This window comes from Collinsella sp. LCP21S3_C7 (genome assembly GCF_052118485.1).
Lineage (GTDB): Bacteria > Actinomycetota > Coriobacteriia > Coriobacteriales > Coriobacteriaceae > Collinsella.
Map to the genome: position 1 here is coordinate 1 of NZ_JBQKHC010000003.1, position 57,451 is coordinate 57,451.

The following is a 57,451-nucleotide window of genomic DNA, read 5'->3' on the forward strand; positions in this document are numbered from 1 at the left end:
ATCTGCAGTGCGGCCCGAACCCCGTGAGGGCCGGCGCCTTTAGACGCGTGCCGGAAATCCAAGGGTTATACCCTAAGAGCAAACCACCCCTTTTAGGGGTGGTTTTGATTTCACGTCACCTTGCTCGCGTGTACGGGTTTTCGCTGACGTTTGCTCAAAATTAGCTGCCCCATTACGGCACTCATTGGGGACAGGCTTAAATGAGCGCCCAATGAGAGGGTACTCATTTAAGTCTGTCCCCAATGAGTGGGTTAAAGGTTGCGGGTTCTTTACGGGAATGTAGTGTGGGCTGCGGAAACGTGGTTCTTTCCGTAAAATAGAGCAATTCGTGTAAGCGCAGGAAAGGGATATTCATGGCAGACATGATCGAGATCAAGCATCTCAACAAGTACTTTGGCGACCTGCATGTGCTCAAAGATATCAACCTCACCGTCAAGCGCGGCGAGAAGCTCGTAATGATCGGGCCTTCCGGCTCGGGCAAGTCCACGCTCATCCGTTGCGTCGATTATCTGGAGGAGCCCACGTCGGGCGAGGTCATCATCGACGGTACGCCGCTCACCAAGAAGAATCACCTGGAGATGGCTCGCAAGTACAGCTCCATGGTGTTTCAGCAGTTCAACCTATATCCCAACATGACGGTGCTGGGCAACCTGACGCTCGCGCCCATCAAGCTGCAAAAGAAGAGTAAGGAGGAGGCGACCGAGATCGCCATCGCCGCGCTCAAGCGCGTCGGCATGGCGCATAAGGCAGGCGAGTACCCGCAGAACCTCTCGGGCGGTCAGCAGCAGCGCATCGCCATTGCCCGTGCCCTGTGCACCAAGCAGCCCATCATCCTGTTTGACGAGCCGACCTCGGCGCTCGACCCCGAGATGGTCCAGGAAGTCCTGGACGTTATGATTGAGCTCGCGCAGGAGGATATCACCATGATCTGCGTGACGCACGAGATGGGCTTTGCGCGCCAGGTGGCCGACCGCGTCATCTTTATGGAGGACGGCCGCATCCTGGAGGAGGGCACACCCGAGCACTTCTTCGATAACCCCGAGAACCCGCGCTGCCGCGAGTTTCTGTCCAAGATTCTGCACTAGGCGCGGTGATGGACATGACGGATATGACGAGGGCGGCCGTGTCGCGCCGCCACTTTTTGCAGCTGGCGGGCGCCGGTATGCTCGCGCTGACGGGGACTGCGCTTACCGGTTGCGGCAACTCCACCGGCGGTGAGGACTCCGACAAGGGGTCTAAGCTTGCGGCCATCAAGTCGCGTGGCCATCTGAATGCCGGCGTTAAGAAGGACGTTCCTGGCTACGGCTATTACGACACCGCCAAGGGCCGCTTTGAGGGCATGGAGGTCGATTTGTGCTACCAGATCGCCGCTGCCGTCTTTGGCGTGAGCTACAAGGAGGCCCGTGCCCAGGAGCTTGTCGAGTTTACTGACGTAACGCCCAAGACGCGCGGCCCGCTGATCGATAACGGCCAGCTCGACGTGGTCGCGGCGACCTACACCATCACCGACGAGCGCAAGAAGAGCTGGGATTTCTCGACGCCGTACCGCACCGACTACGTGGGACTCATGGTCAAGAAGCGTTCGGGCTTTACCTCGATTGAGGACCTGGACGGCAAAGTCATTGGCGTGAGCCAGGGTGCCACCACGCAGGGCCTGATCGAGCAGATGATCAAGGACAACGGCTTTAGCTGCGAGCCCGAGTTTAGGGCCTTTAGCGGCTACCCCATCATCAAGAGTTCGCTCGATGCCGGCAATATCGACGTCTTTGCCATGGACCGCTCCACGCTGGCCGGTTACATGAACGAGACCGTTGAGCTGCTGCAACCCGAGGTCAAGTTTGGCGAGCAGGGCTACGGTGTGGCGACCAAGAAGGGCTGCGATCTTTCGGCCGTGGTCGATCAGGTGATATGCGATCGCCTGGCCGACGGCTGGCTCGACCAAGAGGTTAAGACCTGGGGTCTTGTATAGGCGCATCGTCCAAGGAAGGAATCAAATGCTCGAAGGATTGTTTGACGCCGACCGCTGGTCGACGACATTCCAAAACATGGGGCCCTTCTGGGAGGGCTTTGGCGTGACGATGCAGGTGGTCGTTGCCGGCCTGCTGCTGTCGCTGGTGTTGGGCACGCTGCTGGGCGTGTTCTCTACCACTCGTTCTCGCGTTCTGCGCGCCATAAGCCGCGTGTACGTGGAGTTTTACCAGAACACCCCGCTGCCCGTGCAGGTGCTCTTTATGTACATGGCCGGTCCGCAGTTTTTGCAGGCCATAACCGGTGCCGACCAGCCGGTGCGTATCGCGCCGTTTGTGCTGGGCTTCTTGGGCGTGGGCCTGTATCACGCTGCCTACATTTCGGAGGTCATCCGCACCGGTATCGAGGCCGTTCCGCGTGGCCAGATGGAGGCGGCCCAGAGCCAGGGCTTCACCCGTGCGCAGGCATACTGCTACATCGTGCTGCCCCAGACGTTCAAGATCATTCTGCCGCCGTTGTGTAACCAGGCACTCAACCTGGTCAAGAACACGTCGGTGCTGGCGCTTGTGGCCGGCGGCGACCTTATGTACCGTTCCGACAACTTTGTGAGTCTGTACGGTTACCTGCAGGGATACATCGTCTGCTGCCTTATGTATTTCATCATCTGCTTTCCGCTCGCCATGCTGGTGCAGTGGCTCGAGCGCCGCTCCAAGGAGCGCCCGCGCGGCATGAGCCTGGCCGAGCTGGGGCTCGACAACGTAGAGGAGGCCTAGCGCATGGAAATCTTCAACGCGACCAACCTGCTCTACATTTGGGGCGGCTTTGTTAAGACGATCGAGATCTCGGCGCTGTCGATCTTTTTCTCGCTCATCTTTGGCACGGTGCTGGCGCTCGTTAAAAGCTACGCGCCCCGTCCGTTCCGTATTTTGGTGAGCGCCTATATCGAGCTGTTCCGTTGCACGCCAAACTTGCTGTGGATCCTGTTTATCTACTTTACGGTGCAGGGTTTGGACATTGTGATTTCGACCATCGCCTTTACGCTGTTTACCAGCGCTGTTATGGCCGAGATTGTGCGTGGCGGCCTCAACTCGATTCCGCGCGGCCAGTTTGAGGCGGCGCAGAGCCAGGGTTTTGGCTTCTTTGCCACCATGCGCTATATCATTCTGCCGCAGACGTTTAAGACGATCATTCCGGCGCTGTTTAGCCAGTGCACGACCGTCATCAAGGACAGCTCGTATCTTTCGGGCATTAACGTGGCCGAGCTCATGTACACGGCAAACGTCGTGATGGCCCACGCGATCGACCTGTCGCAGGTGCTTATGCTCTACGGCCTGGTGTTTGCGATGTACTTTGTGCTCAACTTTGGTATCTCGCTGCTGGTGAGGGCATATCAGCGTCGCATTGTGGCCGCATAGTCCTGCTTCCCCAAGCACGGCACCTTGCCCCTCAATCGTCGCTTGCGTACATTTAGTACGCGGCACTCCTCTTTCGGGGCAATCTGCCGCACTTGGGAAACCAGGACGAAGGTGGGGGCAAAATGAATGTGACAAAGGGACTGTCCCTTTGTCACATAGAGAAAGGAATCGCGATGAGCGATCTGGAGAACAAGAAGAATCCTGTGGTCATTACCATCGCGCGCGACTTTGGCGCCGAGGGTCACGAGATTGGCCGCATGCTTGCCAACGAGTTGGGAATTCCGCTGTACGACAACGAGCTGCTGGTGCGTGCGTCGATGCGCGCGGGTGAGTCGCTCGATAAGATGGCCGCCTACGACGAGCGTCTGGCCGTGGAGAACATGGCGTTTCTGCCCGACCGCTACGATGCGCGTTCGTACTCGGACAAGTTGTTCCAAAAGATGAGTCAGGTGATTTTGGACCTGGGCGAGACCGAGAGCTGCATTATCGAGGGTCGCCTGTCCGATTACCTGCTGCGTAACAACCCTAATCACATTGCCGTGTTGGTGACCGCACCCTTTGAGGACCGCGTCGAGATCGTGCGCAAGAAGCGTGGGCTCAACAAAAAGAAGGGCGCCAAGCTGGTCAAGCAGCAGCAGAAGGCACGCGAGGCGTTCTATAAACGTTACAGCGCCGGAAAGTGGAAGATGACGAGCGGCAAGGATATCGTCGTCAACCGCGCCAAGCTGGGCCGCGAGGGCTGCAAAGACGTCATAGCCGCTGCCTACCGCTACAAGGTGGCTCAGCTCGAAGGCTAGCCGACCAAAAGCCACCGCAAAGGGGACAGGCACCTTTGTGGTGATCGAGCGGCCGGCATAGAAAAAGTCCCCGCCGGGCGTGTGCCCGACGGGGACTTTGCCGTTTGGTGGTTAGCGCTGTAGGTGACTACTCACCCAGCAGGCTCTTGGTGATGGAAGCGGCGGCCTTCTTGCCGGCGCCCATCGCCAGAATGACCGTAGCGGCACCGGTGACGATGTCGCCGCCGGCCCAGATGCGGGGATCGGTGGTCTGGCCGGTCTCCTCGTCGGCGACGATGTAGCCCCACTTGTTGAGCTCCATCTTGCCGCCGATCTTGGCAGCGAAGGGGTTGGCGTTGGTGCCGATAGCCGAGATCGCGACGTCGCAGGGAATCTCCTCGATGGCGCCCTCGATGGGCACCGGGCGACGACGGCCGGACTCGTCAGGCTCGCCGAGCTCCATCTTCTGGACCTTGACGGCGCACACGGAGCCGTCCTCGCCAGCGACAAACTCGAGCGGGGAGACGAGCGGCAGAACCTCGACGCCCTCGGCCTTAGCATGGTGCAGCTCAGCGCGACGGCAGGGCATCTCGTCCTCGGTACGACGGTAGGCGATGATGGCGTGCTCGGCGCCCAGGCGCTTGGCGGTACGGACAGCGTCCATAGCCACGTTGCCGCCGCCAAAGACGACGACGTTCTTGCCGTGCTTGGTGGGGGTGTCGTACTCGGGGAACTTGTTGGCCTTCATCAGGTTCACGCGGGTGAGGTACTCGTTTGCGAAGAAGACGTTGGGCAGGTTCTCGCCGGGGACGTTGAGGAACTTGGGCAGGCCAGCGCCGGTCGCCACATAGATGGCGTCGAAGCCCTGCTCGAACAGCTCATCGGCCGTGGCCATGTTGCCCACGACGGAGTTGTACTCAAACTTGACGCCCATGTCCTCAAGGCCGTCAATCTCGCGCTTGACGACTGCCTTGGGCAGACGGAACTCGGGGATGCCGTAGACCAGCACGCCGCCGCCGGTGAAGAAGGCCTCAAAGACGGTGACGTCAAAGCCGTTACGGGCGAGCTCGCCGGCGCAGGTGATGCCGGACGGGCCGGAGCCGACGACGGCGACCTTCTTGCCGTTCTTGGGAGCCATCTTGGGCGTGGAGGCGAGCTCGGGGCGGTCACCCAGGAAGCGCTCGAGCTGGCCGATGGCCACGGGCTCGGACTTCTTACCACGGATGCACTTGCCCTCGCACTGGTTCTCCTGCGGGCAGACGCGACCGCAGATGGCGGGAAGCATGGAGTCCTCGCGGATGGTATCGAGGGCGCCGCCAAAGTCCTTCTCACGGATCTGCTCGATAAAGCGGGGGATGTTGATGTTGACGGGGCAGCCCTCAACACAGAACGGCTTCTTGCAGTTGAGGCAGCGCTCGGCCTCGGCCAGCGCCATCTCCTCGGTGAAGCCCTTGTCGACGGGGCGGAAGTCGCAGGCGCGCTCGGCGGCCGGCTCCTCGTTATCGGGGGTGCGGGGCGACTTCATATCGGCAACGAAACGACCGTTAACTAGTGGCATGCGCAGCTCTTTTCCTCATAGGCCTTGAGGGACTCGCCCTCTTCGGAACGGTAAGCGGCCTGGCGGGCACGAAGGTCATCCCAGTCGACCAGGGTGGCATCGAAGTCGGGGCCGTCGACGCAAGCAAACTTGGTCACGCCGCCCACCTCGACGCGGCAGCAGCCGCACATACCGGTGCCGTCAACCATGATGGGGTTGAGCGACGCGGTGATGGGGGTGTCGTACTTCTGGGCGGTGAGGGTCGAGAACTTCATCATCGGAACGGGGCCGACGCAGAAGACCTGGCTCACGGCCTTGTCCTGCAGCAGGCGCTCCAGCGGAGCGGTGACAACGCCCTGCTCGCCGTAGGAACCGTCGTCGGTGGTGATGTGGATGTGGTCCTCGTCGAGGAGCTCGCGGAACTGGTCCTCCATGAGCAGGAGGTCCTTGGTGCGAGCGCCCATGATGGCGTGCACCTCGTGGCCGGTCTCGACCAGGTGCTTGGCGACCGGGAAGGCAATTGCCAGGCCGACGCCGCCGCCAATGACGGCGCAGGGGCCCTCGGCCATCTCGGTGGGAACGCCCAGCGGGCCCACGACGTCGCGCAGCGACTCGCCGGCCTCGTAGGTGGAAAGCATCTCGGTGGTCTTGCCGATCACCATGAAGATGAACTCGACCCAGCCCTCGTCACCGTTCCAGCCGGCCAGGGTAAACGGGACACGCTCGCCCGTCTCGTTGGCGCGAACCATGAGGAACTGTCCAGCGTGCGCATGCTTGGCGATTGCAGGCGCCTCGATGCGGAACTTGAACACCTTCTCCGAGAACTGCGTCTTCTCCAGGATCTTATACATAGAACCCCTCTCTTGTTAGGGCAACCGAACCGTGCCTCCACGGAAATGGACGGCAGCCCGAATAAAACCGTACGCGCACAGGCGTTGTGCAGACATACGGTGTAAATTATACCCTCATGGACATGTTGCTTACGTGTATCTTTGGCAGGCGGGAAAAGTGATCTAGCACAAAGAGACAGGTTTATTTTGGCGGGTTTTATCAGATAAAACGACAAAAGGGGCCGGCCTTGCACATCGGTGAGGCCGGCCCCTTTTGGGGTGTTGGGTATGTATGGCGGCACAGGGTTTATTGCGATGCGGCCGCTGCGGCGTTTTCGCATATAAAACCTGCCAAAATAAACATCCCTTTTTGGTAGGTTTTAGTGCTTGCCGTTGGCAGAGGCGGAGCCGTTGACGTGGTCGCGGGCATAGATTACGCCGTGCACAATCGCCAGGCCGGCGGCGTCGGCGGCGCGGACGCAGGTGTCCTGGAAGTCCTCGGCCTCGCGGGCGCGCAGCTGCTTGAGCACGTAGCCGGCGACAGCCATCTTGCCGGGAGGGTTGCCGATGCCGGTGCGGATGCGGCTAAAGTTGCGGCTGCCCATCTTGTCGATGATGGAGCGCAGGCCGTTGTGGCCGGCGTGGCCGCCGCCCACCTTGACGCGCACGTCGCCGGCGGGAATGTCGAGTTCATCGTGGATTACGAGCAGCTCCTCGGCCTTGATTTTGTACTCGCGGCAAAGCTTGGAGATGGGGCCGCCCGAGGTGTTCATGTACGACTGCGGCTTGACCAGCACAATCTGGCGCTTGCCGCCCTCTTCATCTGGATCGTTGATGTTGATGAGCGCGACCTCGGCGCCGGCCTGGTTTTTCCAGTACGTGACGCCGGCCTGACGCGCCAGCTCGTCGATCGCCTTAAAGCCTGCGTTGTGGCGGGTCTCGGCATACTCATCGCCAGGGTTGCCAAGTCCGGCAACCATGCGAATCTTAAGCGGCTGTGCAGCTGCCATGTGCTTCCTTTCATCGATTTGTCGCCTGCTATGGTGAGCGACCCCGTTGCTGCTGTCAAATGGAGGGTGATTGAGGCCGCATGAGGGCGTTTGGACAGTCGTCAGAAGCCGGGATGGACAGTTAGTTCAGATTTGTATAAACCAAGAGATCTTTGACTGCCAAAATCGGGGCCACGGAACTGTCACGGCGCTTTGGGGAGCACAATTTGCGCTATTTCAGATCTTTTGAGTCTTCAAATGAGGTAATTGGCGCCGGGATGGCGGCAAACCACCTCGAAATGAGCCGTCTGTTTATACAAATCTGAACTAACTGTCCAGCCATGCTCGGTAACACTGGGCAAAAGTCTTTTAGACCGGCGCGAGGCCGATTCCGGCCCGCAGGGTGTTGAGCCAGGCGGCCTGACGCTTGCGATAACCCTTGATGCGGTAGCGGAATCGAACTCCCGCAAGTCGATGCATCGTCTGGGCGAAGGCTTCGAGTGCAACAAGGTCCTTCATTTGGTCACGGTTGATAACCAGGACGTGGATACCCATGGCCTTAAGGCCATTGTTGCGATTGCCATCGTGGATGCGAGCGTTTTGAAGCTCATGTCCAATTCCGTTGTATTCGTTGTCGACTCCGGCGGCTGGGCAATATAAGTCGCAGATGGCGTAGGGGATGCCCGAGGACATGTTGACCGCAAGGGTGTCGAAATCGACTCGATAGTTGAGCAGCAGGCCTCCCATGGGCAGGCTGCAACACCCGAATCCGCCAAAGCGCATGGGTGCGCCCAGGACAGCGAACATCAATGATTCCGCTGGGGATGCGGATCCGGCCCGGGCGAGTTTGATAGCTGTGCGAAACGAGGCGTAGGAACTACTTTTGGCAAACCGTGCGACTGCCTCGAGCTCTTCGATGGTTGTGGCGGGCTCGCATTTGTAGTGTGCCTGTTCGTAGCGGGTTTCGGATTGCTTTTCGGGTGTCGGTTGATCGCCCTGGCAATCGAGATCGTCCATCGTTTCGAAGCTGTTGGCCTCGGGCCACGTGTCGTCGTAGGCGATGGGGTAAGTTGCTTCGGGCGGAAGTGAGTAGGTTCCGAGCAGTTCCATGAGAAGCATCAAGGTTTTGGCAACCGATTCATTTTTGGAACAAAGCATGGCCGTCATGGCGGGAGACGTTGCGTAGATGTCGGCTTCGATGTGCATGATCGCGCCCTGGGGGAGAGGGGCGGTGATGGTGTGCTGGAGGAGCCGTCCGTCGGGTCGTCTGTTGCTGCCGCTCGCAACAAAGAGGTCTAGACGCTCGGAGTCGTCTTCGCTCCAGGCGTCAAGTATTGCAAGGGCCGCAAAGTCTATGGCGTCCTTGTTGGGAACGCAACCTACGAGGGCTTGTGTCTGTTGCTCGTCATCGATGGCGTCCCAGGGAAGGGCGGAGTACGCCCGTCGAGCGCGGCGAATTGCGCGGAGGGCGGAGAGGTGTGAAATTACGGTTGTCATAGCTATAAGGTACTAAGCCGTTGGCGAAATGATATGGCCGTGCCGTTCTTTTCGCTCAAAGGGGCGTCGCGCGCCGCGGGCGGTAACGACATCATACGGAATGCCTTGGAAAAGTGGAGAATGGAGTGATGGGTTGGCCCTGGAGGCATCTACTGAGATGGATGCTGGACAGTTAGTTCAGATTTGTACAAGGCGACCGGGGTGTATTGCCGTTGTTGAAGGACTCGGTGGGCAAAATGGGGCCAATGGCATGGTGAAGAGATCCATAGGAGGAGGAATCGAGCGGAATTATGCCGGCAAGAGAGCTTTCGACGCATTAAATGGCCCAAACGAATGCCACATTAATACAAATCTGAACTAACTGTCCAAGGCGGGTTGTCGAGGGGCAGAAAAAAGGGTCGGAAGTGAGCTTCCGACCCTTCAAAGACACCAAAGATGATGCGATGCGCGCTGGATTACAGCGCGAAGTCGCCGCCGACGAGCGTGGAGACGGGCTCCTCGTGGTAAACGGCAGAGATGGCCTCGGCGAACTCCTCGGCGACCGAGATGGTCTTGATCTTGCCGCCAACCTCGACGGGGATGGCATCGGTGACGAGGCACTCGACGATGGGGGCGTCGTTCAGGCGCTCGATGGCCGGGCCCGAGAAGATGCCGTGGGTGGCGCACACGTAGATGTCGCCGGCACCCATGGCCTTGAGCTCCTTGACGTTGGCGCACAGGGTGCCAGCGGTGTCGATCATGTCGTCATTGATGATGCAGGTCTTGCCCTTGATGTCACCGATGATGCCCATGACCTCGGCGGCGTTGTGGCGCGGACGGCCCTTGTGGGCGATGGCGAGGCTGCAGTCGAGCATGTCGGAGAGCTTCTTGGCAGCTTTGGCGCGACCCACGTCGGGGGAGACGACAACCAGGTTGTCGGTGTCGAAGTGCATGTCGTTGTAGTACTGGCCAAACAGCGGCAGTGCGGACAGGTGGTTAACCGGGATATCGAAGAAGCCCTGGATCTGGCCCTGATGCAGGTCGAGGGTGATGATGCGGTTGACGCCAGCGCGCTCGAGCAGGTTGGCGACGAGGCGGGCGGTGATGGGCTCGCGCGGGCCGGCCTTGCGGTCCTGGCGGGCATAGCCGTAGTGGGTGATGACGGCGGTGATGGAGCGGGCGGATGCGCGCTTGGCAGCGTCGGTGGCGATGAGCAGCTCCATGAGCATGTCGTTAACGTTGCCGCCGGCCACGGACTGAATCAGGAAGACGTCGGCGCCGCGGACGGTCTCGTCGTAGCGGGCGTAAATCTCACCATTGGCGAACTGCTTTAGCGTAAGGCCCGAAAGCTCGACCCCAAGGTACTCAGCGATCTTCTGAGCGAGGGGACGGTTGGAGGAACCGGAATACACGCGGATGGACTTGCGCATATTCTCCGACTTCTCGGGATCATTAATCGGCATTACCCTTCTCCTTTATATATCGAATGCCATATAGATGCCTTGTTGCATTGTAACCGCGCGGCGGGGTTTATCGGGTCTTGATAACGTCTTTACCGTCAACGGACACGAACCGACCACTCATCCGGTCGCGCAGGTCAGCATAGAAAAAGGAGCCATCCCCATGGGAACGGCTCCTTAGATGCTTGGTAAAACGTTATACCTCGTCGTCCTCGTGCAGACGGCGGCGATAATCGGCGGCCCAGCCCTCAATATTTACCTGACGGGCGCGGCCCAGGCCGAGTGCGTCAGCCGGGACCGGCTCGGTGATGACGGAGCCGGCGGCCACGAGTGCGCCGTCGCCGATCTGGGCGGGCGCGACCATCATGGTGTCGGAACCGATGAAGGCATCCTTGCCGATGACGGTCTTGTGCTTGTGCACGCCGTCGTAGTTGCAGGTGATGGAGCCCGCGCCCACGTTGACGCCGGAACCCATGGTGGTGTCGCCGATGTAGGACAGGTGCGGTACCTTGGAGCCCTCGCCGATCGTGGACTTCTTGATCTCCACGTGTGTGCCGGCCTTGGAGCCATCGAGCATGTGGGTGCCCGGGCGCAGGTAGGCGCGAGGGCCGCAGTCGACGCCGTTCTCGATGACAGCCTCGATGGCGATAGTCTCATCGATGGTGCAGCCGCTGCCAACGGTGGTGTCGGTGAGGCGGCTGTTGGGGCCGAGCTGGCACTCCTCGCCCACGGTGACGTGGCCGATCAGGTGCGTCTGCGGCCACACGACGGTGTCGCGGCCGATGACGGCGTCGGGGCCGATCCAGGCCTGCGTGGGGTCGATGAAGGTAACGCCCTCGGCCATCCAGTGCTCGTTGATGCGGTCGCGCGCGATAGCGGTGAGTTGCGCGAGCTGGATCCGGCTGTTGACGCCCAGGCCGTCGCGGTAGTCGTCGCAGTGGAAGATGGAGACTGCCTGGCCGTGGCCCTTGAGAATCTCAAGCATGTCGGGCAGGTAGTACTCGGACTGCGCGTTGTCGTTGCCGATCTCGCTGATGTGGGCGGCGAGCTGCGCGCCGTCGAAGGCGTAGCAGCCGGCGTTGCACTCGAGCAACGTGGCGGCCTGCTCGGGCGTGCAGTCCTTCTGCTCGATGATGCGCTCGATCTGGCCGTCGGCGCCCAGCTTGATGCGGCCGTAGCCAAAGGGATCGGGCGGGGTCATGGTCATGACGGTGCAGGCGAGCTCGCCGCCGGCGACGGTCTGCGCGAACTTGGCGACGGTGTCGGCGGTGATGAGCGGCAGGTCGCCGTTGAGCACGACGACGGGGCCTTGCATGATGCCGCATGCCTCGAGCGCGACCTTTACGGCGTGGCCGGTGCCCAGGCGCTCGGTTTGTTCGACGCACTCGACCTTGGTGGCGCTGTTGGCGTAGGCGCCGTCGATAAGGGCGCGCATCTCGTCGGCGTGGCTGCCGATGACGACCACGACGCGGCTGCAGCCGGCCTTGATGGTGGCGTCGACGATCCACTGGACCATGGGCTTGCCCAGGATCTTGTGCGAAACCTTGCAGTGGTTCGACTTCATGCGGGTGCCCTCGCCGGCGGCGAGGATAATTGCGGTTGCGTCCATGTGATCTCCTGTTACGTTATAGACACGTGAGTTTGGAAACGATACACGGAGCAATATGATACCGCAGGCATATGATGAGCGCGTAACGATTGGCGCATGGCGGCCGATGTCGGTGCCGCCGGCGTGACGTTTGCGCTGGTTGTGCATGGCAGCGGCACTGCGGCGTTGGCGTTTGAGCGAGGGGATGGGGTGTTCGTGGATATCATGCGAGAGGAATCGGGCAACGAGCCCGTCGCGGCATTCTCGATGTCGCATCCGGCGGTGCCGGCGCTCTACATGGTGCTGACGCTGGGGCTCACCATGTTCTCGATGCAACCGGTGCTGCTTGCGCTGTCGCTTGCGGGCGGGCTGGCGTATGGGTTTGCGACGCGCGGCGTCGCCCGCACGTTGGGGGCGCTTCGCTGGCAGCTGCCGGTGATTTTGATTATCGCGGTGCTCAACCCGTTATTTAGCGCTTCGGGCTCGACGGAACTGTTCCGTATTGGCATGCGTGCGGTGTATCTGGAGAGTATGGTATACGGCCTGTGCATGGGCGGGCTGTTTGTGGCGAGCGTGCTGTGGTTTGAGGCCGCGGCGTCGATGCTTAGCTACGACAGGGTGCTTGCGCTTTTGGGTAACATCGCGCCGGTGATCGCGCTCATGATCTCGATGTGTATGCGGCTTATCCCGCAGTTTTTGCGTCGCGGTCGCACGGTGCTGGCGGTGCAGGATGCGATTGATGTGCCGGGCCGCGCGCCGGCCGACCCCGTGCGTTCGCGCCTACGGGCATCGAGCGTGTTGATGGGCTGGGGCATGGAAGATTCGCTGGAGCGTGCGGACGCCATGCGCTCCCGTGGGTGGGGCGCCGCGGCGCGTCGCACGACGTACGCGCGGTATCGGCTGGCGCGCGGCGACGTTGCCGCGCTGGTTGGGCTTGCGCTGTTTGGCGTGGCCACGGCGGCAGTGGCGTGGACCGCGACGATGCAGTATTCGTTTTACCCGCAGCTTTCGGTGCCGGCGCCGTGGCTTGGCTATGTTGTATACGCGACCTGGATGGCGCTGCCCTGCGTGGTGCATGCGATTGACGAGAAGAGGTTTGGCTGATGGCTCGGTTGGACGGGAGCATCATGGCGGACGCGGTGTGCGGCTCGGATATACCGGCGATTGAAGTGCGGGGCCTGCGCTTTGCCTACCCCGGGGCCGAAGTGCCGGTGTTCGAGGAGCTCGATTGGCGTGTTCCCCAAGGGACGTTTGCGTTGCTTGTCGGTGGTACCGGGTCGGGCAAGTCGACATTACTCTCGTTGCTCAAGCCCGAGATTTCGCCGGCGGGCGAATGCTCCGGCGAGCTGCGCATGCTGGGCGAAAGCGTTGCCGACATGGACGTTCGCGCGTCCGCGGAGCGCGTGGGCTATGTGTTTCAGGACCCCGAGAACCAGATTGTGTGCGAAACCGTGTGGCACGAGATGGCGCTTGGCCTGGAAAACTTAGGCATGTCGCGCGACGAGATGCGCCGTCGCGTGGCCGAGACCAGTTATTTCTTTGGGGTGGAGGATTGGCTCCACCGAGATACCGATACGCTTTCGGGCGGACGCAAGCAGCTGCTGTCGCTGGCAGCCGTGCTGGCGTTGCGCCCTCGCGTGCTGCTGCTCGACGAGCCCACGTCCCAACTGGATCCCGTTGCCGAGAAAAATTTTCTGCATGCGCTGTTTCGCGTGAATCGCGAGCTGGGCTGCACGGTTGTTGTGGCAACGCACCAGCCGCGCCCGATGCTCGAATACGCGACGTGCGCGTATCGGATTGAGGGCGGGTGCGTAAGCGAGGTCGCTGACATCGCCTCCTTGGGGCATCGCGAAGAGCTGTTTTCTGGCGAGGTGCCAGGGTGGGGTGGCTCGTGGCGTGCAAAAAACGGAGTTTTCAGCAGCGCCAGTGGCCGGCCGGGCTATTTGGACCCGCGCGTGGGCGATCCGGGCGCAAAAAAAAGACCGAAATCGGACAAATCGGCTGAATTTGAGGCGCAAATCCTGTCGCAAGACGACTCGGGGGCGCCGTCGTGCGCCGGTGGATGCCGAATACTCCCAAAAATGCACGCTGGGTCGGCTACCACCCTGGCAGGGGGCTGGTTTCGCTACGATCGAGCGTCCGGCTGGGTGCTGCGCGGGCTCGATGCGTCGTTTTCGGCAGGCGCGGTGCATGCTGTTGTGGGCGGTAACGGCTGCGGTAAGTCGACAATGCTTTCGGTGCTGGCCAAGACGGTCAAGTTGCAGCGTGGGCATATGGAGCGCGGGGCGGCCTCAGCGGCACTGCTGCCTCAGAATCCCAAGGCGCTGCTGGTTGCCGAGACGGTGCGCGAGGAGCTGATGGAATGGGCTTCGACCTGCGGATATGACGAGGCTATGGCGCGAGAGCGCGCGACGAGTCTGGGATTGTCCGGCTTGGATGGGCGCCATCCGTACGATCTTTCGGGCGGGCAGCGCCAGCTGCTTGCGTTGGCAAAGCTGCTGTTGATCGGCCCCGAGCTGCTATTGCTCGATGAGCCCACCAAGGGTCTGGACCTGGCCAGCCGTCGCATCATCGCCCGCGCCCTGCGCGACCATGCGGAGGCTGGCGGTACCGTCATCATGGCAACGCACGATCTGGGCTTTGCCGAGCAGGTTGCCGATGACATTGCCATGATGTTCGACGGTGAGATTGCCTGCATGGAGCCGCCCGCCGACTTTTTTGCCGACAATGTGTTTTATAGGGCGTGATGGGATGGCGGATTATCGCGTCTTGCGCATACTCGCAAAACTGGAGATCCCACTGCTGCTGGCGGTGCCAGCGGTAATGGCCGCGGCGTTGCTGGCAGGCGTTGAGCAGGCGGCGCTTGCCATGCTTGTCGTGGTGGCGCTGGTGCTCGCGCTGTTCTTTGCGGGTTACGAGGCATCTCGTCCGGGTTTGCGCCAGATTATGCCCTCGCTGGTTCTGGCGGCGTTGGCCGCGGCGGGGCGTATCTTGTTTGGCCCCATTCCCGACTTTAAACCGGTGAGCGCCATCGCCATTATCGCCGGGACGACGCTTGGTCGCCGCAATGGTTTTATGGTTGGCGCACTGGCGGCGCTGACCAGCAATTTCTTTTTTGGGCAGGGCATGTGGACGCCGTGGCAGATGTATGCCTGGGGTCTGGTCGGCTATGTTGGCGGCGCGCTGGCGCATGCGGGTGCGTTCGACCGTGCCGATGGAACCGTGCGCATGCCGGCGCTGATGGCGTACGGCTTTGCGTCGGGCCTGCTCTATGGCGCCGTGATTAACGCCTATGACATCATCGGTTTTGTGCAACCGCTCACGTGGGCGGGCGCCGTGGCGCGTCTTGCCACGGCGGTACCGTTCGATATCACACACGGCCTTGCGACCTGCGTGTTCTTGGCCGCTCTCTACAAACCTTGGTGTCGTCGCATTAACCGTGTCGTCGTGAAATACGGGCTGTAGTGGCGGTTGCGCCGGGGCGAGAATCAATACTGTCGAAGTGCCATTTTAAAACTATGCCGGTTTACGGGGCTAGATTGGCCCAGGCAGACCATACCGGCTTTTTCCGAAAATAGACGATCCGTCTACCTGCGGTTTTATTTTGCTTGAATTGCGTTTGGTTGGGGATTTGCGATTCAGCCCCGTAAACCGGCATAGTTTTAAAATGGCCGGCTGACATGATGGGCGTCGTGGCCCTTAGAGAGCCAAATCGATCCGTTTTCTTCCGCCCCCAGACGTCCCCAGGGAATCAGTTGACGTCGCTTGCCACGAAACTAGCCCATCTACTACGTTTAGCTTGATACCCTCGACCATGACCGCGTTTTATGAAAAACCGCAGGCTTTCTACCTGCGGTTTTCTTTTTGCGTTGTTCGCCGTGGTTGAGGGTAGTGGCTTAAACGTAGTAGATGGGGCAGTTTCGTGGCGGGTGTGCCGCGTGGATTCCCTCGCGAGGTGAAAATGATCCGTTTTGCTTCGTCCCCGAGGGGTCGGCTGGGGCTAGAGCTCTAGGGTGAGGGTGACGGGGCAGTGGTCGCTGCCAAAGATGTCGCCGCGGATGCCGGTGTCGCGCACGTTGCCGGCGATGGCGTCGCTCACCAGGAAGTAATCGATGCGCCAGCCCGCGTTGTTCTTGCGGGCATTAAAGCGGTAGCTCCACCAGCTGTAGACGCCCTCGACGTCGGGATTTGCCGCGCGCCAGGTATCGGTAAACCCGGCGTCGAGCAGCTCGGTAAACTTGCCGCGCTCCTCGTCCGAAAAGCCTGCGTTGCCGCGGTTGGACTTGGGGTTCTTGAGGTCGATCTCCTCGTGCGCGACGTTAAAGTCGCCGCAGGTCACCACGGGCTTGCCGGTCTCGCGCTCGAGTCCCGCCAAAAAGCCGCGATAGGCATCGTCCCAGGCCATGCGCACATCGATGCGCGCGAGCTCATTTTGGGCGTTGGGCGTATAGACGTCCACAAACCAAAACTTGTCGAACTCGAGCGCGCAGACGCGGCCCTCGGTCGCGGCCTGCGCCACGAGCTCGGCTGCCGCGCCCTCGCCGGCGTAAGGCAGCAGCGCATCGGCGCGCAGCACGCGCAGCGGTTCCTGGCGGCTAAAGACCGCAGTACCCGAATAGCCTTTACGCTCGGCGTAGCTCCAGGTTTGGTGATAACCGGGCAGGTCGATATCGGCCTGGCCCTCCTGCAGCTTGGTCTCTTGCAGCGCCAGGATATCGACATTGAGCTCCTGTGCGATCTGGATAAAGCTCGGGTCCTTTTTGAGCACGGCGCGCAGACCGTTGACGTTCCACGAGGCGAAAGTGTAAGTCTGAGGCATGGTGTCCTTTCGACGGGGTTTGCAGGCTTAAGATTAGCGCAAAAGGGGCGGTGGTGGGCTCCGCGCGTGCTGACTCAAAGGCCGCATGCTGGGATGTCGCCCGACGCTGCCCGACCAACAAGGACGGAGGACTCATATGACGCAGGCGATATCGGATCCCAAGCGGGCCTCCGCCGCACTGGCGGAGCTGTTTGGTACCCACAAGCGTGTGGTCTTCTTTGGCGGCGCCGGTGTTTCCACGGCGAGTGGCATTCCCGATTTCCGCAGCGTGGACGGCCTATATCACCAACAGTTTGCCTACCCTCCCGAGACCATGCTCTCGCATAGCTTTTACGAGGCGCATCCGGCCGAGTTCTTCGACTTCTACCGCACCAAGATGATCTCACTTGGCGCCAAGCCCAACCGCTGCCACACCAAGCTGGCCGAGCTGGAGCGTGCCGGCAAACTAAATGCCGTGGTGACGCAAAACATCGACGGCCTGCATCAGATGGCGGGCTCGCAGCGCGTGTTCGAGCTGCACGGATCGGTCCATCGCAACATTTGCCAGTCGTGCGGCGCGGTCTATAGCGCCGAGTGGATTTGCGCCCGCGGGCACGAGGACGCCGCGGGTGTGCCCGTGTGCCCCGCGTGCGGCGGGCGCATTAAGCCCGATGTGGTGCTCTACGAGGAGCCGCTCGACGAGCATGTGCTGACCGACGCCGTTGCCGCCATTGCCGCGGCCGACGCCCTCATTGTGGGCGGGACCTCGCTCGTGGTGTATCCGGCGGCGGGCCTTACGCGATACTTTACCGGCGATACGCTGGCCATATGCAATCTTGCTCCCACCGATCAGGATGCAAATGCCGACCTGCTGATTTCTTGCGACATCGCTGCCGCGTTTGCGTTCTAGCCCGCGTGCGCGGATACAATAGAAAGACTAATTGCAAAGCGACCCCGCCGCCTGCGCCCGAGCGTGGCGGCGCGGGCATTTTAGGAGGATGTTCATGGCGAACGACAGCAAGACATGGCGGTGCGGAAAGTACGAGCTCAGCTTTGACCGTCCGCGCATCATGGGCGTCCTCAACGTGACGCCCGATTCGTTTAGCGACGGCGGGGAGCATTTCGACCAGGATGCCGCTATCGAGTACGGCCTGGCGATGCTCGATGCCGGCGCCGACATCATCGACGTGGGCGGCGAGTCCACGTCGACGTGGCGCCCCGGCTTTACCCCGGTCAATCCCGATGAGGAAGCGCGTCGCGTGCTGCCCGTGGTGCGTGCGCTTGCCAAAGAGGGCGCCATCGTCTCGATTGACACGCGTCATGTGGCGGTTGCCAAGGCAGCCGTGCGCTGCGGTGCCTCGATCGTCAACGACGTGACGGGCTTCACCGACCCCAAGATGGTCGAGTTTGTCGCGACGAGCACCTGCGGCGTCATCGTGATGCACGCCGGCGAGGTCGCCGCGCCCGCTCGCACGCATGCAACGGTTCAGCTCGATACCTCTGCCGCGGCGTTTGTTGCCGAGAAGGCGCGCGAGGCGGCTGCCGAGGCCGCGCGCGAGGCCGAGAAGCCCGCCCGCCGTCGTCGCGGCAAGCTGCTGGGCGAGCCCAAGACGGAGGCCAAACTGCCGGGTGGCGTGGTGCAGCCCTCGCTGCCGTTTGGCGATCCGGAGCCAGCGCCCGAGCTAACGGGCGAGCAGAAGCAGGAGACGCCGGCCGCCGAGCAGGTTGCCCCTGCCGCCGAGGCCGCCGCGACCCCTGAGCCCGCGCCGGAGCCCAGCGATCACTTGGCCGCCATGATGCGCCGCAGCGCCCGCCGCGAGGAGGCTTATGTGCCCACCTCGCAGCTCCGCCGCTTTACCCTGCCCGATTCGGCGCCCATCATGCGCCGCGTCATGGGCTTTCTGTCCGATCAGGCACGCGCGCTCATCCACGCCGGCGTGTCACGCGACCGTATCTGCATCGATCCGGGTCCGGGTTTTGGCAAGACGGCCAACGAAGACATCGTCATCCAGCGCGAGACCGCCAAGATGGCGTCGCTGGGCTATCCGCTCATGTGCGCCGTGTCGCGCAAGCGCTTTGTGGGCGCCGTCTCGGGCGTGACCGAGGCCGCCGAGCGCGATGCCGCCACATTTGGCGTGTGCCTGGGCGCTATCCAGGCCGGTGCCAACATCGTGCGCGTGCACGATGTCACCGGCTTTGCGCAGTTCCTGAACGGCTACTGGGCTGTTGCCAAGCCGCAGCCGCGTCGCGCGTTTGTGGCCGTGGGCTCCAACCTGGGGCATCGTTGCGACAACATCCGCGCCGCGCGCGACATGATCGCCGAGATTCCGCTCACCTGTGTGTCCAACTGCTCGCGCATCTACGAGAGCGAGCCGGCCTACGAGACGCGCCAGGACGCGTTTGCCAACGCCGTCATCGAGATCAAGACCGAGCTGGCGCCGCTGGTGCTGCTCGACGAGCTTATGAAGATCGAGGCCGAGCTGGGGCGCGACCGATCCAAGAAGGCCAAGGTCAACGGCCCGCGCACCATCGACCTGGACCTGCTGTGGATGGATGGCGAGACCCATGGCGGCAAAAAGCTGCGCCTGCCGCATCCGCTCATTGGCGAACGCGACTTTGTGCTGGTGCCGCTCGAGGACCTGATGCACGACCCGGCGCGGTTCTTCCGCTTCAACGGCGTCGAGGTCAAGGAGCCCGAGGATCGCGTGGGCCATATCGTGGGCGAATTGGGGCGTATGTAGATGATCGAGATGAATGCTGTTGCCGCCGGTACCGAGCTCGACGCGGCACGTGATGCGGGCCGCGAAGGCGTGTCCGCGGGCTGGTGCGCTTGGAGCGTGGGTGAGGCGTCGTTGACGTTTTCACTGGTCGTGCGCCCGGATGTGAATATGCACGCCTTCCATGGCCTTCCGTTTGTGGCGGCGATGGGAATGATGGACGCGCTCGCGGGAACGGCTGCAGCACCGGGGCTGGGCCTTGCCGGTAAGGTGGGCATTCAGTGGCCGAGCGATATTGTGTGCGGCGCGCCCGCGTTTGAGACGTCGTTTGCACGCGTCGCCGTCAACGGTGGCGCCGGTGCTGCGGGTATGTTCGGTGCCGTGACGGTGGATATTGAGCGCGCGGCGCTGGGCGAACTTGGCGTGGATGTGACCGATGAAGCGCTGGTCGAAGCGCTGACTACCGCCGTGCTGGCCCGCGTGGACGCCTGGGCGGTTGTCGCCAACACGCCGCAGGGCGCCGCCGGCCCGCTGGCTCCCGTGCTGGGCGAGTACTTCGACATGGTGCCGCTGCTGGGCCGCCAGGTTGCGGCGGTGTCGCCCAACGGCTTGCCGCTTGCGGTCGGTGTGTTTGCGGGCCTGGACATCTGGGGTCGCGCGACCATCAAGACCGATGCCGGCGAGCAGGAGTTTCCGCCCGAGGCCGTACGGATTCGCGGGCTGTAACGCGAGATGCCCGCGCTCAAAGATAATGATGACAACAAGACCCTCCTCGGCCTCTGCCGGGGAGGGTCTTTGCGCGACTACAGGGTGGCATCGCGGCCCTATTCCTCAAAACTGAAAAATTTTCGTTTTTGAGGAATAGGATTAAGGCAGCTCGGCCTTTCGCGAGGTATATTCGCTATAGAGCCTATTCCTCAAAACTGAAAAATTTTCGTTTTTGAGGAATAGAGATAAAAGACCGCGAGGAGGCCCCGATGAAACTCATCAATAGAGCGTCATATATGGACACGTTGACGAGTCTTATTGGCGTGCCGGATATCAAGGTCATCACGGGCATCCGCCGCAGCGGTAAATCAAAATTGCTCGAGGCCCTCCGCGATTACGTGGAGGCAAATCTGCCTAATTCGAATGTCATCCATATCAACTACAACCTCGATGAGTTCGAGAACCTGCTCGAGTATCACGCGTTGCTCGCTTATGTAAAAGATCATCGGGTGCCCGGCAAACAAAACTTTCTGCTTATCGATGAGGTTCAGATGTGCGACGGTTTTGAGCGTGCGATCAACAGTCTTCACGCATCCGAGCATTATGACATCTTCATTACCGGATCGAATGCCTTTTTGCTGTCGAGCGATCTGTCGACGCTCTTTACGGGGCGCACGTTCGAGATCGAGGTTTTCCCATTCTCGTTTGAGGAGTATCGTCTCTATGGCGACGAGGGCGAGGTCGACCGTGGCTTCGATGAGTATGCGAGAACCGGCGGTATGTCTGGCTCTTACCCTTATCCACTGCAGGAGCAGCGCTATCAATATCTCTCCAACGTCTTTAAGACGCTCATTGTGAGAGATATCGTGCAACGGCATAACGTGAGAAACGAATCGGCGCTGCTGCGCATTGCCGATTACATGATGGACAACGTTTCCAACATTACGTCGGCACGCAACATTACCGATGCATTAAATGCGGATGGACTAAAGATTACGAACAAGACGGTCGGTGCGTACATGGGGTACCTGTGCGATGCGTTTGCCTTCTATAAAGTTCGCCGATACGACATTCGCGGCAAGAAATACCTTAAGAGCGGCGAGAAGTATTACCTGGCGGACCACGCGTTCAAATACGCGCTGCTCGGTACACGTGATATGGATTGGGGGCGCGTATACGAGAACATAGTGGCAATCGAGCTGCTGCGCCGCGGATACGAGGTATACGTCGGCGTGCTCTATAAAAAGGAAATAGACTTTGTAGCAATCAAGCGAAGCGAGAAGCTCTACATTCAGGTGAGCGACGACATCAGCTCGGATAAGACATTTGAACGCGAGATTTCGCCACTGCTGAGCATTGGCGATGCGTATCCCAAGATGATTCTCTCCCGCACGCATCACGAGGCCACGGATCGAGACGGAGTGCAGATCGTGGACCTGGCGAGGTGGCTGTGCGGCGAGGCTTAGCGTGCTTCGAGCCTATTCCTCAAAACTGAAAATTTTCGTTTTTGAGGAATAGGCTCGAAGCGTTGCCTAGTTCGCCGCTCGCGCTCGTGCTCGACTTAAGCTCCTGCCCTATCCCAGCTCCTGCATGCGGCGGTAGATTTCGCAGATACCCTTAATGGTGAGCTGTCCATCGACCACGTCGAAGGCATCGGTCGAATCGGCGACGATGCCGGCGAGGCCTCCCGTGGCGATAACGGTGGCATCCTCGCGGCCCAGCTCGCGCTTCATGCGCGCGACCAGGCCTTCGGCCATAGCGGCGGTGCCCACCACGGCGCCGACCTTGATGCACTCCTCGGTATCGCGGCCGATGGCGTGCTCGGGCGCCTCGAGCGGCACGCTGGCGAGCTTGGCGGCGCGGGCGGCAAGTGCATCCATGGAGATGCGGATGCCCGGCGCGATCGCTCCACCAATGTAATAACCGTCCTCATCGATGACGTCGATATTGGTTGCGGTGCCAAAGTCCACCACGATTGCCGGCGCGCCGTAGAAAGTCTCAGCCGCAACGGCGTTGGCGACGCGATCGGCACCTACGGCCCGGGGACGCGCCGCGCGCAGCTTGGTCACGGCTGCCGTCTGCGGCCCAATGACGATGACGTCTGCGGCAATGCGGTCGGCCACGGCATGCCATTCGCGCGAGAGCTGCGGCACCACGCCCGCAAAGGCGATAGCGTCGACCGCGTCGAGCGAAAGGCCGTACATCTTAAAAAAACCCATCAGGCGCACATGGATCTCATCTGCGGTATAGGAGCGGTCGGTGGGCATGCGCCACGACTGCACCAGCTCGTCTCCGTCAAACAGGCCCATGGCCGTCTGCGTGTTTCCCATATCGATAGCGAGCAGCATGTCTACTCCCGGTTTCGGCATAAAAGGACGCGCACCATTGTATACGTGCTGTCGACGGCGCTCGGCTGCGATTCGTTTACGGTGATATGGGCTGAGGGGTTTTAAATATGAAGGAATTATGCTCTACGAGAATTTCCTTGCCGTCCACCGAACTCCCGAGTAATATTCCTTCTTGCGCATATGAGGCGCCCAGACATTGCGGGGTGGAGCAGTCTGGTAGCTCGCCGGGCTCATAACCCGGAGGTCGTAGGTTCAAATCCTGCCCCCGCGACCAAGACTTTTAGCAGCTCAGAGGCATTGTTCCTCTGGGCTGTTTTTCTTTGGATACATAGCACGGCGAGCTAGTTGCTGCGCGGGCATTTTGGATCCCCCCGTGTCACTCTCTGCGCCTTGGAGGTCGTTGGTTCGAATCCGGCCTCCACGATCAAAACTCCGGGTCAGACGCAGGAAAGCCTGGCAGCGCGAATAAACGAAAAATACCATCATGCCGAGATGATCGGCATGATGGTACATCTTGGAAGTGATCTCGAGCGTTATCTTTAGGGAGGGTTCGAGATCACTTCCGCTTTCTTTAAATGACGAGCTGAGCGTTACGCAAGATTACTGAATAATTACATTTTCAGTAGTATAAGATGCCTGTGCGTATCGCTGAGCATTGGCAAACTGCGAAGTAGCAAGGCCATACATAATCGCAGCCTGCTCCTTATCGCCTTTCGCATTGGCGCAATCAGCCATAGTGGTGTAATTGCATCCCGTGTGTACCGCCTCAGCAGCCTTATTGTAATACTCCATGGACTCGTCATCCACTGAGCCCTTCTTATACAATTCAGCTCCTGCATTTCTTACCGCAATACGCGCGTCGACTTCTGCGCTCTTATTAGTGGCCTGCATGTTCTTTCCGAGAGTAAGCCTGTAGTAATTAGCTGTACCATAGGGAACGTCTGAACGGAATTTCTTGTCATGACCTCTCAAGACATACATTTCTTGATCAGTTGCATCAAAAATTGTCCTGAAAATTGTCTTGAATTCTATGTCATCTCCTTCTGGAGAGTGGAACTGATAGAAACCACCGAAATCCCAATTTTCCTCACTCCATTTGCCCTCGTCATAGTAACGAATGCTTCCGAGTCCGTTCGCGAGCGTGAGTGGGGTAACGCTGCCGCTCTCGTCTTGCATAACCTTTTCTAGAGTATTGGCTCTTGGAACGCTATCCGGATATGCCTCATATGAATCATTCATCCAGAGCTCATCCTTGAAATGATTCGCTGCAATTAGATAGTCCGTCTCACCGTAGTCACCGGCTTTGCGCACTACATATGCATTATCTTTTTGCTCGATGAGATACGCATTTCCCTTGTTGTCGGAAACGTTGATGTTACCCGTGTGAATCCACTCAGTTTTCGTAAGCATTTTGACTGCTTCGTCTGCCGTATCGCACTTTGTTGCTGTGTACCAATAAGCAAACAAAGTATCGAGGAAGGTGCCTTCCCTATCGATTGTCTTAGCACCTTCGCTTGGCGATGCCGTAGGCCCTCCGGCATAGGTAATAATAAGGCCCTTAGAGTTCATGAATGCATTTCCCTGCAATCCACCTGATGCAATGACTGCATTGCCATGTTTCGGATAAGAAACCATGCTCGAGAACATTGCGGCGGGTGTTGTGCTGACTGCATCAAGATTAGCGGCTCCAAGATGATGACCATCCTGAGTCATACTTCCCCAAGCAGATACATTCATACATGTTTTTGAACGCTCTGGATCATTTGAGCTCTCTGGATCAAAATGCAACATGAGGTCATAGTTAAGAACAGATGAACCCATAACTGCAACTACTGCATCTTCCTTTGAGACTCCTGCCCCCTCAGCTACTCCCGACAAGAAATCAAATACAGATGGATCATCCTCTTCATAATGTTTCAGAATCTTACCCATAGCTTCGTTATATGCGGCATCGTCTGCCTCTGCATAAATTGAAGCCATTACAGCTGTCCAGTTATTTTCTAACTGATCCTTTTGCTGTAAGCCATACTGCTTTCCCATGTCAAACCAAGAGCCATTTACATACACAACTTCTTGCGCATTTCCTGCGTTGACGGTTGCATCGAACTTCCCGTCAAACTCTTCGTTTTCAGAAGTTGATCCGGCATTTGCCAGCGTGCCGTCTGATGACCCACCTTGCGTATTATTTGCAGAACATCCTGGGCCTGCCACCATGCTTAAACATAGGCTGGCGCAACACAATACGCAGGCTATCTTTCTTCTCATAATCTTGTCACCTTCTCTTTCAGAGGTTCCGTGTTGCCGATAACTTGATGGCTAAAGCAGAGGCCCCTCGTTGCCGACAACCTAATGACAAAATTATGTAATTTTCCGATCCGCTTTCACATGAACTGGTCTCGATAAATATGTTCAATCTTAGCCTATACCCTGGTTTAGCGCTTTATGAACCAGGGTTCATAAAGCGCTAAGCTGTATAAACAAAAGGAAGTGGGATTCATATTGATTAGCCCAACGTAATCAACGTTATGAACATCTGATTTTCTGCAGCAACTGCATCCTGTTGCTAACATCGGCCTTCTGGTAAATGTTATGTGTATGAGATTTGACGGTGCCAGTCGAAATAAACAACAGTTCGGATATCTCCTGTGTGCTTTTCTCCTTGAGCAAGAATCCCAGAATCTCTCGCTCTCTGAGACTAAGGCCAATAGATGTCGCATAGGCGTCTATGATTTCTTCCGAAAGCTCTCCTGTCAAGGCTTCATAGCTAATCGGTTTCACTGTGATCTTGTCAACAAGAAAACGCGCCGCAACAACAATAAGATATGCGGCAACAACTATCTGGGAGACGCTTTCGCCAAAATTGCGGCTTCGAATCGCGCCGCTAGTTACTAGGCTTGCAACATCATTATTAAGCCCATAATGTAACCCCGTAAGAATATCCTCAAAGACGGTCATTAATCCAAGGATTCCAACCAGTCGCAAGAACATATCTAACCTTAAAAATATGCTCTTATTCACTGTTTTGCCAAAGGACCTGCTACCGATAAAGGCTAGTACGATAACCAGAAGCTGGAATGGCAACAAATAACAAATATACAAGAATCCTGTACGCACCTTTAACAAAGGGAACATGATGAGCCAGATGAACAATGGCGCTTCCACCAATGTCAATATCCACGTTTTTGACCCTCCAACAGCCCCCTTGAATAAATGACATATGAGAAAGGCGCAGGCGAAATATAATAGCGACTTGATTACTACGGGCACCGAAAAAAAATTATGGAAGTAATAATAAAGGGGCGAACTTATTTCGTATCCTCGAACTATTAGCTCAATCAAGTACTGGCTTAGCATAAACAGAGCGATATACAGATATTCCTTCTTTTGACCTCCGATATAGAGGATTAAATAAAGGGCTGCACAGATTACACAGCCAGATTTTATTAATAAACTTAAAACAGCAGACAGTACCAGCATCAGGACCCACCACCCTTTTCCTTTTATAGCGCGCAGTGCCCTATTTAATTCATATCATTTGTCCGCAATCCGTCTTCTGGATCTCCTTGCTCTGCTTCTAGTAAGCAAGTCTTTTCCCGCAACCTCTTCAGCATCCTTTCAATAGTACGTCATATAATACCAGTTGCAGCGTTCGCATCATTCGCTATGAATATCGCCGCCGTGCCCAGTAGCCTTCAGGCGTCCCGAAGGCCGGTGCGTCGCCGCTGACGGGCACGATGCGCTTTTTCACGAGTCTAAAGATGCATAATCTACGGACTTTTCTCTCTCTTGTCATACTTTTGAAAGTGTTCGTAAGAGGCTGCCGATCCATTGGAGGCGTAGAGAGTCCAGGTGATGCGCGGACTCATCCCATCGAGCGGGCGGGTGGAGTCTGGCATTCCAGGCAGGATGAGCGTCGTCGGGGTGATCTTGCCTAAAGATATTGGACTGTTTATAGGACTAAACATAAGAAAACTCGATTATCAGGGGCGGGTGCCATAAGGCACACCGCCCCCCTTTGTGCGTATGGCGCCAGGACCATGCGCTCGAAAGCGTTGCCCAAACGCATGGTTCATCCGCACAAAGCCCATGGTCGCTATGGGCAAACATCGGTGCGCCTGCACATGGTTTTGAGCCTGTTCTCGAGCGAAAGTATGGCTGTCGATACGCATGCAATTCGCATGAACCCGGGCTCGTCCGAGAGCCCTATAAAGGAGGATTCGCATGAAACAGTTAGAGACCGACGTCGTTGTCGTCGCCGCTGGTCTGAGCGGCCTTGCCGCGGCGGTCGCTGCAGCCGAGGCGGGCGCTCGCGTCATCGCGCGGCGACCACGATGACCAAGCGCATGACCGAGCGTGCCCAGGACCTGGGTGTCGAGTTTATGTTTGAGTGCCCGGGCACCGGCCTTATCAAGGGCGAGGACGGCGCCATCTGCGGCGTGACCGCCAAGGACAAGGACGGCGAGGAGTACCAGATCTCGTGCAAGTCCGCGATTGTCGCCACGGGCGGTTTTGGCCACAACGCCAAGCTCATCAAGGAGAAGCTCGACTTTGAGTGGGGTAAAGACCTGTTCTCGTTTGCCATTCCGGGCATGGACGGCGATGGCATCAACTTAGGTTGTTTAAAAAGGTGAGTGTGGCGGTCGTTTCCTCGAACGGGGACGGTGTTGTTGGGGCTGTCTCAATCTGTAACAGGTTGGTCCGATTTTGGTCTGTAGATGTTACAGATTGAGATTTCCGGCGAGCGGGGCTCCGTTTGTCTCGATCTGTAACACGAGGGACGGATTTTGCCGAGTTGTTGTTACAGATTGAGATATTCGGACGGACAGTTGCCGTTTGTCTTGATCTGTAACAGGTAGGGGTCAAAAGTGGGTCTAGCTGTTACAGATTTAGATTGTTGAGGATGGGTCGAGAGGAATATCTCGATCTGTAACAGTAAGACCCGGTTTTGCTGGGTAGCTGTTACAGATTGAGACAAACCGACGGGCCGCCCTGCCCCATCCGCCTGCCGCTGCCTGCTATCCGCCGATTTTCGTTGTGCCGCTGTACCCCCATGGCATATCCTCTAAACAACTACGCGGCACCATCGCCGCCGCGTCTACAAGAGAGGAATGTCCATGACCGCACCTGCGTCCAAGCTGCTCCAGCCCATTACGGTTGGCCCCCTTGAGCTCAAGAACCGCATTATGTTCCCGCCGCTGACCACCGGCTATGAGGAGCGCGACGGTTCCATCGGCGAGCGCAGCCTGGCTTTTTACGAGCGTCTGGCCCGTGGCGGCGTGGGCTACATCGTCATCGGCGACGTCGCTCCCGTCATGACCGCAAGCCCCACGCCCAAGCTGGCAACCGACGCCCAGATCCCCACGTTTAAGGCACTGGCCGACGCCGTCCACAAACACGGTGCCAAGGTCGCGCTGCAGCTGTTCCACCCCGAGTACGATGTGCCCGGTGTCGGCCGCATGGTCATGGGCTCCATGGCTGCGGCCAAAGCCGCGCAGGAGGCCAAGGCCGCCGGCGACGAGGAGACCTTTGCCGCCAAGATGGCCGAGTCCAACGAGATCCGCAAGCAGGCATATGCCAAGCTGCACCACGACATGCAGCACTTTGTGAACGAGGCGAGCGTAGAGCAGCTCGCCCAGATCAAGGAGGCCATCGCTGCCTCGGCCGCTCGCGCGCAGCAGGCCGGCATCGACGCCATCGAGGTCCACGGCGACCGCCTGGTGGGTTCGCTGTGCTCCGCGATCCTCAACAAGCGCACCGACGAGTACGGTGGCTCGTTTGAGAACCGCGTTCGCTACGCGCTGGAGGTCGTCGCTGCCATCAAGGAAGCCGCGCCGCAGCTGATGGTGGAGTATAAGCTCCCCGTGATTATGGAGAACCCCGACGGCACGCCGCGTGGCAAGGGCGGCCTGCAGCCCGACGAGGCCTGCGAGTTTGCCAAGCTGCTCGAGGGCGCGGGCATCGATATGATCCAGGTTGCACAGGCCAACCACACCGGCAATATGGGCGATACCATTCCGCCCATGGGCGCCATGCCTTACAACTGGACGCTGCCCGTGGCCGAGCGCGTCAAGGCCCTGGTCTCCGTGCCGGTAGCAACTGTGGGCCGTGTTGTCTCGGTCGAGGCTGGCGAGAAGATTCTGGAAGACGGCGCGGCCGATATCATCGCCTATGGCCGCTCGCTCATGTGCGACCCCGACATTGCGCTAAAGGCCGCCACGGGCGAGCCCATCCGCGAGTGCCTCAACTGCAACAAGGGCTGCGTCGATGCGATTCAAAACCGCAGGTACATCTCGTGTGTGCTCAATGCCGAGAACGGCGACGAGGCTACCATCGCCATTAAGCCGGGCGAGGGCGACAAGAAGATCGCCGTTGTGGGCGGCGGTATTGCCGGTCTGGAGGCCGCGCGCGTGGCGGCCAAGCGCGGCTACGACGTGACCGTCTACGAGGCGAGCGATCATCTGGGCGGCCAGATTGTGCTGGCGGCCGCGCCTCCGCGCAAGGACGAAATCATGCGCTCGGTCGAGTATTACGAGAAGATTCTGCCCGGCCTGGGCGTGAAGGTTGAGCTCAACCACGTCGCTACCACTGAGGACCTCAACGCCGCCGACGCCGCGATTGTGGCTGTGGGCGCGCACGACGTGGTCATCCCCGTTCCGGGTGCCGATTCTAAGAAGGTCGTCTCGAGCTGGGACGTGCTGGCCGGCAAGGTGGAGCTTACGGGCCGCGTCGCCGTCATTGGCGGTGGCCTGGTGGGCACCGAGACTGCCGAGTACCTGCTGCAGCACGGCTGCGAAGTGGCGATCGTGGAGATGCTCGACAAGATTGCCGCGGGCGAGTCCGAGACCATTCTGCCACTGATTATGAGCGACTTTGCAGAGCACAACGCGGAGCAGCACGTGAAGACCCGTCTGACCGCCATTACCGATGAGGGCGTGGAGGCCATTCGCACTGCCGATGACGGCGCCGAGGAGCCGGTGAAGATCGCCTGCGATTACGTGGTGATGGCCGTCGGTTCCAAGGCCAACGCGTTTGACTTGGATGGCGTTACGGTGCCCGTGACCTGTGTGGGCGACTGCTCGGGCGAGCGCACCGCCGACATTGCGAACGCCATTCGCACGGCATATCACGCGGCCAACGAGCTGTAGTTGAACATCGCGGCCAGGCGGGGCGGTAGCACGGATCTGTCTCGCCCGGCCGCGTCCCATCGGGTGTCAATCGGGGCGGGGCCTGCAAGCGCAGCAGGTCCCGCCCTTTTTGTTTTGCCCCGGTGGACGGCAATGCGCGCTAATCATGGGGAGTGAGGCGTCTACTGCCTTGCAGGCTGCTCAAAATTATTGGAGGAGGGGTTAATAATCATATCCTCTATTCCAAAGGATATAAAGAGATGCCAATGTTGCTGGCAAGCGAATGACGATTAGCTGCGAGCTAGTTACCAGCGTAAATAATCAATAAAGAAATGTCGTAAATTGGTGTCAAATTCCCAGATAGCGCCGCGTCTATTTTAATTAACTGCTTTGAGCAAACAGTAAAATGCTACTATCTAACTTGCACGTAAGAAAGCAATTTAACGTTTAAGGCTAAGAAGTAGAAGTGGCAGGTATGTCAGAAACAACAAGGACTCGCACGCATGCGCCCGAGATTAGGCAGCGCGCTGTCGAGATCCTCCAAGAAGGGGTCGGCCATCGCGCGCTCGCCGCAGAGCTTGGCATCCCCCAGGCCACAGCCCGTCAGTGGGCCCGTGCGTATGCCGTGGGCGGCGCCGACGCCGTTCTCAATGCGGGCTCTCATCACCACACATATTCGTTTGACGTTAAGCTTGCCGTGGTTAAGGACCGCTTGGAACATGGTCTGACGGTGCGTGAGGTCATGGTCAAGCACAAGATCCCCAGCGAGTCTTCGGTTAAAGCTTGGTGCCGACAGTATCGCGACGGTGGCGAGGCCGCCTTGGTCGATAAGCCGCGGGGTCGCAAACCGCGCGTTAAAAAGGCGGAATAGCGAACGGGATGGTGCGTCCGCAGGGGCGCATTTTTCTTGCCGCGCCAACTTTTTGGACCGCCGCGAGTCTATCGGGACATCCTTCAAAGTGGTCAATAAACCGCGCGCAGTGGCCCGTGCGCCCGCCGCTACGAGAGGGGGAGCGTTACCTCTCTACTCCAAAGCGGACATGTCCTTACCCCATACGCCTAAAACTCCCCAGTTGACCGAAAACCTGCCGCCTGAACTCCCAATTTGAGCTATAACGTTAAATAATTGCAGCGTTTTTGCATGGGGGAGTGATGGTATGACGCTACTGTATTTCCTTACCCTGTTTCCGCTGGTACCGGCGATGGGCATGCTGCTCGCGCGCAGTGACCGAGCCCGCGATGCGGTAGGGCTTGTAGGCTCCGGCATTATTATGGCGGTGACCGTTGTAGTTGCCGTCTTATTTTTTGGCACGGGTCCGCAGGGCTTTGAGGTTGCCCCCGGCACCTCGCATGTGCTCTCGATCATCAGCTCCGTCATCGACGTAATTCTGTGCGCCGTCATCCTGTACAACGCGTTCAAATATAGGAACGCGCTTACCGGTGTGCTCGGCGTGGTGCAGCTGGTGGGTTCGGTTGCCTTCGCTGCCATGACGCTGCCCACGGCCGAGGTCGTCACCGCCACGCCGCTCTACCTGGACTATATGAGCGTGATCATGGTGCTCGCCGTTGGCATTGTCGGCACCCTGATCTGCGTGTATGCCCTGGGCTACATGAAGGACTTCCAGGCGCACGATGAGCACGAGGCCGCGCTGCGTGGGCAGACCGCGCCCGACCGACGCCCGCAGTTCCTGGCGCTTATGTTCCTGTTCCTTTCGGCCATGTTCGTCATCGTGACGAGCGACAACCTGGAGTGGCTGTTCTGCGGCTGGGAAATCACCACCGTGTGCTCGTTTCTTATGATTGGCTATACGCGCACGCCCGAGGCTATCAAAAACGCCTTTACCCAGATCATCCTCAACATGCTGGGCGGCATCGCGTTTTTGGCGGGCCTTATGTTCCTGCACGTCAACGGCGTGCCGCTGACCATTTCGGGCATGATCGAGCTTTCCGGCGCCGGAACCGCGCAATCCGCGCTGCTGGTGCTGCCGGTCGTCTTGCTGTCGATCGCCGCGCTTACCAAGGCCGCACAGATGCCGTTCCACACCTGGCTGCTCGGCGCCATGGTCGCCCCCACGCCCACGAGCGCCCTGCTGCACTCGTCCACCATGGTCAAGGCCGGCGTGTTTTTGATGGTCAAGCTGAGCCCGCTGTACGCCACCTATCCCGTGACCGGCTTTATGGTCACGAGCGTGGGCGCCATCACGTTTTTGCTCGCCGCCCTTATGGCCGTCTCGCAGAGCAATGCCAAGCGTGTGCTCGCGTACTCCACCATTTCCAACCTGGGCCTCATCAGTGCCTGCCTGGGTGTCGGCGCGCCCGAGGCCGTGTGGGCCGCCATCTTCTTGATCTTGTTCCATACGGTGGCAAAGTCGCTGCTGTTCCTGTGCGTGGGCACGGCCGAGCATCATATCGGCAGCCGCAATATCGAGGACATGGACGGCATGTTCAGCCGCATGCCGCACCTGACGCGCCTGATGATGCTGGGCATCATGGGCATGTTCGTGGCGCCGTTTGGCATGCTCGTGTCTAAGTGGGGCGCCCTGGTGGCGTTTGCGCAGACCGGCAATGTGCTCATGATCATGGTGCTGGCCTTTGGCTCGGCCGCGACGTTCTTCTTCTGGGGCAAGTGGCTCGCCAAGCTCTCGGGCGTGGATTCTACGGCCGAAAACGTGGAGGGCAATGTCCATAAGACCGAATGGATAGCGCTCAACACTATCGCCGCGCTGCTGATTCTGTGCTGTGTAGCGTTCCCGATTATCTCGAGCGGTCTGGTGTCGCCTTACTTGGCCATGGTGTTTGGCCGCGTGCCGTATGTTATTGGCAAGGATGCCATGTATCTAATGGTGGTTATCGTGGCTTTTATCGCCGTGGTGCTGCTAACTTCATTCCGCGTGAGCGACAAACCGCACGTAAACGTATATCTTTCGGGTGTGGGAACCGACAATTACCGTCATTTCCGCGGCTCGATGGGACACGAGGTGAAGGCCGAAAAGCGCAATTGGTACCTGGAGGATGCCCTTGGCGAGAATCGCATTGGCCCCGCGGGCAGCATCGTGTGCTGCAGCATCATTCTGTTCGCGCTGCTATGCTGCGTATGGATTGGTCCCGATACGCTCGCCATGGGCGAGCCCTCGGTGCTGCGCGGCAAGTATTTCGAAGGCTCGGGCGTCGTGGGCATCTTTATAGGCACCGTGGCGTTTGCCCTGCTGGCGCCTTTGGTTGGTGGTCTGATCGACGGCATCGACCGCAAGCTGTCCGCCCGCATGCAGGGCCGCGTGGGACCGCGTCTGCTGCAACCGTTCTACGATGTAGCCAAGCTCCTGCGCAAAGCCCCTGCCAGCGTAAACACCGTGGACGATACCTACATGGCGTGCGCGCTCATCTTTACCGTGGTGGGCGGCGGCATCTTTGTGTCGGGTTCCAACACACTGTTATGCGCCTTTATGGTTACCCTCGCTGCGATCTTTGTGGTGCTGGCGTCCGCCTCGACGCAAAGCCCGTTTGCCCAGGTCGGAGCCGACCGCGAGCTGCTGCAGGTCATGAGTTACGAGCCCGCCGTTTTGCTGATGAGTGTGGGCCTGTACCTTGCCACCGACAGCTTCGATTCCATCGCCGTGACGGGGCAGTCGGCCCCCATCATCGTGTACAGCGCGCCCATTTTCCTCGCGCTGCTCGCGGTGCTTACCATCAAACTGCGCAAGTCGCCGTTCGATCTTTCGTACTCGCATCACGCGCATCAGGAGATCGTCCAGGGCGTCGCCACCGAGATGAGCGGCGGCACGCTGGCCAAGATGACCCTTATGCACTGGTGCGAGACCGTGCTGTTTTTGATGTGGGTGGGCATGTTCTTTGTTTGGGACAACCCGGTGAGCTGGGTCGTCGCCCTGGTCGTTATGGTCATGACGTATTTTGCCGAGGTACTGATCGATAACACCTTCGCCCGTAGCACCTGGCGCAGCTGCTTTAAGCTCGGCTGGGGTGTGGCGCTGGTGTTTGGCCTGCTCAACCTTATGCCCATCCTCGTCGACGTGTTTATTTAGGAGGCGGCATCCATGGATCATAAAATGTCGCGTTCGCCGTGGGTTATTCATTACGACGGTTCGAGCTGCAACGGATGCGATATCGAGGTGCTGGCCTCGCTCACGCCGCTGTTCGATGCGGAGCGCTTTGGCGTAGTCAACACCGGCAACCCCAAACATGCGGACATCTTTTTGGTGACGGGGTCGGTCAACGCCCAGAACTTGCCCGTCGTGCGCCAGATCTACAACCAGATGCTCGAGCCCAAGTGCGTGGTGGCGTGCGGCATCTGCGCGTGCTCGGGCGGCGTGTTCCGCGATGCGTACAACGTGATCGGTGGCGTGGACCGCGCGATTCCCGTGGATGTGTACGCGCCAGGATGCGCCATTCGTCCCGAGACGGTGATCGACGCCATCGTGGAGGCGTGCGGCATCCTGGACCAGAAGGAGGCCGTGATGCGCGCCGGCGGCGACCCGCTTACCGTGGGCGGTGCCGCTACCTGGGATGGTGGTGTTGAGCTGGGCGAGGACGGATTTGTGGCCCCGGCTGAGGCCGGCGACGCGCCCGCCGCTGGCGACGCACCTGCTGGGACGCCCGCCGCGTCCGCCGCTGCAAGGGGGGCCGAGTAATGCAAAAGGCAATCTATACCACCGTCGAGCTCGATGCGCTGCTGTCGCATGTCCAGGCGCTCAAGGGTGCCGGTGCCCGCTTTGTACAGATGCACGCCGAGCGCAATGTGGACGACGGCACGTATCGCTTGGTCTATACGTTCATTAACGTTCGTGCTGCCCAGGAGCAGATTGCGCAGGACGGCAGTTATGCGATTGAGAACCTGGTAGTCGATGGTATCGACCAGTACCAGGAGATTCCATCCATCAGCTCGTACTACCCTGCGGTGTTCCCGTTTGAAAATGAGGCACACGACCTGTTTGGGCTTGCCATTACCGACATGCAGATTGACTTTAAGGGCTTTTTCTACCAGGTCTCGACTGCCGAGCCCATGAGCGTCATCACGCCCGAGGTTAAGGCTGCGCGCGAGAAGGCCATGAAGGTCCGTGCCGCTGCCGAGGCCAAGGCGCGCAAGGCTGCGGCCGAGAAGGCCGCCGCTGCCGCGGCCGCTGCGGGGGAGGGCGCTGGCGATGCTGCGGGCGCTGCCGTCGCTCAGCCCGCTGCGGCTGCCGGCTCCGATGCTCAGCATGACGAGGCTGCCGCCAAGGCCGCGCTCAAGGCTGCCGAGATGGAGGCAAAGCTCGCCGCCATGGATCCCGAGAAAGCGGCCAAGGTTCGCGCGGCGCTTGCCGCCAAAGCCGCCCGCGATAAGCAGAAAAAGGAGGCGTAAGGTCCATGGCACATCGCTCCGTTATTCCGTTTGGCCCGCAGCACCCGGTGCTGCCCGAGCCGCTTCACCTGGACCTGGTGCTCGAGGACGACCGCGTTATCGAGGCTATTCCTCAGATCGGCTTTGTGCACCGCGGACTCGAGAAGCTCACCGAAAAGCGTGACATGCACCAGTTTGGCTACATCGCCGAGCGCATCTGCGGCATTTGCGCCGTGGGTCACAGCTGCGGCTATGCCAGCGCCTGCGAGCGCATGCTCGATATCGAGGTGCCTGGCCGCGTGCAGTATATCCGTACCATTTTGCACGAGCTTTCGCGCATTCACTCGCACCTGCTGTGGCTGGGCCTGCTCGCCGATGCCTTTGGCTTCGAGGCGCTGTTCTATCGTTCGTGGACCCTGCGCGAGCAGATTCTCAAGATCTTTGAGAGCACGTGTGGCGGTCGCGTGATTCTGTCGATTAACGAGATCGGCGGCCTTAAGCATGACATTGAGGACTCCGAGCTGGCGGGCATTGTCCAGACGCTCGATGCCATGCGCCCCGACTACGAGGCCCTGGTGCATACGTTTTTGGACGACAACAGCTGCGGCGAGCGCCTGCATGGCGTGGGCGTGATCAGCAAGAAAGACGCGCTGGAGCTTTCGATGGTCGGTCCGTTTGGGCGCGCCTCGGGCGTGGACTACGACGTGCGCATGTTTGGCGACGGTGCCTATGCGGACCTGGCTGCGTTTGAGCCCATCGTTGCCACCGATGGCGACTGCTATGCCCGCTGCCAGGTGCGCTGTGCCGAGGTCACGCAGGCCATGGACATCATTAAGGAGCTTGTGGGAAAGATTCCGCACGACGGCATCGGCGGGCGCACCAAGCTTACGCCGGCCGATGGCGCACGCGGCGAGGTTGTGATTGAGCAACCGCGCGGCGAGGCGTACTACTATGTGCGCGGTAACGGCACCAAGAATTTGGACCGTTTCCGCGTGCGCACGCCGACGTCGCAAAACCTGGCGGGCCTGACGCATGCACTGCAGGGCGTGCTCATTGCCAACGTGCCCATGATTATCCTGACCATCGACCCCTGCATTAGTTGCACGGAAAGGTAGGCGCGGCATGAGTTTGATGACATTTGCCAAGACGGCCTTGGGCTCTATGGTCAAGCAGCCGGTCACGGTGTGCTATCCGCAGGAGAAGCTGGCGGCGCCCGAGCGCCTGCGCGGGCATATCATCAACGATATGGACGTGTGCATCTGCTGCGGTATGTGCGCGCGTCGCTGCCCGGCGGGCGCGCTTGCGGTCGATCGCAAGGGTGGTACCTGGTCGATCGACCCGTACGCCTGCGTGGTGTGTGGCGAGTGCATCGAGAGCTGCCCCAAGCACTGCCTGACTATGGACACCGCCCGTACTCCGGTTGCGGCGAACAAGACTCCCACGGTAGAAACCAAGCCGGAGTAGCACTGGAATAGAGCTGGAATAGGGGCCGGTGGGGCAAAAATGCCCCGCCGGCCCCGCGCGTGAACGCGCGGCTAAGCCTCTGCGAACAAAAACTATGCCGGATTACGGGGCTGAATTGCGAATCCCCAACCATATCGAAAACCACGAAGATAAAACCGCAGGTAGACAGCTCGCTTTTTTCAAAAATAGAGGGTATGGATGAGGGCCCCGACTTTAGCTCCGTAATCTGGCATAGTTTTGAAATGCCACCATATCAGTAACAGCGCTTGATCTCCCGCGGACGAAGGAAAACGGATCATTTTGGCCTTGCGAGGGCTGCCGCGCGACCCGTCTGCCACGAAATGGGCCCATCTACTACGTTTAAGCCGCTACCCTCAACCATGCCAAAAAGCGCGAAAACGAAACCGCAGGTAGAACGCCTGCGGTTTTTCATGAAACGCGGTTGTGGTCAGGGGTGCAGGACTAAACGTAGTAGATGGGCCGATTTCGTGGCGGGCGCCGTCAGCCGATCTCCGCGGGCGGAAGAAAACGGATCACTTTGGTCCTGCGAGGCTTGCGGAGGCATTCGTGCAGGGGCGCCCGAACAAAACTATGTCGGTTTACTACGATAAATTCGACATCCCCGACCATGACTGCATTTTTCCAAATATTGCAAGCGTTCTACCTGCGGTTTTGCAAGCTCGCAATTTGCTGTGGTTGAAGGTGGGCGATTCATCGTAGTAAACTGGCATCGTTTTGAAATGGCATTAAACCGGTAGCAGACATTTTGTTATGTCGGGGCGGTCGGTCTTCGGGCAACTACCCTCGCAGGTAGGCGATGGCGATTTGGGTGCGGTTGCGCAGGCCCATTTTGGCCAGGATTGAGCTGATGTGGTTTCGCACGGTGCCTTCGCCCATATAGGCGGTGGCCGCAATCTCCTTGTTATCGAGGCCGCGGGCAATGAGCTCGGCGACCTCGAACTCGCGGTCGGTCAGGCTGACGAAGGCCGCGGGCCGGCGGGTCGTGCCCACCTCGACGCCCGCCCCATCAAAGTCGACATCCTCGATTGCCTTGCCCTCGAGCACGCGTTTGCCGTCCATGACCTGGGCCAACGCCGGCGGGATGGCAGCGACATCGGTTTTGATCAGGTAGCCGCGGGCACCCAGTTTGAGCGCCGACACAATGTACTCGTCATCCGAGAATGTCGTCAGAAACACCACGCGCGCCGCAGGGTCGCGCTCAAGGATCTCGCGGGCCGCCGAAAGCCCGTCGCGCCCCGGCATCTGAATGTCGAGCAGCGCGATATCGGGTGCGTGTTCGGCATAAAGAGCCACTGCGTCGTTGCCGTCGGCGCCGGTACCCACCACCTCGATCTGCGGCTGGGCGCCCAGGATTATCTTGAGCGAATCGACCACCAAGCGGTCGTCGTCGACAACGATGAGCCTCATCGGCCCTCATCTCCTTGCTGTTTGGGAACGGTGGCAAACACACGCCAGCCGCCGGCGCCGGCGTGCGGGCCGGCGGTGAAGGTGCCGCCAAGCGCCTCGACGCGCTCGCGCATGGAGCCGAGCCCCATGCCCTCTGCGGTGCCGCGGCTGCTTGATTGGACCCCGCCCGCGCCATCGTCGGTAACGATGAGCTGGTAAAACGACGGATGCTCCATGCATCGTACGGTGACAGTATGGGCGCAAGCATGGCGTATGGCGTTGGAAAGCGCCTCGCGCAGGACCGCCGCAAAGCAGTTGGCGACATTTGCGGGCGCATGCTCGGCCAAAACCTCAAGTTCAATCTGCGGCCCGCCATCTGAGCGCGCGCCCTCCACGATGCGCTCGAGCTGTACGGAGAGATTCGCCGCGTTGTCGTTGAGCGCGTGGACGCTCGAGCGCACGAGCTGAAGCGCTTCGTCCACGGTGCGCTTGACGTCAGCGAAGTCGGCGGCGACGCCGGGCTCGTTGGCGTGGACCACGCGTAGGGCCTCGGTTTGCAGCGAGGCGCGCGTGAGCTGGTGCCCCACGTTATCGTGGATCTCGCGTGCGATGCGGGCGCGCTCGGCGAGCGTTGCGAGCTCGACCTCGTAGTCCTGGCGGTCGGCAAGGTCGCGGTTGCGCGCCTCGAGCGCGAGGGCTCGCTCCTGCAGCTCGTCGCGGGTGCGACGCATGCGCTCCTGCTCGCGCTCCAGCTGAGCGGTGCGCAGAGACAGCAAGGTGGCGGCGACTGAAAGGATGGCGGTCAACAGCAGCGCACGGGTGGGAAGCGCGCCGGCGTGGGCATATGCGACGAGTGCGCAGACAAAGATGGCGCCGGCGCCCAGTGCGACCCAAACGTGTTCACGGCGCACGTATCGCGCGATGTCATAGAGGGCGAGGGGCGCAAACGGCACAAACGACGGCACAAAGACGGTCACCATAATGTAAGCGTAGCTCGCGGCCTCACCGGCGCGGCGGGCACGTTCGCCTTGCGCAATTTCCGTAAGCGAGGCGACTGCGACGCCAAGACAAAACGCCGCGACCAAGCAAGCATCCACAGCAAGGCCCAGAGCGGCCGCGATACAGCACGCCAGCACGATCGATTTGTCGAATAGCCTGTTCATACGGGTATTGTACGCGATGGTGCGCGCGACGATTGCTCAGGTGCCGCAACCGTGACATTCCTCCCGCCCGCCCCCGCCGCACTCGTGACAAAGCTCACTGGTGCGCGCCGGCGGCTCCTGCGATGATGCAATCGTACCGGGCCGAAATCAACGGAAGGGCTGCCTCATGACAGACATCGTCCACGTCGAAAACCTCGTCAAGCGCTACGACGATCTTATCGCGCTCGACCACTTTAACCTGAACATCGCCCCCGGCGAGATCTTTGGCCTGCTGGGCCCCAACGGCTCGGGCAAGACCACGTCCATCAACTGCATCCTGCAGCTGCTCGCCTACGATAAAGGCACCATCGAGTTGTTCGGCGAGCCCATGACGCCCACGCGTTACGACCTCAAGCGCCGCATCGGCGTGGTCCCGCAGCAAGTTGCGGTGTTTGACGAGCTTACCGTCCGCGAGAACATCGACTATTTCTGCAGCCTTTACGTCAACGACCGCAAACGCCGTCGCGCGCTGGTCGACGAGGCCATCGACTTTGTCGGCCTGGGCGACTTTGCCAAGTTTCGCCCCGGCAAGCTCTCGGGCGGTCTGGCGCGTCGCCTCAACATCGCCTGCGGCATCGCGCACAAGCCCGAGCTCATCTTCTTCGACGAACCCACGGTGGCCGTCGACCCGCAGAGCCGAAACGCCATCCTGGAGGGTATCTGCCGCCTGCGCGACGAAGGCGCCACGGTGGTGTATACCAGCCATTACATGGAGGAAGTCGAGCAGATCTGCAGCCGCATCATGATCATGGACGGCGGGCGCGTGCTGGCGCAGGGCACCAACGACGAGCTCAAGCGCATGATTCAGATGGGCGAGCGCGTGACCGTCGAGGTCGGCGCCGTCGAGCTCGCCACGGTCGAGCGACTGCGCGCCCTCGAGCACGTGCTTTCGGTTGAGCTTTCCGGCGGCGAGCTCGTCTGCACCTGCGAAGCGAGCCCGCACAACCTGGTTGACATCCTCGACACGCTGCGCGCCGCCGATGTGGCGCTCGGCCGCGTGTGGAGCGAGCCGCCGACCCTCAACGACGTGTTCCTCGAGATCACCGGCCGCGAGCTGCGCGACTAGGGGGCGGCCATGTTCAACACCATTATCATTACGGTCAAGACGCTGTTGCGCCGGCCGAGCACGTGGGTTTGGGGCGCGATCTTTCCCGTCGCGCTTTCCACGATGTTCATGTTTATGTTTGCGAATCTGAGCTCCGACGGCACGGTCGACCCGGTGCCGGTGGCCGTCGTGGCGGATGAGGCCTGGGGCGCCTCGACCTTTAAGGACGTGGCGACGTCGCTTGCCAAGGAAGGCGACGACCAACTGCTCGAGATCCACGAGTGCGACGACGCAGTCGATGCGAGCCGTGCGCTTAAAGCCGGCGAGGCCGCGGGCATCTATACGGTCGATGCCGCGGGCACGCCCAAACTCACGTTGCTTTCGAGCTATGACAGCTCGCGTGCGACGTCGGTGCTCACCGACCGCAGCATCCTGGAGACGGTGGCAAGCTCGTATACGCAAAATGCCGAGCTCATGCGCCAGATTGCCCAGGACAACCCGGCGGCGCTCGCCGACCCGGAGGCGGTTGCGCGCGCCCTGTCGCTCGAGGGCGGAACCCGCCGTGTGAGCCTGACGCGTGCCACGCCCGATGGCACGGTCATCTACTACTACGCGCTCTTTGGCCTGGTCGCGATGATGTCTGCCGAGTTTGCCGCCTTGAGCGTCGTCGACCTGCAGCCCAATCTGTCGGGCCTTGGCGCGCGTCGCTGCGTGGGCGGTCTTTCCAAGACGGCATCGCTGGCCGGCATCTTTGTGGGCGCGTGGTTGGTCTCCTTTGCCTCGATGGCGATCGCGATCGGCTACGTGCGCCTGGTCGTGGGGGTCGGCTTTGGCGGGCGCGAGGGGCTCTGTCTGGTGGGCGGCGCTGCCTCCGCGCTTGCCGCGACGGGCCTGGGGCTCTTTGTGGGCACGCTTCCCGTTAAAGGCGGCAAGGCGTCCAAGTCGGGCATCCTCACGGGCTTCGCCACCACGTGCGCCCTGTTCGCCGGCCTCTACGGCGAGCCGGCGATGGCGCTTGCCGACGACGTCGCCCGCGCCTGTCCGGCCGAGTGCTGGCTCAACCCCGTCAAGCTTATCTGCGACATGTTCAACCGCCTGTATTTCTTTGAGGACCTGGGCCCCTTTGCCGTTCGCGCTGGCGCGCTGGTCCTTATGGCGTTGCTGTTCGTTGCCGTCGCCACGCTGATCTTTGGAAGGAGCCGCTATGAGCACCTTTAAGACTGCGCTTCGCATGGCGCTGGCGCACCCGTTCTACCTGCTCATCTATACGGTGTTCATCTCGCTCATGGGCGTATTCATCGCGGCCTCGGTGAGCTGGAACTCGTCGCAGCTCACCGAGTACAAGCCCTACGATGCCAACGTGATCGTGGTCGACCGCGACGACAGCGACCTTTCGCGGGCACTCACCAAGCACCTGGACTCACGCTTTGACCTGGTCACGGGCGTTGGTGACGACACGTACGATCTTGCGGACGCGCTCTCCAAGAGCAACAGCGCCAAGGGTAGCGCCGATTGCGTGTTCTTTATCCCGGAGGGGTTTGAGGACGACCTCGTCGCAGCCGCCCGAGCGGGGGAGTCCCTGCCCAAGCTCGATGTGACCTACGGTGCCGGCACCATGGCGGCGGCGCTCTCGTCTGCCGAGGCCTCGCGCTGGATCTCGCTCGCGGGCGCTGCGGCCGCACTTGATCCTACTGCCTCCGACGGTGACGTCGCCAAGGCCGCCGAGCATGCCGCCGCCAAGCGCGCGGAGGTCGAGATCGAGCAGGTCAAGGTCGACTCGACAGCCGCCGCCACGCTTGAGTCGTACTTCAACTTTGGCACGTACGCGATTATCTCGTCGGTCATCGTATCGGTGGGGCTGGTGTTCTCGGGCATGAACGAACCCGAGCGCGTGCGCCGCATGGAGGCCAGTCCGGTCTCCGAGCGTCAGCGCTCGCTTGCCGTGTTTGCGGCCGCCGCCGTGCTCGCCGTCTGCATCTGGTTTGTGTCGAGCATGATGGGCGTCGTGGGCTTTGCCGACGCGGCCGCCGAGGTCGGCGTAGGTCGTGTATGCCTGGCGCTGGCGGCAACGTTTGCCCTGGCGTGCACGCCGCTGGCCGTTGGCTTTGCGTTGTCGGGCTTGGGCGCGCGCGAGGAGCTGCTCAACGGTGTGGGTAACCTGCTCGGCATGCTCATGACGTTTTTGGGCGGCGCCTGGATGCCGCTGTCGCTGATGGGCCCGGCCGTGCAGACCGTAGCGCACTTTGTGCCGACATATTGGGTGAACGACGCGATCGGCAAGGCGCTCGCCGCGGACCTGACGTCCGCCGTGCTGGGAGACATCGCCTGCGATCTGGGCGTCACGGCGCTCTTTGCCGCGGCCATCGCCGCCGTAGGCCTAGCCCTCGCACGCGCCAAATCCCACGCCTAGCTACCTAGTCATTGGGTGCTCATTGGGGACAGACTTAAACGACCAAGAGTGGTCATTGGGGACAGACTTAAACGACTAGTCATCGGGGACAGTCTTTGCCGATTCGCCGGCTCGCCGGCAGGGTTGCCAAGGACTGTCCCCAACTGCCGGCAGGAAAGGAACGTCCCTAACTGCCGGGTGTCGAGGCACTCATTTAAGTCCGTCCCCAATGAGTGGTTTCAGTCATTTAAGTCTGTCCCCAATGAGTAGTCACTCATTTAAGAACGTCCCCAATGACTAGGCGCCGTACTTGACATTGACCCCGCTTTAACGGGTACCATCCTCTATGTCTGTAACGCCATATAGACCGAGGGGATATATATGACCGCAACTTCACCCGCAGCACCCGCTAAGGTGTACTTCACCAACCTGCGCACGCATGCTCGCGAGAGCCAGCTCGACAAGCTCAAGCGCCTCATCCGCCGCGCCGGTATTGAGCAGATCGACTTTGAGAACAAGTTCGTCGCTATCAAGATTCACTTTGGCGAGCTGGGCAACCTGAGCTTTTTGCGCCCCAACTACGCCCGCGCCGTCGCGGATGTCGTGAAGGAGCTGGGCGGCAAGCCCTTCCTCACCGACTGCAACACGCTCTATGTGGGTAGCCGCAAAAACGCGCTCGAGCACATCGATACTGCCTACCAGAACGGCTTTACCCCGTATGCCACGGGTTGCCAGATCATCATCGCCGACGGCCTTAAGGGCACCGACGAGGCGCTCGTCCCGGTCGAGGGCGGCGAGTACGTGCGCGAGGCCAAGATCGGCCAGGCGCTCATGGATGCCGATATCGTGATCAGCCTCACCCACTTTAAGGGCCATGAGCAGGCCGGTTTTGGCGGCGCCATGAAGAACTTGGGCATGGGAGGCGGTAGCCGTGCGGGCAAGATGGAGCAGCATGCCGCCGGCAAGCCGAACGTCGCGACCGAGCACTGCATTGGCTGCCGTGCCTGCGAAAAGATCTGCGCGCACAACGCTATCTCGTTCGACGACACCCGCGAGCGCGAGCTTGCCAGCGGCGCTACTCGCACGGTGCACGTGGCCGCTATCGACCACGATCGCTGCGTGGGCTGCGGACGCTGCATCGGCGTGTGCAACCAGGACGCCATCAAGCCCGTCTATGACGCCGCGGCCGACGTGCTCAACTGTAAGATCGCCGAGTACACCAAGGCCGTCGTCGACGGCCGCCCGAGCTTCCACATCTCGCTTGCCATGGATATCAGCCCCAACTGTGATTGCCATCCCGAAAACGATACGCCTATCGTCAACGATATCGGCATGTTCGCGAGCTTCGACCCGGTCGCCATCGACCAGGCCTGTGCCGACGCCGTCATGGCGTCCGAGCCGCTGCCCAACACCGAGCTCACCGATAGCGCGGCCAAGATGGAGCATAACCACGAGCATCTGGAGGGCGAGCAGGCGCGTGACCCCTTCTGCATCACGCATCCCGACACCGACTGGCGCGCGTGCATCGCGCACGCCGAGAAGATCGGCCTGGGCACGAGCAAGTACGAGCTTATCGAGGTCAAATAGCGCCTAGCTATTGGACAATATAAGCGCCTTTGTGGCGTAATTCGAGCAAAAGCCGCTCGCGAGCACAGCGCTCACGGGCGGCTTTTCGGAAGTGCGGGGAAAAGTCGAATACCGCCGACCACAAGGCGTTTTTGGCAACAAAACCCAGACGTTGCTTGTTGCCTAAAAATACTCGTCGAGGAAGTTGTTGACTGTGTTCCAGTAGAGCTCGGGGTCAACTTGCGCACTCTTGGCGTGGGCGGCACCGTGGATAAACAACATGGGATCCGTCGCGTGTTTGAGTTGCTCCACACTGCTTGCCTTATGAAAGTCGTAGCCTGCGCGCACGTTGCACACCAAGTTTGCTACATCGAGCAAGGAAAGCTGGGCAGGCGCGAGCACGTTCATGCCGCGGTCATGGAATCGTTTGGCGTATCGGGCCATACCGATGGGCTCATTGGTATGGCCATGCAGGCAGACGGCGTAGTCGTGCGTGCTCTCCGACGCAGCAAAATGCCAGGCGGCGAGCTCGGTTCCGTCGCCCGCGGTGAGACTGCTGCTCTCGCGATTCTCTTTAAACCACGCCCGCGCCTCGGTTTCCTCGGCATCCGGCTGCTCACCTTTTTTGTCGTCTTTGCCATCCTGCATCATCTTCATGGTGTACGGCGCTTGTGGGTTCAGGGCAAAGTCAAACAAAAAGTTGCCGGCAAATCCGAGCAACGCGACAACGAGCGCCAGCGCAACAACGACGGTCATCTTAAGCTTTCGATGGGGGTGTGCGCTTTGAGACATTTACGGTTCTTCTTAAAGATGTTGATACGTCAACACTTAAAACAAGCGCATTATGGATGTTCGCCGTTGATGCGTCAACAAGCAAAGAATGGGTAAACAAGGGGTCACGTATGGTGCAAATTTCGCACGTACCCAGACGCTTTGATATAGTGTTGAGAACTCTTTACGTTGGAGGATGTAACCGGCATGTCCGATTCGAGCGACAGTTCTAAGCCGCGACCCAAGACCGCGGCCGTTCCACACTACACGGTGGGTGAGGAGATCATGAACTCCGTCACCCATGGTGTCGGTTGCCTGCTGGGCATCGCGGGCCTGGTGCTCCTGATCGTATTTGCCGCTCTTCGCGGCGGAGGCCCAGCCCACATGGCCGCGGCGATTGTCTATGGCGTCAGCATTATCCTCGAATACCTAGCCTCTACGCTCTACCACGCGATTCAGCCCGCGCGCGCCAAGCGCGTGTTTCGCATCATCGACCACAGCTGCATCTACCTGCTCATAGCCGGCAGCTATACGCCGTTTTGCCTCATCACGCTCGCAAACGATGGCGGCCCTATGCTGTTCTTTGCCGTATGGGCCATCGCCATTATCGGCATCGCCCTCGAGTGCTTTATGCGCGAGCGTCAACCGCACTGGGTAAGCGGCCTGGTCTACCTGCTGATGGGCTGGCTCGTCGTCTTTAAGCTGCCCGAGCTCGTGTCGCTGCTCAACCCCGTGGCACTTGCCCTGCTCGCTGTCGGCGGCGTGTGCTACACCGTGGGCGTGCCGTTCTACATCGCTAAAAACGTGCGCTACCTGCACAGTGTGTTTCACTTGTGGGTGCTCGCCGGCAGTATCTTCCAGTTCATGGCGGTGATCCTCTTCGTAATCTAGCGATCACGTCTGTGCCTGCGGACCCATCCAAGCGGCCGCCGGACGCAACTGCCCTATCCGTTATCTACGCTTACTACCTAACGTCCCGAATCTTGGAGGTTCGAGAAACTCCCGATGGACATAACCATCTCCCTTATCACCACCCTCGTTTTGACCCTCATCAACGGCTACTTCTCTATGTCCGAGATGGCGCTCACCACGGCAAAGCGCGCCGTGCTGGAGCACGAGGCCGAGGAAGGCGACAAACGCGCCGAGCGCGCCGTTAAGCTGGCCGCCGACTCCGACCAGCTGCTCGCCACCATCCAGGTCGCCATCACGCTCGTGGGCTTTGCCTCGTCCGCCGTCGCCTCGACGAGCCTGTCCGACCCGCTCGCCACGTGGCTCATGAGCTTTGGCATCGCGCCGCTCTCTGCCATCGCGCGCGGACTGGCGCCGGTCATCATCACCGTTGCGGTCGCCTTCGTGTCCATCGTGATTGGCGAGCTTGTGCCCAAGCGCATTGGTCTGGCCAATGCCGAAGGCGTGTCCAAGCAGGTCGTGGGGCCGCTGTCGTTTTTCCAAAAGATCGCCCGTCCGCTCGTGTGGCTGACTGGCGCTTGCTCCGATGGTCTGGCCCGCATCCTGCGCATCAAGAGCGCCGACGATCGCCAAAACGTCTCGGAGGAAGAGATTAAGTACATGGTCTCGGAGCAGGACGACCTGCTCGAAGAGGAAAAGCGTATGATCCACGAGATCTTCGACCTGGGCGATACCGTTGCCCGCGAGGTCATGGTGCCGCGCGTGGACACCACCATGTGCGAGGACGACGAGACGGTCGCCGACGTGCTGTCCACTATGCGCCAGACCGGCTTTAGCCGCATCCCCGTCTATCACGAAGATCCCGACAACGTGGCGGGCATCGCGCACATCAAGGACCTGATTCAGCCCTCGCTCGACGGCGAGGGCGACCAGCCCATCGCCGGTTATTTGCGCGACGCCACCTTTGTGCCCGACACCAAGGACATCCTGCCGCTGCTGTCCGAGATGCAGACTTCGCACGACCAGATCGTGGTGGTCGTGGACGAGTACGGCGGCACGGCTGGCATCATTACCATCGAGGACATCGTCGAGGAGATCGTGGGCGAGATCGAGGACGAGTTCGACCCCGACAACAAGTACCTCACGCGTCTTTCGCGCCGTGAGTGGCTCGTCGATGGGCGTTTTTCGTGCGATGATGCGATTGAGCTTGGTTGGCCGCTCGAGGAAAGCGATGATTATGAGACCATCGCCGGCTGGATTTTGGAACTTTGCGACTCGGTGCCCGACATCGGAGAGGTGTTTGAGGTTGCAGGGTACAAGTTCAAGGTGCAGTCGATGCGTGGCCAGCGCATCTCGCTTATTCGCGTGATCGCTCCGGCCGAAACCGATAAGAAGGATTCCGAGTCCTCGGCAGATAAGCCGGCGACGCCGGGCGCGGGCTCCGCGGACCCGCACGACGGCGACGAGTAGGGCAAGGAAGAGTAGGGGAGAGTTATGGCAGGCCTGTTCAACATCCTTAAGGTCACCGTCAGCGAGGACAAGATCTGCGCGCATGTGCTGGTGAACCCCGGCATGCCGCTCATGACCTCGGAGGACATCGAGGCCACGGCGCGCGTGTACTACCTGGTGCCCGCGATTGCCAAGCACCTGTGCCTAGGCGATTCCGGTCGTGAATTCCAGGACTGCATGGGCCAGACCGAGCTTTGCCATCTGCTTGAGCACGTGACAGTGGAGCTCATGAACGAGACCGGTCTCGCCGGCAGCATTTCGTGCGGCCGTACCCGCGTAAGCGAGCACGATGAGCGTGTCTTTGAGGTTGAGCTTTCATGCCCCGATGACGCGCTGGCCATCGGCGCGCTGTCTTCGGCGACCTTTATGATGGACTGGGCCTATCTGCACGCCGACCAGCCTGCTCCTGACGTGGAGGGCACGGTCGCGGGCCTGCGCAACCTGGTGCTGGGTATGCGCGCCGAGGCCGAGGGCAAGGATCCGCACGAGGCCATCGCCGCCGCAAACGCCGAGGACGGGGCCGAAGGCGAGGCTCCTGCCGATTCCGAACCCGGCGTCGAGGCAGCTGCTGAGGAAGCCGTCGAGTCCGAGCCCGCGGAGCCCCAGGGTGTCCCGAGCTTTGACGATGAGCCGCAGGAGGCAATCGATACCGAGGGCGCGACCGCCGAGAGCCACGAGGCCCCCGCTGCCGTCTACGGTGGCGCGGCGACGGTTCCGGCAGGCCCCGCACAGGAAGGTGCGCTTCCGCTCGTTGATGGCGCCGGCGAGGACCCGGCGGCCACGGTGGCCATGCCTGCCATGCCGCAGGAGTAGGCTCACTCGCTTATCACTATCATGTACCTGCGCTTTTACCGTACGCAGATGTGCGCGACGGCAAGTGTTGCGCTGCGGGTATAATGGACAGCATTCAAACGGTGGGCATCGAGGTGCCCGCAGGAGAGGAATGATCATGGGAAAGACTTTCAGCTTTGTCTCCGGTGCGCTCTTTGGCGCTGCCGCCGGCGCTATCATCGGCGTTGCTCTGGCCCCGCGCTCGGGTGCCGAGACCCGTGCCATGGCCGCCGATATCGCCAACGATGCCTGGGACAACATGCGCGACACCTACGAGCACGGTGCCGAGGAGGCTCGTGCCGCGGTCAACGACTTTGGTCCGATGGTCGACGCCAAGACCGATGACCTGCGCGCCAAGGTCGACCTGGCCCGCGAGCGCATGGACCAGCTTCGCGAGCAGCTCAACGACGCCATCTCGGGCGGCAACGTGACGCCCGCTGCCGACGTCGTGGTCGAGAACGTCACTGAGGCCGGCACCGAGGCCACGGAGCCCTCGACCGAGGCATAATGCGCGCAGGGGATTTTGTCGGCGTCAAGGTTTATCGTAAGCCTGCCGAAGACAAGCGCACCAAAAAGGACGGCACGCCGCGCAGCCCCAAAAAGCTCGGCAAGATTCACTTTCCGGTCTTTACCCCGGGCGGTACGCGCGTGGTGGGCTTTATGGTTCGCCAGTCCGATATCGCGGGCATGATCGAGCGCCCCGATCGATTTGTGGCGCTCGATGCCATCGGCGTCTATGAGGGTGCTGTCGCGGTCGACGACGTCAAGGGCACCTACGATGCCGCCGCGGCCAAGCGCCTCGATATCAACCTGGACGATTGCATCATCTGGGTTGGCATGGACGTGCGCACGGAATCGGGCGATGTCGTGGGCTACTGCTCGGACGTTGAGTTCAAGCCGCGTTCGGGTATCGTGCAGACGTTCTACGTGACCGCCGGCGCTGCCTCGAGTGTGCTGGTGGGCGACACACAGATGCCGCCGACGATGCTGCGCGGCTACGAGAACGGCGCGATGATTGTCTCGGACGAGGTCAAGTCGCTCGGGTATTCGGGCGGCGCGGCCGCCAAGGCTGCCGAGGCCAGTGTCGTGGTGGGCGATAAGGTCAAGAAGGGCGCTAAGGTGCTCGATGACAAGGGATCGGCCGCCGTGGACAAGGGCAGTCGCGCACTGGGCAAGCAGCTCGGCAAGACGCGCGGTATGTTCAAGGCCTTTAAGGACGAATATCAAAAGGCGAGCGGGGGCTCGTCAAAAGCTAGCAAATAGCGACGTACCAAATGATGGGAGGCGAGCCGGAGACATGTTGCTCCGGCTCGCTGTGTTTATGGGGGGGCACATGCGCCAAAACGGATCTAACTTAAACGGGCGCTCGGGTGCGCGTCCGACGGCGCGACGCGACCTGGGGCAGCTGCCCAGCGGTCAGCGTCGACGTCGCCGTAAACCCGGCGCGATGTACCTCAACCATAGCCGTGGGTTTAGCGATCGCAGCGCGCGCATCGGCAACGGGCGCTCACCGCGCCGACCGTCCCGCCTGCCCTATGCGCTCATCGCTGTCGGCTGTGCGCTCGTGCTGTTTATCGCTGCCGTCGTGGGCTATGTCAATCGCAGCGTGGACATTGTGCTCAATGGGGAGCAGGCTTCGGTGCGCGTGGGCTCCACGTTGCAGAACCTTATCGATGACCAAGGCCTGACCGACACCTACGATGCCGGCGACTTGTTGGCTGTCGACGATAGCGTGCTTACCCGCCGTGGCGGCGAAAAGCTGTCGGTGAAGGTGGACGGCAAACGGGTGAAGCAGGGCAAGTGGAATAGCCGCGAGCTAACGGGCGGCGAGAAAGTGACGGTCAAAGACGGCCGCGACACGTACGAGAAGCACGAGGTCCAGGTCACGACCATTGAGCCCAAGTTGAAGGTCGAGGGCACGGGCGCTATCGAATACGTTAAAACCTGGGGCGTTCGGGGCCGCTCCGAGGTATGGGTCGGCGAGCAGTCGGGCAAGACGCAGGACCGCGGCGAGGTCGTGCCCGCCACCGACTGCGTAGTCGAGTGCGCGAGCGTAGCGCCCAAGGGCAACGAAAAGTACGTGGCCCTGACATTTGACGAGGGTCCGAGCGGCGCGACCAAGCAGGTCTTGCAGGTGCTCAAGGAAAAGGGCGCCACGGCGACGTTCTTCCTTTCGGGCGATGCTGCGGAAGCCTCGCCCGCTACTGCCAAAGCGATTGTCGATGCCGGATGCGAGATCGGCTCCAACAGCTACAGCGATGATTCGCTCAAGGGCAAGGATCGCGAGGCGGTGCGCAAGCAGATCACGAAGGGTACCGAGGCGATTAAGTCGGCGACCGGCGTCGAGACTATGTTGCTGCGTGCTCCCTACGCCGCGTTTGACGAGCAAAACTGGATCGATGCGATGGACCTGGTGTCTGCCGTGGTCTCGTGGAATGTCGATTCGGGCGACTGGCTGCTCAACGGCGCCGACGAACAGGTTTCGACAGTGCTCGAATCGGTGACTCCGGGCAACATTGTTTTGTTCACCGATAGCGACGAGTGCTCCGAACAGACGCTCGAAGCGCTGCCGCAGATCATCGATGGCCTTGTCGCCAAGGGCTACAAGATCGTGACGCTGAGCGATTTGGTTAAGACGGATACGTTGCTGAGCAAAAAACTCACCTCGCTAACGAAGACTTCCATGCCCAAGAACGCCGTGTTTCCCCAGCTCGCCGGAGATAACGACACCGCAGACTAGTCATGGGGGACGTTCTTAAACGACTATGCCACGGATGCGTCAGCGGTTGGTATGCCTGCGATGTTTGGAGCATAAATTTGGCGTCACGGCGCGATGCTGATGCTATAGTTACTGCGGATAACAAGGGTCAAGAGAAAGGTTGCAGGTGAAATCCAAACCTCGACCATACAGTCGATGACCCCTTGCAGGTGCTTCTTGCGCATGCACGGGGTGTGAGCGCCGAGCGGTGTGCCGCCCGCGCATGCGTATACATATCTAAAAGTCCACGGATGGCGCGCCGGCATGGCCACGGTCCGAAGGAATAATGATGGGGAGCACCAGTGAATTATCTGAGTGAGATGCTCAAGCTGCCGGTCTTGGACGTCGATGGCGAAAAGCTCGGCGTTGTGAACGATTTTGGCATTGCTACCGGCGAAGTTTTTCCGCACGTGACGTCGCTCGCGTTCCGCGGTCCCGGCAAGACGCCGTTTATGATCAGCTGGCGAAAATGGGTCGACCGTATCGACGAGACGGGCGTATACCTTAAGACGTCGGCTACCGAAATCCGTTTTTCGTACCTGCAGCCGACCGAACTCTTGCTCGCGCGCGACGTGCTCAACAAACAAATCGTCGACACGCAGGGCATGAAGGTCGTGCGCGTAAACGACATCAAGTTTTCCATGTCAGGCGAAAATCAGCTGCGCCTGCTGGGTGCCGAAGTCGGTGCCCGCGGTCTGCTGCGCGCAATCAGCCCCGCTCTTGAACATGTCGTCGAGGGCTTTATGAAGCACCTGGGCAAACCGCTCGGCGAGGACATCATTGCCTGGTCCTACATGGACCTGCTCGATCGCTCGACTAAGAACATCCAGCTGTCGGTGTCGCATAAGACGCTCGGCGAGCTGCATCCTGCCGACATTGCCGACATTATCGAGCAGCTCGATCCTCGCCTGCGCGCGCAGGTGTTCGCGCAGCTCGACACCGCCCAGGCCGCCGAGGCCATCTCGGAGTTCGATGACGACGAGCTCATGACCGAGATGCTCGAGGGCCTGTCCGACACGGATGCGTCGTCGATGCTGGCCATGATGGACCCGGACGACGCCGCCGACCTGATCGACGAGCTCGATTACGAGAAGGCCGAGAAGCTCCTGCGCCTGATGGGCGTTCAGGAGGAGAAGGCGATTCGTAACCTGCTGGGCTATGAGGAAAACACTGCCGGCCGCATTATGACCTCGGAGTTTGTCTCCCTGCCTGCCACGGCGACGGTCGGTGACGCCATCGAGGCGATCCGCAAGCTCGACGAGGATTTCGAAAGCGTCTACTACGTCTATACCGAGGATCCGAGCGGTATGCTGACCGGCGTGCTCTCGCTGCGCACGTTGATCGTGGCCGACCGCGACGCCACGCTGGGCCAGCTGGCCTACCGCGACCTGGTTTATGTGTCGCCCGACGAGGACCAGGAAGACGTAACGGATGAGATGACCAAGTACGACCTGGTCGCCATCCCCGTCTGCGATGAGAACCGCCACATCTTGGGCATTGTGACCTTCGACGACGCCATGGACGTTATCGCCGAGGAGCACCAGGAGGACCTGCAGATCGCAGGCGTCGGCTCGGGCGATAGCGCGTCCGACGACTCGACGAATGTGCTCAGCTGGTTTGTGCATCGCCAGTACTGGGTTGTCGTGTGGGGCATTGCCTCGTGCATCATGGCGGCGGTGCTGGGGACGGCGCTGGGCTCCGCACATCTGGTGGTGTTCCCCATGTGCGCCATGCCGCTCGTGCTGCTGGCTGCCTCGCGTATGGTGTCGTTCGTCAAGAACTACTTCCTGGAGTACGACGGCCATGACGATGAACCCAAGCCATATCTGGGATTCTTCTTCCAGAGCACGGGCATGGGCCTGATCCTGTCGCTCGTGACCTACCTGTGCGCTCAGCTGGTGCGCACCACGGCGTTCCCCGACGCGCCCATGCTTGAGGAGCAGCTCTTTACCGGCTGCTTTAACATCGCGGCCATCGTCTGCCTGATTGGCAACATGAGCGCTGTGATTTACCTGATGGTGCTGTTCTGGCGCGACGAGCACGACCTCAATACGTCGGGTACCGCCATGAACGTCATTGCCGTCATGATCTCGTGCGTGGCGTACTGTGCCGCTGCGGTGCTGCTCACCATGTCTGTCATGGGTTAGGTGGTCGCGTGCAAAATAGCAAGCAAAAGCAGGGCACCAAGCAAAAGCTGACCATCGCGGCCATCTTTGGTGCCATGGGTCCTGGCCTTCTGGCGGCGCTTTCGGGCAATGACGCCGGCGGCATCGCCACGTATTCCAGCGCCGGTGCCAGCTATGGTTACAAGATGCTCTGGATGCTTCCCGTCATGACCGTGCTGCTCATCGTGACGCAGGAGACCGCGGCGCGTTGCGGCTGCGTGACGGGCAAGGGCCTGGCCTCGCTCATTCGCGAGCGCTTTGGCGTGCGCAAGAGCGTGCTGGCCATGGCGGCGCTGCTGATTGCCAACACAGCCGTGACCATTTCGGAGTTTGCGGGTATCGCGAGCGGCCTTGCCCTCTTTGGCGTGCCGGCGAGCATCTCGGTGCCGCTTGTGGCGCTGATGGTTTGGATGCTTACCATGTCGGGTAGCTTCCAGCGCATCGAGAAGATTCTGTTGCTGGTGAGCTGCGTGTTTGTGACCTACATTGTCGCTGCAATTATGGCTGGTCCCAGTTGGGGCGAGGTGGCGGTCGATCTGGTTGTACCCAACATTCAAAATGACCCCAGCTACGTGTCGCTTGTGGTCGCGACGATCGGTACCACCATCGCGCCCTGGATGATTTTCCTGGCACAGAACAACGTGGTCGATAAGAATGCGGGCGAGGACGATATCGTGTTGCAGCGCATCGATACCGTGAGCGGCTCGATTGCCGCCGATGTCATTGCCGGTTTTATTATCATCACGACCGGTACGGTATTGTTCCCCGCGGGCATTCAGATTAGCGACGCTGCAGACGCTGCCCGCGCGCTGGAGCCCATTGCGGGCCAGTGGTCCACGGTGCTGTTTGCCTCGGGCCTGGTTGCGGCGAGCTTCTTGGCCGCCTGTGTGCTGCCGGGCGTTACGTCCAGCGCTATCTGCGAGGCGTTTGGCTGGGAACGCGGTGCCGATCGCAGCTGGGACGAGGCCCCGGTCTATCGCGGCATCATTACGGCAATCATTGGCATTTCTGCCGTGCTGGTGCTCATGCCCGGCGTCGACCTGTTCCAGATTATGATGACCTCGCAGGTCATCAACGGCGTGTTGCTGCCCGTGGTTCTGGTGTTCCAGGTGGTTATTGCCGCCGATCGACACATTATGGGCGCCAACCGCAACGGCCGTGTGTGGAATGTGCTCACTTGGGCGACTATCGGCGTTATTACGGTGCTGACGGTCGTCATGTTTGTTCTGCAAGCGATGGGTTACAGCGCGTAGCGCCTCTCTTGGACTCTAAACAGGCCGCCGCCATGGGCTGCGGCCTGTTTTTGTCTGCTATAGGGTGCTAGTTATATACCGATGTGCAGCTATAAAGCCGCCTCTGGGGTGAATTAACAGCCCAGAGGCGGCTTTGTAAGTCGCGGAAGTGGTCCCAAGTGCCGGATTGTAAGCAGATTTGGCGGTGCGTTACTTGTCGGTGCCTAGCTTGTGCGGTTTGTAGGCGAGGGCGTTGACGAGTGCCTCGGCAGCGGATTTGACAGCCGCCGGCTGCGGATCGTTAACGTGGTCCTCGGGGTGCACGGGTAGGTCCTTCTTGACGGCATCGTGGATGAGCTTAAGGTACTCGGTCACACCGGCGGTCGAAAGATGCGTGCCATCGCCATCGAACAGGTCGTTGCGATTTGTGCTGTATCCGTACCAGTCGATAACACGCACGTTTTTATAGCGCTTGGCGGCGTTGGCAATGGCTTGGTTCGTGGACCCGACCCACGGCTGCGGGCTGCGCGTGTTTACAAACACGACAATACGCTGATCACCGGCGTCGGCCATGATCGCGTCGACCTGGGCGTCCGTTACCAAACCGTTGGTGCCTAGCGCAAAGACCACAATCCTGCCTGCAAGATTTTGCTGGATATAGCCCTCAAATGTCGCGCGGCCCGCATCAAACTGGCGGCCCTTTTCGGCATCGATGTGGCTGTGCGGGAACACGCCGTCAAAGGCATCGACGGCGCGCAGGGACACGGAGTCGCCAATCATTAGCAGGTCGTAGGCTCCGTCGGGGAAGCCGTCGTCATCTTTGTCGGTGTCATCGGCCGCCTGTTGATCTTGAGGCTTTGCATTTTTGGCCTCCTTGTTTAGGATTTCGGCGCCCTCGCCGCTCAGCGCGGATGTGTCGGGCACAAAGACCAGGCCGCCCAGCGCCACAACAATCACGACGGAGCAAACGGCGCAGGTGGGGACATGTGCGCGCACCCAACCGGCGGGCGTGGTGGTGCCGTCGCGGAGCTCGGAAACAGTGCGCCCAAAAGCGCCCTTCCTAAACGGCGTTTCGATAAAGCGATAGGAGCACTCGGCCACGGCGACCACCAACAACACCTGCAAAATGTAGTGCCACCAGGGCGTGTCGTTAATGTTGGCGACCGGGTTCATGAGGAGCAGCAGCGGATAATGCCACAGGTAGATGCTGTAGGAGCGCTTGCCGATCCATACGAGCGGCTCGGCGGCCAAGGCCCGTGCGACCATGCCCTGGGGCTGCACGCATGCCGCGATAACCATCAGTGTGAGGATGGAGCACAGCAGCGTGCCTCCGCGATACTGAAACGCGGTATAGCCGTTGGTGAGCGCGACCATGGCGGCGAGTCCGACCAGGCCAACGACGCCCATCAAATCGATGGATGTGGGGGAGGACCAAAAGCGTGCGAGCTCACTTGGCTTTGTCGTGGCGGCCTCGGCGGTGTCGCTCTTTGACTTGTCGTGCTTGCCGGCGCCGGCCAGTCGGTCGAGCCCCAGATGGCGGACAAGGCGCGCAGGCGCCAGGTCGCGGTCGGGGATAAAGGCCATCCAGGCGCCCAGCAGCAACGAGAACACGCGGGTGTCGGTGCCGTAGTACACGCGGCTGGGGTCGGTGGCGGGGTTGTAGAGCACCATCATGGCGACGGCGGAGACGGCGGCGAGGCCCAGGACCACGCGGCGCGTGTTGGGCTTGCTCATGTGCACCGACACCATGGCGAGCAGCAGCGGCGGCCAAATAAGATAGAACTGTTCCTCGATGGCAAGCGACCAAAAGTGCGTGAGCGGCGAGGGGTCGCCCAGGGCGTTAAAGTACGAAACGTCCTGCATAATCTGCCACCAGTTATTAAAGAACAGCAGCGACGGCAGGATGTCGGGGCGCATCTTGGTGAGCATCACATGGTTAAAGACAGTGCACAGTGCGCAGGTCACCACCACGACGGTTACCACGGCGGGGAACAGGCGACGGATGCGGCGGATCCAGAAGCTCTTGAGATCGATACGACCGGTCTTTGCGATTTCGTTGAGGAGCAGGCGCGTGATCAAGTATCCCGAGAGCACAAAGAAGATCGTGACGCCGAGCAGGCCGCCCTGTGCCCACGTGAGGTTGAGGTGATAGAGCACCACCGCGACAACGGCGAGCGTGCGAAGGCCGTCGAGGGCGGGGATGTAGCGAGATTTGGGACGCGTGGGCGCCTGTTCTTTTGCGGCGCTGTCGGTGCGGGCGCCCTTATTGGCGGGCGAGCGATGGGAGCCTGCAGCGCGGCTCGGCTCGGTGGTTTGGCGGTTAGTGCGCGAACGTTCGTGCGGCGCTTGTTGATCGCTCGCATGGCGTGAGCTGCGCGAGCTCGATCGCGGGAATTGTTCCATAAAACATCATCCAATGACGAGAATAATCAGCACGCTTTCATTGTAGCCGCCTACTCCTGTGAATGCTTGCTGCTGGCGTAAGCTCAAGCGCGCGTCCACATCAAAGTGAACTAAAGTTATAGAGGTGCGAGAGTGCACGATTGACGGCCGACAGCGGGTGCGGAGCCCGCGGACGAGGAGGTTTTCATGGCAGATTGCGGCATCGTTGCGGTGTTCGGCAGCATGAACATGGACCTTTCGGTGGCGTGCGAGCGCATGCCGCGTGCGGGCGAGACCGTCGGCGGCAGCGGGTTTATCACCAACGCCGGCGGCAAAGGCGCCAACCAGGCCGTAGCAGCTGCGCGCATGGGCGCGCGCACGCGCATGATCGGCGCGGTCGGCCGCGACTCGTTTGGCTCGTCGCTCGTGGCGGGGCTCCAAGATGCTGGCGTGGACTGTGACTTTGTGGCTCGTCGCGACGACGTGGAGACGGGAACGGCGACCATCATTCGCTGTGAGGGCGATAACCGCATCGTGCTATCGCCGGGCGCCAACCATGCACTTGCGGGCGAGGACGTTGCCCGCGCGCTGAGGCGTCTGGTGACCGATGAGCTCGATGGCAACGCCAGCGAGATTGCCCCGGCTGCCGGAAGCGTCTTTATCGCCCAGGGCGAATGTGACCTTGCAGCGACTGTCGAGGCGCTTTTCTGCGCTCACGAGCTGGGGTTTTATACGGTCTTTAATCCAGCGCC

Annotated in this window: 47 protein-coding genes and 1 tRNA gene (1 of these 48 cut by a window edge); 34 read left to right on the top strand and 14 right to left on the bottom strand. The window is 60.3% G+C overall.

Annotation, left to right across the window (positions count from 1 at the left end; all coding sequences use genetic code 11):
• The first annotated feature begins 353 nt into the window (after positions 1-353).
• The 5 genes from ACTQ1E_RS02180 to ACTQ1E_RS02200 all read left to right on the top strand — a co-directional run bounded on the left by ACTQ1E_RS02180 (position 354) and on the right by ACTQ1E_RS02200 (position 4,180).
• Positions 354-1,085: an amino acid ABC transporter ATP-binding protein gene (locus tag ACTQ1E_RS02180; RefSeq protein ID WP_055251548.1), complete on the top strand. Its 732-nt coding sequence runs from the start codon at positions 354-356 to the stop codon at positions 1,083-1,085.
• Between the two features lie 8 nt (positions 1,086-1,093).
• A complete protein-coding gene (locus ACTQ1E_RS02185; protein ID WP_441538476.1) occupies positions 1,094-1,969 on the top strand; it encodes a transporter substrate-binding domain-containing protein in 876 nt (291 codons plus the stop codon).
• Between the two features lie 25 nt (positions 1,970-1,994).
• On the top strand, positions 1,995-2,741 hold the full coding sequence (locus tag ACTQ1E_RS02190) for an amino acid ABC transporter permease (RefSeq protein ID WP_441033137.1): 747 nt from the start codon (positions 1,995-1,997) through the stop codon (positions 2,739-2,741).
• A 3-nt stretch (positions 2,742-2,744) separates the two neighbouring features.
• On the top strand, positions 2,745-3,383 hold the full coding sequence (locus ACTQ1E_RS02195) for an amino acid ABC transporter permease (RefSeq protein ID WP_055285379.1): 639 nt from the start codon (positions 2,745-2,747) through the stop codon (positions 3,381-3,383).
• Between the two features lie 173 nt (positions 3,384-3,556).
• Complete coding sequence (locus ACTQ1E_RS02200; protein WP_427717988.1) at positions 3,557-4,180, top strand: AAA family ATPase; 624 nt, start codon at positions 3,557-3,559, stop codon at positions 4,178-4,180.
• Between the two features lie 127 nt (positions 4,181-4,307).
• Here ACTQ1E_RS02200 and gltA read toward each other — a convergent pair whose 3' ends face one another.
• The 6 genes from gltA to glmU form a co-directional block, all read right to left on the bottom strand.
• Positions 4,308-5,717, bottom strand: coding sequence for an NADPH-dependent glutamate synthase (gltA, locus tag ACTQ1E_RS02205; protein WP_427728860.1), 1,410 nt, complete (start codon positions 5,715-5,717; stop codon positions 4,308-4,310).
• On the bottom strand, positions 5,708-6,547 hold the full coding sequence (locus ACTQ1E_RS02210; RefSeq protein ID WP_006235793.1) for a sulfide/dihydroorotate dehydrogenase-like FAD/NAD-binding protein: 840 nt from the start codon (positions 6,545-6,547) through the stop codon (positions 5,708-5,710). Before ACTQ1E_RS02210 ends, gltA begins: the two co-directional genes overlap by 10 nt.
• Positions 6,548-6,906: 359 nt before the next feature.
• Positions 6,907-7,536, bottom strand: a complete 630-nt coding sequence (gene pth, locus ACTQ1E_RS02215) for an aminoacyl-tRNA hydrolase (protein WP_441564504.1) — start codon at positions 7,534-7,536, stop codon at positions 6,907-6,909.
• A gap of 348 nt (positions 7,537-7,884) precedes the next feature.
• Positions 7,885-8,721, bottom strand: coding sequence for a hypothetical protein (locus ACTQ1E_RS02220; protein WP_441033143.1), 837 nt, complete (start codon positions 8,719-8,721; stop codon positions 7,885-7,887).
• 746 nt (positions 8,722-9,467) lie between these two features.
• Complete coding sequence (locus ACTQ1E_RS02225) at positions 9,468-10,454, bottom strand: ribose-phosphate diphosphokinase (protein ID WP_441564506.1); 987 nt, start codon at positions 10,452-10,454, stop codon at positions 9,468-9,470.
• Positions 10,455-10,647: 193 nt separating this feature from the next.
• Entirely contained in the window at positions 10,648-12,060 is a 1,413-nt protein-coding gene (glmU, locus tag ACTQ1E_RS02230) for a bifunctional UDP-N-acetylglucosamine diphosphorylase/glucosamine-1-phosphate N-acetyltransferase GlmU (protein WP_154516675.1), read from the bottom strand.
• A gap of 96 nt (positions 12,061-12,156) precedes the next feature.
• Between glmU and ACTQ1E_RS02235 the strand changes: the two genes are divergently transcribed.
• The 3 genes from ACTQ1E_RS02235 to ACTQ1E_RS02245 are packed head-to-tail and all read left to right on the top strand — an operon-like array spanning position 12,157 to position 15,504.
• Positions 12,157-13,143, top strand: a complete 987-nt coding sequence (locus tag ACTQ1E_RS02235) for an energy-coupling factor transporter transmembrane component T (RefSeq protein WP_441564509.1) — start codon at positions 12,157-12,159, stop codon at positions 13,141-13,143.
• 23 nt (positions 13,144-13,166) lie between these two features.
• Positions 13,167-14,786: an ABC transporter ATP-binding protein gene (locus tag ACTQ1E_RS02240; protein ID WP_441564511.1), complete on the top strand. Its 1,620-nt coding sequence runs from the start codon at positions 13,167-13,169 to the stop codon at positions 14,784-14,786.
• Between the two features lie 4 nt (positions 14,787-14,790).
• A complete protein-coding gene (locus ACTQ1E_RS02245) occupies positions 14,791-15,504 on the top strand; it encodes a DUF6580 family putative transport protein (RefSeq protein ID WP_441564513.1) in 714 nt (237 codons plus the stop codon).
• A gap of 535 nt (positions 15,505-16,039) precedes the next feature.
• On the opposite strand, the gene ACTQ1E_RS02250 is transcribed toward ACTQ1E_RS02245, so the two are convergent.
• Complete coding sequence (locus ACTQ1E_RS02250) at positions 16,040-16,858, bottom strand: exodeoxyribonuclease III (protein WP_154516667.1); 819 nt, start codon at positions 16,856-16,858, stop codon at positions 16,040-16,042.
• A 136-nt stretch (positions 16,859-16,994) separates the two neighbouring features.
• Between ACTQ1E_RS02250 and ACTQ1E_RS02255 the strand changes: the two genes are divergently transcribed.
• From ACTQ1E_RS02255 to ACTQ1E_RS02270, 4 genes are all read left to right on the top strand, one after another.
• Positions 16,995-17,747 carry an NAD-dependent protein deacylase gene (locus ACTQ1E_RS02255; protein ID WP_441056409.1) on the top strand — a complete coding sequence of 251 codons (753 nt, stop codon included), beginning with the start codon at positions 16,995-16,997 and terminating at the stop codon, positions 17,745-17,747.
• A gap of 94 nt (positions 17,748-17,841) precedes the next feature.
• Entirely contained in the window at positions 17,842-19,578 is a 1,737-nt protein-coding gene (gene folK / locus ACTQ1E_RS02260) for a 2-amino-4-hydroxy-6-hydroxymethyldihydropteridine diphosphokinase (RefSeq protein ID WP_441564515.1), read from the top strand.
• The gene (locus ACTQ1E_RS02265; RefSeq protein ID WP_441564517.1) at positions 19,579-20,280 is read left to right on the top strand and encodes a hypothetical protein; all 702 of its coding nucleotides are present in this window, start codon (positions 19,579-19,581) and stop codon (positions 20,278-20,280) included.
• A 251-nt stretch (positions 20,281-20,531) separates the two neighbouring features.
• A complete protein-coding gene (locus ACTQ1E_RS02270) occupies positions 20,532-21,728 on the top strand; it encodes an ATP-binding protein (RefSeq protein WP_441564519.1) in 1,197 nt (398 codons plus the stop codon).
• Positions 21,729-21,836: 108 nt separating this feature from the next.
• On the opposite strand, the gene ACTQ1E_RS02275 is transcribed toward ACTQ1E_RS02270, so the two are convergent.
• Positions 21,837-22,610 (bottom strand): type III pantothenate kinase, encoded by a 774-nt coding sequence (locus tag ACTQ1E_RS02275; RefSeq protein ID WP_441048738.1) that lies wholly within the window; start codon positions 22,608-22,610, stop codon positions 21,837-21,839.
• A 197-nt stretch (positions 22,611-22,807) separates the two neighbouring features.
• Between ACTQ1E_RS02275 and ACTQ1E_RS02280 the strand changes: the two genes are divergently transcribed.
• A tRNA-Met gene (locus tag ACTQ1E_RS02280) sits at positions 22,808-22,884 on the top strand.
• A gap of 326 nt (positions 22,885-23,210) precedes the next feature.
• Here ACTQ1E_RS02280 and ACTQ1E_RS02285 read toward each other — a convergent pair.
• Positions 23,211-24,875 carry a C45 family autoproteolytic acyltransferase/hydolase gene (locus ACTQ1E_RS02285; protein ID WP_441564521.1) on the bottom strand — a complete coding sequence of 555 codons (1,665 nt, stop codon included), beginning with the start codon at positions 24,873-24,875 and terminating at the stop codon, positions 23,211-23,213.
• Positions 24,876-25,133: 258 nt separating this feature from the next.
• Complete coding sequence (locus tag ACTQ1E_RS02290) at positions 25,134-26,087, bottom strand: helix-turn-helix transcriptional regulator (RefSeq protein WP_441564523.1); 954 nt, start codon at positions 26,085-26,087, stop codon at positions 25,134-25,136.
• A gap of 854 nt (positions 26,088-26,941) precedes the next feature.
• On the opposite strand from ACTQ1E_RS02290, the gene ACTQ1E_RS02295 reads away from it, so the two are divergent.
• From ACTQ1E_RS02295 to ACTQ1E_RS02330, 8 genes are all read left to right on the top strand, one after another.
• Positions 26,942-27,241, top strand: a complete 300-nt coding sequence (locus ACTQ1E_RS02295) for an FAD-binding protein (RefSeq protein WP_441015290.1) — start codon at positions 26,942-26,944, stop codon at positions 27,239-27,241.
• Between the two features lie 483 nt (positions 27,242-27,724).
• Entirely contained in the window at positions 27,725-29,755 is a 2,031-nt protein-coding gene (gene bilR / locus ACTQ1E_RS02300) for a bilirubin reductase, long form (protein WP_441564526.1), read from the top strand.
• A gap of 454 nt (positions 29,756-30,209) precedes the next feature.
• Positions 30,210-30,605: a helix-turn-helix domain-containing protein gene (locus tag ACTQ1E_RS02305; RefSeq protein ID WP_229770663.1), complete on the top strand. Its 396-nt coding sequence runs from the start codon at positions 30,210-30,212 to the stop codon at positions 30,603-30,605.
• A 286-nt stretch (positions 30,606-30,891) separates the two neighbouring features.
• Entirely contained in the window at positions 30,892-33,774 is a 2,883-nt protein-coding gene (locus tag ACTQ1E_RS02310) for a proton-conducting transporter transmembrane domain-containing protein (protein WP_441564528.1), read from the top strand.
• A gap of 12 nt (positions 33,775-33,786) precedes the next feature.
• A complete protein-coding gene (locus ACTQ1E_RS02315; RefSeq protein ID WP_154516632.1) occupies positions 33,787-34,380 on the top strand; it encodes an NADH-quinone oxidoreductase subunit B family protein in 594 nt (197 codons plus the stop codon).
• Complete coding sequence (locus ACTQ1E_RS02320; protein ID WP_441564530.1) at positions 34,380-35,090, top strand: NADH-quinone oxidoreductase subunit C; 711 nt, start codon at positions 34,380-34,382, stop codon at positions 35,088-35,090. Before ACTQ1E_RS02315 ends, ACTQ1E_RS02320 begins: the two co-directional genes overlap by 1 nt.
• Positions 35,091-35,095: 5 nt before the next feature.
• Positions 35,096-36,184, top strand: a complete 1,089-nt coding sequence (locus tag ACTQ1E_RS02325) for a hydrogenase large subunit (RefSeq protein WP_441564532.1) — start codon at positions 35,096-35,098, stop codon at positions 36,182-36,184.
• A gap of 7 nt (positions 36,185-36,191) precedes the next feature.
• Complete coding sequence (locus ACTQ1E_RS02330; protein WP_441564534.1) at positions 36,192-36,533, top strand: 4Fe-4S dicluster domain-containing protein; 342 nt, start codon at positions 36,192-36,194, stop codon at positions 36,531-36,533.
• A gap of 798 nt (positions 36,534-37,331) precedes the next feature.
• Here ACTQ1E_RS02330 and ACTQ1E_RS02335 read toward each other — a convergent pair.
• Together ACTQ1E_RS02335 and ACTQ1E_RS02340 are read right to left on the bottom strand one after the other, a co-directional pair.
• Entirely contained in the window at positions 37,332-37,961 is a 630-nt protein-coding gene (locus ACTQ1E_RS02335) for a response regulator (RefSeq protein WP_441546898.1), read from the bottom strand.
• Positions 37,958-39,103, bottom strand: a complete 1,146-nt coding sequence (locus ACTQ1E_RS02340; RefSeq protein ID WP_441564536.1) for a sensor histidine kinase — start codon at positions 39,101-39,103, stop codon at positions 37,958-37,960. The genes ACTQ1E_RS02335 and ACTQ1E_RS02340 overlap by 4 nt, the downstream gene beginning before the upstream one ends.
• A gap of 166 nt (positions 39,104-39,269) precedes the next feature.
• On the opposite strand from ACTQ1E_RS02340, the gene ACTQ1E_RS02345 reads away from it, so the two are divergent.
• The 4 genes from ACTQ1E_RS02345 to ACTQ1E_RS02360 all read left to right on the top strand — a co-directional run bounded on the left by ACTQ1E_RS02345 (position 39,270) and on the right by ACTQ1E_RS02360 (position 44,163).
• Positions 39,270-40,208, top strand: a complete 939-nt coding sequence (locus ACTQ1E_RS02345; RefSeq protein WP_441041513.1) for an ATP-binding cassette domain-containing protein — start codon at positions 39,270-39,272, stop codon at positions 40,206-40,208.
• Between the two features lie 9 nt (positions 40,209-40,217).
• Positions 40,218-41,405, top strand: coding sequence for an ABC transporter permease (locus tag ACTQ1E_RS02350; protein WP_441564539.1), 1,188 nt, complete (start codon positions 40,218-40,220; stop codon positions 41,403-41,405).
• Positions 41,392-42,597, top strand: coding sequence for an ABC transporter permease (locus tag ACTQ1E_RS02355; protein WP_441564541.1), 1,206 nt, complete (start codon positions 41,392-41,394; stop codon positions 42,595-42,597). Before ACTQ1E_RS02350 ends, ACTQ1E_RS02355 begins: the two co-directional genes overlap by 14 nt.
• A gap of 360 nt (positions 42,598-42,957) precedes the next feature.
• Positions 42,958-44,163, top strand: a complete 1,206-nt coding sequence (locus tag ACTQ1E_RS02360) for a DUF362 domain-containing protein (protein ID WP_427727237.1) — start codon at positions 42,958-42,960, stop codon at positions 44,161-44,163.
• Positions 44,164-44,325: 162 nt separating this feature from the next.
• On the opposite strand, the gene ACTQ1E_RS02365 is transcribed toward ACTQ1E_RS02360, so the two are convergent.
• Complete coding sequence (locus ACTQ1E_RS02365) at positions 44,326-44,934, bottom strand: hypothetical protein (RefSeq protein ID WP_441564543.1); 609 nt, start codon at positions 44,932-44,934, stop codon at positions 44,326-44,328.
• Positions 44,935-45,120: 186 nt separating this feature from the next.
• Here ACTQ1E_RS02365 and trhA point away from each other — a divergent pair, with 186 nt between their 5' ends.
• From trhA to ACTQ1E_RS02405, 8 genes are all read left to right on the top strand, one after another.
• Positions 45,121-45,804, top strand: coding sequence for a PAQR family membrane homeostasis protein TrhA (gene trhA / locus ACTQ1E_RS02370; RefSeq protein ID WP_427747617.1), 684 nt, complete (start codon positions 45,121-45,123; stop codon positions 45,802-45,804).
• A 114-nt stretch (positions 45,805-45,918) separates the two neighbouring features.
• On the top strand, positions 45,919-47,292 hold the full coding sequence (locus ACTQ1E_RS02375) for a hemolysin family protein (protein WP_441564545.1): 1,374 nt from the start codon (positions 45,919-45,921) through the stop codon (positions 47,290-47,292).
• Between the two features lie 24 nt (positions 47,293-47,316).
• Complete coding sequence (locus tag ACTQ1E_RS02380) at positions 47,317-48,144, top strand: cyanophycin synthetase family protein (protein WP_427727246.1); 828 nt, start codon at positions 47,317-47,319, stop codon at positions 48,142-48,144.
• A 136-nt stretch (positions 48,145-48,280) separates the two neighbouring features.
• Positions 48,281-48,670: a YtxH domain-containing protein gene (locus tag ACTQ1E_RS02385; RefSeq protein ID WP_427727249.1), complete on the top strand. Its 390-nt coding sequence runs from the start codon at positions 48,281-48,283 to the stop codon at positions 48,668-48,670.
• Positions 48,670-49,425, top strand: a complete 756-nt coding sequence (locus tag ACTQ1E_RS02390; RefSeq protein ID WP_427793686.1) for a PRC-barrel domain containing protein — start codon at positions 48,670-48,672, stop codon at positions 49,423-49,425. Before ACTQ1E_RS02385 ends, ACTQ1E_RS02390 begins: the two co-directional genes overlap by 1 nt.
• A 70-nt stretch (positions 49,426-49,495) precedes the next feature.
• Positions 49,496-50,902 (top strand): polysaccharide deacetylase family protein, encoded by a 1,407-nt coding sequence (locus ACTQ1E_RS02395; protein ID WP_441564548.1) that lies wholly within the window; start codon positions 49,496-49,498, stop codon positions 50,900-50,902.
• Positions 50,903-51,222: 320 nt separating this feature from the next.
• Complete coding sequence (locus ACTQ1E_RS02400) at positions 51,223-53,067, top strand: magnesium transporter (protein ID WP_427718082.1); 1,845 nt, start codon at positions 51,223-51,225, stop codon at positions 53,065-53,067.
• 74 nt (positions 53,068-53,141) lie between these two features.
• Entirely contained in the window at positions 53,142-54,338 is a 1,197-nt protein-coding gene (locus tag ACTQ1E_RS02405; RefSeq protein ID WP_427747655.1) for an Nramp family divalent metal transporter, read from the top strand.
• Between the two features lie 189 nt (positions 54,339-54,527).
• Here the strand turns inward: ACTQ1E_RS02405 and ACTQ1E_RS02410 are convergent, their stop codons facing one another.
• Positions 54,528-56,720, bottom strand: a complete 2,193-nt coding sequence (locus tag ACTQ1E_RS02410; RefSeq protein ID WP_441564550.1) for an acyltransferase family protein — start codon at positions 56,718-56,720, stop codon at positions 54,528-54,530.
• Between the two features lie 186 nt (positions 56,721-56,906).
• Between ACTQ1E_RS02410 and ACTQ1E_RS02415 the strand changes: the two genes are divergently transcribed.
• On the top strand, positions 56,907-57,451 hold the 5' portion of the coding sequence (locus tag ACTQ1E_RS02415) for a ribokinase (protein ID WP_441564552.1). Its footprint extends 451 nt past the window's final position; 545 of the gene's 996 nt are visible here — the first part of the coding sequence; the start codon lies at positions 56,907-56,909; its stop codon lies off the right edge, out of view.

What these genes read in the sequence shown, in the direction of transcription:
- ACTQ1E_RS02275 (WP_441048738.1), bottom strand. Translation starts at nt 22,610, where the DNA reads ATGCTGCTCGCTATCGATATGGGAAACACGCAGACGGCCATGGGCCTG.
- ACTQ1E_RS02365 (WP_441564543.1), bottom strand. Translation starts at nt 44,934, where the DNA reads ATGTCTCAAAGCGCACACCCCCATCGAAAGCTTAAGATGACCGTCGTT.
- ACTQ1E_RS02315 (WP_154516632.1), top strand. Translation starts at nt 33,787, where the DNA reads ATGGATCATAAAATGTCGCGTTCGCCGTGGGTTATTCATTACGACGGT.
- ACTQ1E_RS02385 (WP_427727249.1), top strand. Translation starts at nt 48,281, where the DNA reads ATGGGAAAGACTTTCAGCTTTGTCTCCGGTGCGCTCTTTGGCGCTGCC.
- bilR (WP_441564526.1), top strand. Translation starts at nt 27,725, where the DNA reads ATGACCGCACCTGCGTCCAAGCTGCTCCAGCCCATTACGGTTGGCCCC.
- ACTQ1E_RS02265 (WP_441564517.1), top strand. Translation starts at nt 19,579, where the DNA reads ATGATCGAGATGAATGCTGTTGCCGCCGGTACCGAGCTCGACGCGGCA.
- ACTQ1E_RS02185 (WP_441538476.1), top strand. Translation starts at nt 1,094, where the DNA reads ATGGACATGACGGATATGACGAGGGCGGCCGTGTCGCGCCGCCACTTT.
- ACTQ1E_RS02375 (WP_441564545.1), top strand. Translation starts at nt 45,919, where the DNA reads ATGGACATAACCATCTCCCTTATCACCACCCTCGTTTTGACCCTCATC.
- ACTQ1E_RS02380 (WP_427727246.1), top strand. Translation starts at nt 47,317, where the DNA reads ATGGCAGGCCTGTTCAACATCCTTAAGGTCACCGTCAGCGAGGACAAG.
- ACTQ1E_RS02345 (WP_441041513.1), top strand. Translation starts at nt 39,270, where the DNA reads ATGACAGACATCGTCCACGTCGAAAACCTCGTCAAGCGCTACGACGAT.
- ACTQ1E_RS02210 (WP_006235793.1), bottom strand. Translation starts at nt 6,547, where the DNA reads ATGTATAAGATCCTGGAGAAGACGCAGTTCTCGGAGAAGGTGTTCAAG.
- ACTQ1E_RS02390 (WP_427793686.1), top strand. Translation starts at nt 48,670, where the DNA reads ATGCGCGCAGGGGATTTTGTCGGCGTCAAGGTTTATCGTAAGCCTGCC.
- ACTQ1E_RS02180 (WP_055251548.1), top strand. Translation starts at nt 354, where the DNA reads ATGGCAGACATGATCGAGATCAAGCATCTCAACAAGTACTTTGGCGAC.
- ACTQ1E_RS02340 (WP_441564536.1), bottom strand. Translation starts at nt 39,103, where the DNA reads ATGAACAGGCTATTCGACAAATCGATCGTGCTGGCGTGCTGTATCGCG.
- ACTQ1E_RS02355 (WP_441564541.1), top strand. Translation starts at nt 41,392, where the DNA reads ATGAGCACCTTTAAGACTGCGCTTCGCATGGCGCTGGCGCACCCGTTC.
- ACTQ1E_RS02310 (WP_441564528.1), top strand. Translation starts at nt 30,892, where the DNA reads ATGACGCTACTGTATTTCCTTACCCTGTTTCCGCTGGTACCGGCGATG.
- ACTQ1E_RS02305 (WP_229770663.1), top strand. Translation starts at nt 30,210, where the DNA reads ATGTCAGAAACAACAAGGACTCGCACGCATGCGCCCGAGATTAGGCAG.
- ACTQ1E_RS02245 (WP_441564513.1), top strand. Translation starts at nt 14,791, where the DNA reads ATGGCGGATTATCGCGTCTTGCGCATACTCGCAAAACTGGAGATCCCA.
- pth (WP_441564504.1), bottom strand. Translation starts at nt 7,536, where the DNA reads ATGGCAGCTGCACAGCCGCTTAAGATTCGCATGGTTGCCGGACTTGGC.
- ACTQ1E_RS02235 (WP_441564509.1), top strand. Translation starts at nt 12,157, where the DNA reads ATGGCGGCCGATGTCGGTGCCGCCGGCGTGACGTTTGCGCTGGTTGTG.
- ACTQ1E_RS02290 (WP_441564523.1), bottom strand. Translation starts at nt 26,087, where the DNA reads ATGCTGGTACTGTCTGCTGTTTTAAGTTTATTAATAAAATCTGGCTGT.
- ACTQ1E_RS02320 (WP_441564530.1), top strand. Translation starts at nt 34,380, where the DNA reads ATGCAAAAGGCAATCTATACCACCGTCGAGCTCGATGCGCTGCTGTCG.
- gltA (WP_427728860.1), bottom strand. Translation starts at nt 5,717, where the DNA reads ATGCCACTAGTTAACGGTCGTTTCGTTGCCGATATGAAGTCGCCCCGC.
- glmU (WP_154516675.1), bottom strand. Translation starts at nt 12,060, where the DNA reads ATGGACGCAACCGCAATTATCCTCGCCGCCGGCGAGGGCACCCGCATG.
- ACTQ1E_RS02220 (WP_441033143.1), bottom strand. Translation starts at nt 8,721, where the DNA reads ATGCACATCGAAGCCGACATCTACGCAACGTCTCCCGCCATGACGGCC.
- ACTQ1E_RS02195 (WP_055285379.1), top strand. Translation starts at nt 2,745, where the DNA reads ATGGAAATCTTCAACGCGACCAACCTGCTCTACATTTGGGGCGGCTTT.
- ACTQ1E_RS02330 (WP_441564534.1), top strand. Translation starts at nt 36,192, where the DNA reads ATGAGTTTGATGACATTTGCCAAGACGGCCTTGGGCTCTATGGTCAAG.
- trhA (WP_427747617.1), top strand. Translation starts at nt 45,121, where the DNA reads ATGTCCGATTCGAGCGACAGTTCTAAGCCGCGACCCAAGACCGCGGCC.
- ACTQ1E_RS02285 (WP_441564521.1), bottom strand. Translation starts at nt 24,875, where the DNA reads ATGAGAAGAAAGATAGCCTGCGTATTGTGTTGCGCCAGCCTATGTTTA.
- ACTQ1E_RS02250 (WP_154516667.1), bottom strand. Translation starts at nt 16,858, where the DNA reads ATGCCTCAGACTTACACTTTCGCCTCGTGGAACGTCAACGGTCTGCGC.
- ACTQ1E_RS02270 (WP_441564519.1), top strand. Translation starts at nt 20,532, where the DNA reads ATGAAACTCATCAATAGAGCGTCATATATGGACACGTTGACGAGTCTT.
- ACTQ1E_RS02350 (WP_441564539.1), top strand. Translation starts at nt 40,218, where the DNA reads ATGTTCAACACCATTATCATTACGGTCAAGACGCTGTTGCGCCGGCCG.
- ACTQ1E_RS02240 (WP_441564511.1), top strand. Translation starts at nt 13,167, where the DNA reads ATGGCGGACGCGGTGTGCGGCTCGGATATACCGGCGATTGAAGTGCGG.
- ACTQ1E_RS02325 (WP_441564532.1), top strand. Translation starts at nt 35,096, where the DNA reads ATGGCACATCGCTCCGTTATTCCGTTTGGCCCGCAGCACCCGGTGCTG.
- ACTQ1E_RS02410 (WP_441564550.1), bottom strand. Translation starts at nt 56,720, where the DNA reads ATGGAACAATTCCCGCGATCGAGCTCGCGCAGCTCACGCCATGCGAGC.
- folK (WP_441564515.1), top strand. Translation starts at nt 17,842, where the DNA reads ATGGCGAACGACAGCAAGACATGGCGGTGCGGAAAGTACGAGCTCAGC.
- ACTQ1E_RS02225 (WP_441564506.1), bottom strand. Translation starts at nt 10,454, where the DNA reads ATGCCGATTAATGATCCCGAGAAGTCGGAGAATATGCGCAAGTCCATC.
- ACTQ1E_RS02255 (WP_441056409.1), top strand. Translation starts at nt 16,995, where the DNA reads ATGACGCAGGCGATATCGGATCCCAAGCGGGCCTCCGCCGCACTGGCG.
- ACTQ1E_RS02395 (WP_441564548.1), top strand. Translation starts at nt 49,496, where the DNA reads ATGCGCCAAAACGGATCTAACTTAAACGGGCGCTCGGGTGCGCGTCCG.
- ACTQ1E_RS02405 (WP_427747655.1), top strand. Translation starts at nt 53,142, where the DNA reads ATGGGTCCTGGCCTTCTGGCGGCGCTTTCGGGCAATGACGCCGGCGGC.
- ACTQ1E_RS02200 (WP_427717988.1), top strand. Translation starts at nt 3,557, where the DNA reads ATGAGCGATCTGGAGAACAAGAAGAATCCTGTGGTCATTACCATCGCG.
- ACTQ1E_RS02190 (WP_441033137.1), top strand. Translation starts at nt 1,995, where the DNA reads ATGCTCGAAGGATTGTTTGACGCCGACCGCTGGTCGACGACATTCCAA.
- ACTQ1E_RS02335 (WP_441546898.1), bottom strand. Translation starts at nt 37,961, where the DNA reads ATGAGGCTCATCGTTGTCGACGACGACCGCTTGGTGGTCGATTCGCTC.
- ACTQ1E_RS02360 (WP_427727237.1), top strand. Translation starts at nt 42,958, where the DNA reads ATGACCGCAACTTCACCCGCAGCACCCGCTAAGGTGTACTTCACCAAC.
- ACTQ1E_RS02295 (WP_441015290.1), top strand. Translation starts at nt 26,942, where the DNA reads ATGACCAAGCGCATGACCGAGCGTGCCCAGGACCTGGGTGTCGAGTTT.